At 29.7% G+C, this 40,506-nt stretch carries 48 protein-coding genes and 4 pseudogenes; 38 read left to right on the forward strand and 14 right to left on the reverse strand.

The features are described 5' to 3' along the window. From KPL37_RS13235 to ltrA, 3 genes are all read left to right on the forward strand, one after another. Window positions 1-643, forward strand: a 643-nt coding sequence (locus KPL37_RS13235) for a metal ABC transporter permease (protein WP_216150112.1), incomplete at its 5' end; no start/stop codon positions are given. After that, window positions 640-876, forward strand: a complete 237-nt coding sequence (locus KPL37_RS13240) for a TIGR03943 family putative permease subunit (RefSeq protein ID WP_343216272.1) — start codon at window positions 640-642, stop codon at window positions 874-876. The genes KPL37_RS13235 and KPL37_RS13240, both read left to right, overlap by 4 nt. A 521-nt stretch (window positions 877-1,397) precedes the next feature. After that, the gene (ltrA, locus tag KPL37_RS13245) at window positions 1,398-2,807 is read left to right on the forward strand and encodes a group II intron reverse transcriptase/maturase (protein ID WP_216150114.1); all 1,410 of its coding nucleotides are present in this window, start codon (window positions 1,398-1,400) and stop codon (window positions 2,805-2,807) included. A gap of 91 nt (window positions 2,808-2,898) precedes the next feature. On the opposite strand, the gene KPL37_RS13250 is transcribed toward ltrA, so the two are convergent. The 3 genes and pseudogenes from KPL37_RS13250 to hisC all read right to left on the reverse strand — a co-directional run bounded on the left by KPL37_RS13250 (window position 2,899) and on the right by hisC (window position 5,434). Beyond that, window positions 2,899-3,738, reverse strand: coding sequence for an MBL fold metallo-hydrolase (locus tag KPL37_RS13250; protein ID WP_216150115.1), 840 nt, complete (start codon window positions 3,736-3,738; stop codon window positions 2,899-2,901). Window positions 3,739-3,801: 63 nt separating this feature from the next. Continuing rightward, window positions 3,802-4,245 (reverse strand): MOSC domain-containing protein, encoded by a 444-nt coding sequence (locus KPL37_RS13255; RefSeq protein ID WP_216150116.1) that lies wholly within the window; start codon window positions 4,243-4,245, stop codon window positions 3,802-3,804. A gap of 113 nt (window positions 4,246-4,358) precedes the next feature. Beyond that, window positions 4,359-5,434, reverse strand: a pseudogene (gene hisC / locus KPL37_RS13260) (histidinol-phosphate transaminase). Between the two features lie 176 nt (window positions 5,435-5,610). Between hisC and KPL37_RS13265 the strand changes: the two are divergent. The 20 genes and pseudogenes from KPL37_RS13265 (at window position 5,611) to KPL37_RS13360 (ending at window position 18,554) form a co-directional block, all read left to right on the forward strand. After that, window positions 5,611-5,964 (forward strand): NifB/NifX family molybdenum-iron cluster-binding protein, encoded by a 354-nt coding sequence (locus KPL37_RS13265; protein WP_216150117.1) that lies wholly within the window; start codon window positions 5,611-5,613, stop codon window positions 5,962-5,964. Between the two features lie 30 nt (window positions 5,965-5,994). Further along, window positions 5,995-6,825 (forward strand): P-loop NTPase, encoded by an 831-nt coding sequence (locus KPL37_RS13270; RefSeq protein WP_216150119.1) that lies wholly within the window; start codon window positions 5,995-5,997, stop codon window positions 6,823-6,825. Next, window positions 6,816-7,727 (forward strand): ATP-binding protein, encoded by a 912-nt coding sequence (locus tag KPL37_RS13275; protein ID WP_216150121.1) that lies wholly within the window; start codon window positions 6,816-6,818, stop codon window positions 7,725-7,727. The genes KPL37_RS13270 and KPL37_RS13275 overlap by 10 nt, the downstream gene beginning before the upstream one ends. A 64-nt stretch (window positions 7,728-7,791) precedes the next feature. Then, a complete protein-coding gene (locus KPL37_RS13280) occupies window positions 7,792-8,151 on the forward strand; it encodes a C-GCAxxG-C-C family (seleno)protein (protein ID WP_216150123.1) in 360 nt (119 codons plus the stop codon). A gap of 87 nt (window positions 8,152-8,238) precedes the next feature. Further along, complete coding sequence (locus tag KPL37_RS20115) at window positions 8,239-9,432, forward strand: P-loop NTPase (protein WP_343216270.1); 1,194 nt, start codon at window positions 8,239-8,241, stop codon at window positions 9,430-9,432. A gap of 68 nt (window positions 9,433-9,500) precedes the next feature. Then, window positions 9,501-9,992 carry a flavin reductase family protein gene (locus KPL37_RS13290; RefSeq protein ID WP_216150125.1) on the forward strand — a complete coding sequence of 164 codons (492 nt, stop codon included), beginning with the start codon at window positions 9,501-9,503 and terminating at the stop codon, window positions 9,990-9,992. 133 nt (window positions 9,993-10,125) lie between these two features. Then, window positions 10,126-11,490: pseudogene (gene scfB, locus KPL37_RS13295) on the forward strand (thioether cross-link-forming SCIFF peptide maturase). 118 nt (window positions 11,491-11,608) lie between these two features. Then, window positions 11,609-12,016 (forward strand): Fe-S cluster assembly scaffold protein NifU, encoded by a 408-nt coding sequence (gene nifU / locus KPL37_RS13300; protein WP_216150127.1) that lies wholly within the window; start codon window positions 11,609-11,611, stop codon window positions 12,014-12,016. Window positions 12,017-12,203: 187 nt separating this feature from the next. Beyond that, on the forward strand, window positions 12,204-12,488 hold the full coding sequence (locus KPL37_RS13305; RefSeq protein ID WP_216150129.1) for a DUF5320 domain-containing protein: 285 nt from the start codon (window positions 12,204-12,206) through the stop codon (window positions 12,486-12,488). Window positions 12,489-12,636: 148 nt separating this feature from the next. Then, window positions 12,637-13,002, forward strand: coding sequence for a NifB/NifX family molybdenum-iron cluster-binding protein (locus KPL37_RS13310; RefSeq protein WP_216150131.1), 366 nt, complete (start codon window positions 12,637-12,639; stop codon window positions 13,000-13,002). A 7-nt stretch (window positions 13,003-13,009) separates the two neighbouring features. Next, complete coding sequence (locus KPL37_RS13315; RefSeq protein WP_216150193.1) at window positions 13,010-13,840, forward strand: nucleotide-binding protein; 831 nt, start codon at window positions 13,010-13,012, stop codon at window positions 13,838-13,840. Next, a complete protein-coding gene (locus tag KPL37_RS13320; RefSeq protein ID WP_216150133.1) occupies window positions 13,831-14,682 on the forward strand; it encodes an ATP-binding protein in 852 nt (283 codons plus the stop codon). Before KPL37_RS13315 ends, KPL37_RS13320 begins: the two co-directional genes overlap by 10 nt. Window positions 14,683-14,731: 49 nt before the next feature. Further along, window positions 14,732-15,070 (forward strand): NifB/NifX family molybdenum-iron cluster-binding protein, encoded by a 339-nt coding sequence (locus KPL37_RS13325; RefSeq protein ID WP_216150135.1) that lies wholly within the window; start codon window positions 14,732-14,734, stop codon window positions 15,068-15,070. Between the two features lie 79 nt (window positions 15,071-15,149). Continuing rightward, window positions 15,150-15,413, forward strand: coding sequence for a flavin reductase family protein (locus KPL37_RS13330; RefSeq protein ID WP_216150137.1), 264 nt, complete (start codon window positions 15,150-15,152; stop codon window positions 15,411-15,413). 91 nt (window positions 15,414-15,504) lie between these two features. Continuing rightward, the gene (locus KPL37_RS13335; protein ID WP_216150138.1) at window positions 15,505-15,660 is read left to right on the forward strand and encodes a DUF5320 domain-containing protein; all 156 of its coding nucleotides are present in this window, start codon (window positions 15,505-15,507) and stop codon (window positions 15,658-15,660) included. A 349-nt stretch (window positions 15,661-16,009) separates the two neighbouring features. Next, a complete protein-coding gene (locus KPL37_RS13340) occupies window positions 16,010-16,384 on the forward strand; it encodes a DUF134 domain-containing protein (protein WP_216150140.1) in 375 nt (124 codons plus the stop codon). A 319-nt stretch (window positions 16,385-16,703) separates the two neighbouring features. Continuing rightward, a complete protein-coding gene (locus KPL37_RS13345) occupies window positions 16,704-17,021 on the forward strand; it encodes an MBL fold metallo-hydrolase (protein WP_216150142.1) in 318 nt (105 codons plus the stop codon). A 260-nt stretch (window positions 17,022-17,281) separates the two neighbouring features. Beyond that, the gene (locus KPL37_RS13350; protein ID WP_216150144.1) at window positions 17,282-17,638 is read left to right on the forward strand and encodes a NifB/NifX family molybdenum-iron cluster-binding protein; all 357 of its coding nucleotides are present in this window, start codon (window positions 17,282-17,284) and stop codon (window positions 17,636-17,638) included. A 17-nt stretch (window positions 17,639-17,655) separates the two neighbouring features. Then, a complete protein-coding gene (locus KPL37_RS13355; protein ID WP_216150146.1) occupies window positions 17,656-18,114 on the forward strand; it encodes a Fur family transcriptional regulator in 459 nt (152 codons plus the stop codon). After that, window positions 18,099-18,554, forward strand: a complete 456-nt coding sequence (locus tag KPL37_RS13360; RefSeq protein WP_216150148.1) for a DUF134 domain-containing protein — start codon at window positions 18,099-18,101, stop codon at window positions 18,552-18,554. Before KPL37_RS13355 ends, KPL37_RS13360 begins: the two co-directional genes overlap by 16 nt. Window positions 18,555-18,743: 189 nt before the next feature. Here KPL37_RS13360 and KPL37_RS13365 read toward each other — a convergent pair whose 3' ends face one another. From KPL37_RS13365 to KPL37_RS19825, 3 genes are all read right to left on the reverse strand, one after another. Continuing rightward, window positions 18,744-19,382, reverse strand: coding sequence for a histidine phosphatase family protein (locus tag KPL37_RS13365; protein ID WP_216150150.1), 639 nt, complete (start codon window positions 19,380-19,382; stop codon window positions 18,744-18,746). Between the two features lie 202 nt (window positions 19,383-19,584). Continuing rightward, window positions 19,585-19,812 carry a helix-turn-helix domain-containing protein gene (locus tag KPL37_RS19820; protein WP_246578280.1) on the reverse strand — a complete coding sequence of 76 codons (228 nt, stop codon included), beginning with the start codon at window positions 19,810-19,812 and terminating at the stop codon, window positions 19,585-19,587. A 29-nt stretch (window positions 19,813-19,841) separates the two neighbouring features. Next, window positions 19,842-20,252 carry a Crp/Fnr family transcriptional regulator gene (locus tag KPL37_RS19825; protein ID WP_246578281.1) on the reverse strand — a complete coding sequence of 137 codons (411 nt, stop codon included), beginning with the start codon at window positions 20,250-20,252 and terminating at the stop codon, window positions 19,842-19,844. A 213-nt stretch (window positions 20,253-20,465) separates the two neighbouring features. Here KPL37_RS19825 and KPL37_RS13375 point away from each other — a divergent pair, with 213 nt between their 5' ends. Then, a complete protein-coding gene (locus KPL37_RS13375) occupies window positions 20,466-20,786 on the forward strand; it encodes a thioredoxin family protein (protein ID WP_216150152.1) in 321 nt (106 codons plus the stop codon). 121 nt (window positions 20,787-20,907) lie between these two features. Then, a complete protein-coding gene (locus KPL37_RS20120; protein WP_281418694.1) occupies window positions 20,908-21,039 on the forward strand; it encodes a hypothetical protein in 132 nt (43 codons plus the stop codon). Between the two features lie 76 nt (window positions 21,040-21,115). On the opposite strand, the gene KPL37_RS13380 is transcribed toward KPL37_RS20120, so the two are convergent. From KPL37_RS13380 to KPL37_RS13415, 8 genes are all read right to left on the reverse strand, one after another. Further along, complete coding sequence (locus KPL37_RS13380) at window positions 21,116-21,538, reverse strand: hypothetical protein (RefSeq protein ID WP_216150154.1); 423 nt, start codon at window positions 21,536-21,538, stop codon at window positions 21,116-21,118. Between the two features lie 157 nt (window positions 21,539-21,695). Beyond that, window positions 21,696-22,301 carry a TlpA family protein disulfide reductase gene (locus KPL37_RS13385; RefSeq protein ID WP_216150156.1) on the reverse strand — a complete coding sequence of 202 codons (606 nt, stop codon included), beginning with the start codon at window positions 22,299-22,301 and terminating at the stop codon, window positions 21,696-21,698. 18 nt (window positions 22,302-22,319) lie between these two features. After that, window positions 22,320-23,024, reverse strand: coding sequence for a cytochrome c biogenesis CcdA family protein (locus KPL37_RS13390; RefSeq protein ID WP_216150158.1), 705 nt, complete (start codon window positions 23,022-23,024; stop codon window positions 22,320-22,322). Window positions 23,025-23,246: 222 nt separating this feature from the next. Then, window positions 23,247-26,207 (reverse strand): Tn3 family transposase, encoded by a 2,961-nt coding sequence (locus KPL37_RS13395; RefSeq protein ID WP_216150160.1) that lies wholly within the window; start codon window positions 26,205-26,207, stop codon window positions 23,247-23,249. Window positions 26,208-26,253: 46 nt separating this feature from the next. Next, complete coding sequence (locus KPL37_RS13400; RefSeq protein WP_216150162.1) at window positions 26,254-26,907, reverse strand: recombinase family protein; 654 nt, start codon at window positions 26,905-26,907, stop codon at window positions 26,254-26,256. A gap of 215 nt (window positions 26,908-27,122) precedes the next feature. Further along, window positions 27,123-28,868, reverse strand: a complete 1,746-nt coding sequence (locus KPL37_RS13405; protein ID WP_216150164.1) for an ABC transporter ATP-binding protein — start codon at window positions 28,866-28,868, stop codon at window positions 27,123-27,125. Beyond that, on the reverse strand, window positions 28,858-30,600 hold the full coding sequence (locus KPL37_RS13410) for an ABC transporter ATP-binding protein (RefSeq protein WP_216150166.1): 1,743 nt from the start codon (window positions 30,598-30,600) through the stop codon (window positions 28,858-28,860). Before KPL37_RS13410 ends, KPL37_RS13405 begins: the two co-directional genes overlap by 11 nt. Window positions 30,601-30,932: 332 nt before the next feature. Continuing rightward, a complete protein-coding gene (locus KPL37_RS13415; RefSeq protein ID WP_216150168.1) occupies window positions 30,933-31,505 on the reverse strand; it encodes a hypothetical protein in 573 nt (190 codons plus the stop codon). A 201-nt stretch (window positions 31,506-31,706) separates the two neighbouring features. On the opposite strand from KPL37_RS13415, the gene KPL37_RS13420 reads away from it, so the two are divergent. From KPL37_RS13420 to KPL37_RS13475, 13 genes and pseudogenes are all read left to right on the forward strand, one after another. Continuing rightward, the gene (locus KPL37_RS13420) at window positions 31,707-32,168 is read left to right on the forward strand and encodes a helix-turn-helix domain-containing protein (protein WP_216150170.1); all 462 of its coding nucleotides are present in this window, start codon (window positions 31,707-31,709) and stop codon (window positions 32,166-32,168) included. Window positions 32,169-32,203: 35 nt separating this feature from the next. Next, the gene (locus KPL37_RS13425) at window positions 32,204-32,446 is read left to right on the forward strand and encodes a hypothetical protein (protein WP_216150172.1); all 243 of its coding nucleotides are present in this window, start codon (window positions 32,204-32,206) and stop codon (window positions 32,444-32,446) included. Window positions 32,447-32,577: 131 nt separating this feature from the next. After that, window positions 32,578-32,721: pseudogene (locus tag KPL37_RS20280) on the forward strand (YkvA family protein); the annotation flags it as partial. A 54-nt stretch (window positions 32,722-32,775) separates the two neighbouring features. Next, window positions 32,776-32,904, forward strand: a complete 129-nt coding sequence (locus KPL37_RS20285) for a hypothetical protein (protein WP_343216271.1) — start codon at window positions 32,776-32,778, stop codon at window positions 32,902-32,904. Window positions 32,905-33,078: 174 nt separating this feature from the next. Beyond that, a pseudogene (locus KPL37_RS13435) lies at window positions 33,079-33,216 on the forward strand (DNA-binding response regulator); the annotation flags it as partial. A gap of 281 nt (window positions 33,217-33,497) precedes the next feature. Further along, the gene (locus KPL37_RS13440; RefSeq protein ID WP_216150174.1) at window positions 33,498-34,001 is read left to right on the forward strand and encodes an acyl-CoA thioesterase; all 504 of its coding nucleotides are present in this window, start codon (window positions 33,498-33,500) and stop codon (window positions 33,999-34,001) included. 226 nt (window positions 34,002-34,227) lie between these two features. Next, on the forward strand, window positions 34,228-34,551 hold the full coding sequence (locus tag KPL37_RS13445; RefSeq protein WP_216150176.1) for a rhodanese-like domain-containing protein: 324 nt from the start codon (window positions 34,228-34,230) through the stop codon (window positions 34,549-34,551). Window positions 34,552-34,583: 32 nt separating this feature from the next. Beyond that, entirely contained in the window at window positions 34,584-34,868 is a 285-nt protein-coding gene (locus KPL37_RS13450; protein WP_216150178.1) for an ArsR/SmtB family transcription factor, read from the forward strand. Window positions 34,869-34,904: 36 nt separating this feature from the next. Beyond that, window positions 34,905-37,385, forward strand: a complete 2,481-nt coding sequence (locus KPL37_RS13455; protein WP_216150180.1) for a CoA-disulfide reductase — start codon at window positions 34,905-34,907, stop codon at window positions 37,383-37,385. Between the two features lie 21 nt (window positions 37,386-37,406). Beyond that, the gene (trxA, locus tag KPL37_RS13460) at window positions 37,407-37,724 is read left to right on the forward strand and encodes a thioredoxin (RefSeq protein ID WP_216150182.1); all 318 of its coding nucleotides are present in this window, start codon (window positions 37,407-37,409) and stop codon (window positions 37,722-37,724) included. An 825-nt stretch (window positions 37,725-38,549) separates the two neighbouring features. Continuing rightward, window positions 38,550-39,002: a DUF134 domain-containing protein gene (locus tag KPL37_RS13465; protein ID WP_216150184.1), complete on the forward strand. Its 453-nt coding sequence runs from the start codon at window positions 38,550-38,552 to the stop codon at window positions 39,000-39,002. 103 nt (window positions 39,003-39,105) lie between these two features. After that, complete coding sequence (locus KPL37_RS13470) at window positions 39,106-39,933, forward strand: Mrp/NBP35 family ATP-binding protein (protein WP_216150186.1); 828 nt, start codon at window positions 39,106-39,108, stop codon at window positions 39,931-39,933. 19 nt (window positions 39,934-39,952) lie between these two features. Continuing rightward, window positions 39,953-40,309: a NifB/NifX family molybdenum-iron cluster-binding protein gene (locus KPL37_RS13475; RefSeq protein ID WP_216150189.1), complete on the forward strand. Its 357-nt coding sequence runs from the start codon at window positions 39,953-39,955 to the stop codon at window positions 40,307-40,309. The last annotated feature ends 197 nt before the right edge of the window (window positions 40,310-40,506 follow it).

The raw sequence follows: 40,506 nt of genomic DNA on the forward strand, positions 1-40,506 counted from the left end.
GAGTTCATTCGTATTTACTTCATTTTGTGGATTATTAATTGAGTTTTTAAGAGATTATTTTAAAAAATATGCTGAGCTAATACTTGTTGTTGTTCTGTCTTTAAGTGTTGGGATTGCTATTACTATCATGAGTTCTGGAGAATTACATGCAAATGTGAACTCATTTCTATTTGGAAGCGTATTAACTGTAACAAGAGATGATTTATATGCTGTCTTAGCTTTAAGTCTTGTATCAATTGTGACATTAATAATATTATATAATAAACTTGTTATTATAGCTTTTGATGAAGAAGCAGCAAAAGTTGGAAGAATAAATGTTAAATTAATTAATTATATATTTGCTATATTAGTTGCTGCTACAATATCTGTTTCTATGAGAATTGTTGGAGTACTTGTTTTAAGCTCTATGATTGCTTTGCCTGTAGCTACAGCAATGCAATTAGAGAAAGGGTTTAAATCAACTCTTTTATACTCAATATTGTTTAGTGTGATAGACATACTCTTGTCACTATTCATTTCTTATTATATGAATTGTGCACCTGGAGGTATAACTGCATTGATTTCAGTTGTATTACTTGCATTAGTTATATTGATAAAAAAGATAAGTTTATTATCATCAAAAAAAGCATTGCAAAATAAATAGAGAATGAGTTTGTTCCGGCCAGGCTTATGATGACTTGCTGTGCAGCAGATTTAGCCCCAGTTGGACTTTTAGCTAATTATGATAAGGCTAAGGACCTAAAACAAGATACATGGATAAAGGTTACTGGAAAAATAAAAGATTTAAACTATAATGGTGAAAAAACACCTATAATTATAGTTGAAAGTATAAAGAATACAGAAAAACCTAAAATTGAATATGTCTATCCTTTTTAGATTATTAAAATAATTGGGATATAATTTTGTTATCTTATAACTATTGAAGATTGTGATTAGGGTAATGAAAAAGGTTGATTAAGTTATAATCAACCTTTTTTATAGTTTGCCCGGCATGGGCGCAATCTAATGGGTGGAAGTCCCTAGCACAGGTTAATAGTGCCAAGTGCATAGCCTAAGATAAGGGTGTCCGCCGTGAGGCGGAATCTGAAGGAAGTCGACGGCCAAACTCTGGTCTGACGAACAGAAATTACATATAAGGCATATGCTTGTGGGTAAGTTTGCTATACAAAACAAAGCCCAAAACTATTCGAAACAAGCGGTGTAAATGTAGCAGATAGATGGAGTGAAAGATTGCGTTCTTACCCGGGGAGATCTGATAGGCAAGTTGTGGATATGAATTTAGAAATAACAAAACATACAGTGATGTATGTCTGAACTATCAGAAGTCAGCAGAAGTCATAGTACCATGCAAAACGCGTTAGCGTGGGAAGGACTGAACAATAGGAGGTTTTGAAATTTTGAAAGATACGAAGAAATATGATGAAAGCAGACAACTTCATAAAGAAGGCTCTCTACGAGAGAATAGAGTGGAACTTAAAGGTAACGTAGAAGTGCATAGTATTTCTCCTATGTCAGAAGAAGGAAGAAACGATGTAAATAAATACGGTAATGATTTACTTGAGCAAGTATTGTCGAGGGATAATATGAACAAAGCTTATAAACGAGTAAAGGCCAATAAAGGAAGTCATGGAATTGATGGGTTGATGGTAGATGAACTTCTACATTACCTAAAAGAACATGGACAAGAATTAAGGCAATCATTACTAGAAAATAGATATAGACCCCTAGCAGTGAGAAGGGTAGAAATACCCAAACCTGATGGGGGAATAAGATTACTAGGAATACCTACTGTGGTAGATAGAGTTGTTCAACAAGCAATTTCACAAGTTCTAATACCAATATATGAAAAGAAATTTTCTGATAATAGTTATTGCTTTAGACCTTTAAGAAGTGCAAAACAAGCTGTTGAAAAATGTAGGGGATATATTAATGCTGGCTATACGTGGGTGGTAAATATTGATCTTTCTAAATACTTTGATACGATAAATCATGATAAGTTAATAAAAATACTATCGGAAGATATTAAAGATGGTAGAGTAATTTCTTTGATACGAAAGTATCTACAAAGCGGAGTAATGATAAATGGTATATTTATGAATACAGAAGAAGGAGCACCTCAGGGTGGCCCATTATCACCGTTATTAAGTAACGTTATGTTACATAAACTTGATGTAGAGCTAACAAAGCGGGAACTAAAGTTTTGTAGATATGCTGATGATGCAAATATATATGTTAAAAGTAAGAAATCAGCCAATAGAGTAATGGAGAGCATTACAAGATTTATTGAGGAAAATTTAAAGCTTAAAGTGAATAAAGAAAAAAGTTCAGTAGATAGACCTTGGAAACTTAAATTTTTAGGATTTTCGTTTTACCGTTCAAAAGGTGAATACAGAATGAGAGTTCCTCAAAAGCCTATAAGTAAATTCAAAGCAAAGCTAAAAGAATTAACTTCAAGAAGTAATGCGATGAGCATGGAATATAGGTTAATGAAACTTAAGCAAGTGATAGTTGGATGGGTAAATTATTTTGCTATTGCAGACATTAAAAGTATTCTTAAAACACTTGACCAATGGTTAAGACGAAGAATTAGAATGTGTTTTTGGAAACAGTGGAAAAAGATTAAGACAAAACATGGAAACCTTGTTAAATTAGGTTTGAACAATAATAAAGCCTGGCAATATGCAAATACAAGGAAAAGCTATTGGAGAATATCCAATAGCCCTATATTAGCCAAAACATTAACTAGTAAGTACCTTAAAAAGATAGGTTTAGTTTCTATATCTGAAACATATTTATTAAAACATTAAGTTCTATTGAACCGCCGTGTACCGAACGGTACGCACGGTGGTGTGAGAGGTCGCTAAATAAATTAATTATTTAGCTCCTACTCGATTTGTTTTATAGCATTTCAATAATATTTCCAGTATTGTTATATATAAATTCATCCACAAATTCATGCCTAATTTTTTCAACGGCATATTTTCCAGTGCAATGAGACATTGCTAAAATGCAGATGTTTTTTTCTTTGAAATAGTTCATTGTAGTCTTTAATCTTTGTTCATCTGCTTCAACTAAATGTGTTCCACCAACAATACCATAGATTGACATACCTGTTCGCTCTATAATGGTTTCTAGAATATTAATTATCCCTACATGAGAACATCCTACTATGACCACCAAACCTTTTTCATGTTTCACTACTAATACTATTTCATCAGAAAAATTATCTGCTACATAGTTTTCATCTTGTTTTATTTGAAAAATTTTGTTTATCTGTTCAAAATCATTACTTTTTTTAAAATTAGAGAATATCATTATATTTTCAGTAATATAAAATATGTCTTCCTTAATATATTTTACGACAATATTATTTTGATTAACATATTCTTTATCAAAGGAATTACCAATATATTTGTAATTATCTTTTTCCACGATTTTATATTTATTATTAAAAAAACTTTTTCCTACAATTAAATTATATGATGTATAATCTTCATCAACAAGTTTTCTAAATCCTCCAGTATGGTCATAATGTCCATGACTTAACACAATATAATCCAATTTACTTAAATCAATTTTCAACAATTCAGTGTTTTTAATAAAATCTCCACTTTGACCAGTATCAAATAATATTTTCATTCCATCAGTTTCAATATAAAGAGACAACCCGTGTTCGTTAAATAAAAGATTATTAATATCATTATTATTTTCTATAAGAGTTGTTATTTTTAAATTCATCTTAATTACCAATTCTCCCTTCTGTTTTTTCTAAAAAATTAGTATTTATATATTTTTTACTTTTTAGAAAGGTATTATTTCTACAGAATCTCTCTTTCTTATTTTACCACCATTAATTACTTTACAAAATAAACCTTCACTTGGTAAAAGACTTATACCAAATGTTCTGCTAACTATGCTAGGATGATCCTCTTTACCAATTTGGGTTATCTCTAAAACAACATCTGTGGCTAAGCTGATTCTGTTTCCAACTATTAAATTAGATAAATCTAGACCATCAATTAGAATATTCTCTGCAAAATCTCCAGGTCCTATATTTAAGTTATGTTCTATATTAGCCTTTTGGACACTAAACCAATTAAGGCAAGTTATTTGGCGACTCCAATTACCTGCATGTCCATCATTTTCTATCCCATAGTTTTCTATGAGATTAGCTTCATGTACTTCCTTTTTTAACTGTCCTCGCTCTAGACTAATAGATATGGCATATATAAGTCCTTTGCTCATTTAAATCACTCCCCGTTTTTAATAAGATCATCACTTCATCATAACCATTTATTACTGCATTTCTTTCTTAATAAGTTTAATCGTATTTAATTGGTTATTAGAAATAATTTATATTAAATTTCTGTTTCCATCTCTAGAATAATCTGTTCTAATCTTTTTATAAGCATTTTCATTTCTTCGTTAGTGCCTATACTTATTCTCAAAAAATTATTTATTCTAGGTTTATCAAAATATCTAACAAGAATTCCATATTTCCTTAATTTATTAAATATTATTTTTGCATTAATTTTAGTATGGGATACAAATAAAAAGTTAGCTTTTGATTCCAATATAATAAACTTTAATTCTCTAAGTAATGGTACTGTTTTTTCTCTTGTATCCATAATTTTAAGGCGAACACTCTGAAAATAGGTTTCATCTTCAAAAGATGCTTTTGCACCAGCTAAAGCGATAGAATCAATGGTATAAGAATTAATTGAGTTCTTAATTCTGTTGAGGCCCTCGATTAAGTCTTTATGTCCAAAAGCAAAACCAACACGCAACCCTGCTAGTGATCTTGATTTAGAAAGTGTCTGAATAATCAATAGGTTTGGATAATTATTTACAAATCCAATTAAAGATTCTCCACCAAAGTCTATATAGGCTTCGTCTATTATAACAACACTTTCTATGTTGTATTCCACAATTCGTTTTAAGGACTTTATTGATATATATTTGGTGGTTGGTGCATTTGGATTTGTTATTACAATTCCACCATTTTCAATACAAAATGAATTTAAAGGCAAAGTAAATTCATCATCTAAGGGAATTAACTTATGTTTTAGACCAAATAGTTTAATATAAATTTCATAGAAACTATATGTTATATCAGGAAATAAGATAGGCTTTTCTTTATAAAAAATGCCATAAAAGAGAAAGCAAGTACTTCATCTGAACCATTTCCTACAAATATTTGATTAGGTGATAATTTATAATAATTTGCTAATGTGTTTTTAAGTTCATCACAGTTTGGGTCAGGGTATAACTGAAGATTTTCATTAGCCGCTTTGCTAATTGCTTCAATTACTTTTGGAGAGGGTGGGTACGGGTTTTCATTAGTGTTTAATTTAATATATTTCCTATCTTTAGGTTGTTCGCCTGGGATATAAGGTTCAATGTTTTTTGTAGTTTCACTCCAATATTTACTCATACATAAATCTCCTTTTTATATCTAGTTCATTTAATTGTACATAAAATGATGGTAGTTTCTTACTCCAATAATTATTTAATTATACTATTGTTATTGGCGTTTGACAATAACAAAAAACAAGAGTAATATGAAATTAGCAAATGCCAATAATTAATTATAGAAAAGGAGGAATAGTAATGAAGATAGTAATTTCATCAGACGGAAAAATTAATGAAAATTTACTTGATAAGAGGTTTGGAAGGTGTGAATATTTCCAAATTCATGATACCGAAAGTGGAGAAGTTAAAATTTTAGAAAATAAAAGACAAAGTTCAAGTGGGGGAGCAGGTATTGTTGCATCTAACCAATTAATCGAAGAAAAAGTAGACGTTATAATAACCGGTAATCTTGGACCTAATGCTTTTGAACTTATAGAAAAAGCAGGAATTAGAGCTTATAAATGTGGGATTATGGATATTAGTTCAGTTTTAGAAAAATATAATAAGGGTGAACTTGAAGAAATAAAAATGTCTGGACCTTCACTTCATTAATCAAACTAGTAGATCGGAGAGGAGTATACAGTGAATATAGCAGTACTTAGTGGAAAAGGAGGGACAGGTAAAACAACTGTTTCAACTAATCTTGCATTAGTTTTAAAAGCAAATTATATTGATTGTGATGTAGAAGAACCAAATGGATTTATATTTCTAAAGCCATTAAATATTAATAAGAAAGAGGTACAGACCGATTATCCTTTTATTGATTATACTAAATGCAAACATTGTGGAGAGTGTGCGAATGCTTGTCAGTTTAATGCTTTAGCAAGAATCAACGAATGTATTATACTTTTCGAAAGATTATGTCATAGTTGTGGAGTTTGTAAAATTGTATGTAAATATGATGCAATAGAGTATAAGAAAAGAACTGTTGGAATTATCGAAGAAGGAAATTTAGAGGATATTCAGTGTAAACGAGGAGTATTAAATATAGGCGAACCTATGGCCGTACCAATTATTAAAGAACTTTTAAATAATTTAAGTAAAAATATTAACATCCTTGATTGCTCACCTGGAACTTCTTGTAATGTGGTAAATACGCTTCAAAATGCTGATATAGCTATCCTTGTAACTGAACCTTCAGAATTTGGATTACATGATTTGAAAATGGCGGTTGAGCTTGTTAAGAGATTCAATATACCTATGGGTATAGTAATTAACAAGAGCGTAAGTGATGAAAATATAATAACTCAATACTGTAAAAAGGAAAATATTTCGATAATAGGTTCTTTACCTTATAGTAGGAGTATTGCAAAACAGTATTCAAAAGGTGAAATGCTCATAGAAAATAATGAATATAGAAGCCTTTTTAATAACATTGCTAAAAATGTAAAGGAGATACTAGTATGGAATTAGTAGTATTAAGTGGAAAAGGAGGAACTGGTAAAACTACAATTGCTGTTGCTTTATCAGAACTTGCTAATGATCCTATAAAAGTAGATTGTGATGTAGATGCTCCTAATTTTTATCTGTTTTATAAAGGGGAAGACTTAAAGAAAGAAGACTTTTATGGAGGTAAAAAAGCTATTATAGATAAAGATCTTTGTACTGAATGTGGTTTATGTGAAAAGTATTGTAAGTTTGATGCAATAAAAAACAATCAAGTAAATATTTATAAATGTGAAGGTTGTGGAGCTTGTACTATTGTTTGTACTGAAAATGCTGTTAAATTAACCAATGAAAAAAGTGCAGATGTATTTATGACAAAAGACTCTAAAGGAATATTATCCAGGGCAGAAATGGAAGTTGGAAGTGAGGGCTCCGGAAAGCTTATTACTATATTAAGAAAAAATAGTGAGGAATTTAAAAAAAAAGAATCAGAAATTGAAGATAGCAAATCTTCATTAGTTCAAAAATTTAAAGGTATATTTAACAAACAAACTAAATTAACAATAGTAGATAGTTCTCCAGGTATAGGTTGCTCTGTAATGGCATCCGTAACAGGTTGTGATATAGCTTTAATTGTTACAGAACCCACAAAATCAGGTATGGAAGACTTTATGAGAGTAATGACTCTTTGTAAGCATTTTGAAGTTTGCACGCTGGTATGTATTAATAAATATGATATTAATGAAGAAATAGCAAAGCAAATTGAAACATTATGTTCACAAGAAAGTTTTAAAGTAGTAGGAAAAATTCCATATGATGATGTTGTTATGCAATCGATAAATGAGTTGAAACCTATAACTTGTTATAAAGATAGCATAGCAGAAAAGGCTATTGAAGATATGTGGAGCAATATAAAAGAATTTTTATAAAATTATTAAAACCAAATAAATATTATAGTTATAGCTATAGTTTAAAAATAGGGAGCATATACAAATGACAGACGTTTTAGAATATCATAAGCAAGGATATAATTGTGCAGAATCTATAATAAAGGCGTTTAATGAAGAAAATAATGTTAATATTCCAATTTCAATTGCTAGTCCTTTTGGTACAGGTATGATGGTAGGAAGTACTTGTGGAGCAGTTACAGGAGCACTTATGGCATTAGGAACATTAAAAGGAAGAGAAGAAGCGACGACTAAGAATGAATCGACAAAATATACAAAGGAAATAATAAATAAAGTAAAAGAAAAATATGGTACATTTGAATGCTTACAATTAAAGAAACAAGGCGTTTCTTGTAATGAAATAATTGAGTATACCTATAATGTTTTAAAAGAATGTGTAGAATAAAATTTAATTTATAAATAGAAAGTTAAGGATATGTAGATTAATATGTAAATAATTATTTATTAAAGAACAAAATAAGGAGGAATTTTGGTGGCAAATAACGATTCAAATCAGTCGAATGAAAAATGTAAGTATGAAGAAAGCATCAAAATGGAAAACAATCCAAGCAATAATATTAAAAAAGTAATAGGTGTTATGAGCGGTAAAGGTGGAGTAGGTAAATCAACAATTTCAGTTTTATTAGCTAAAGAACTAAACAAGAAAGGTTATAAAGTAGGGATATTGGATGCAGATATTACAGGCCCGAGCATACCTAAATTGTTGAATTTAGGGGGCAAGAGAGCAGAGACCTCTGAAGAAAATATTTGGCCAGTAACAACAGAGGATGGCATTAAGGTGATGTCTCTTAATTTACTTATTGAAGATGAAGAGCAACCAGTAATATGGAGAGGTCCTATGATAGCAAATACAGTTAAACAGTTTTGGACAAATGTATTATGGGAAGAACTTGACTATTTAATTATTGATATGCCACCTGGAACTTCTGATGTAGCGCTTACAGCTATGCAGTCATTTCCTATTGATGGCATAGTAATGGTATCAATACCTCAGGATTTAGTTTCTATGATAGTGGCGAAAGCTATTAATATGACCAAAAAGATGAATATTAAAATAATAGGGTTAGTAGAAAATATGAGTTACATTGTTTGTCCTAATTGTGAAAAGGAAATAAGATTTTTTGATAATAGTAATACACAAGAATTTTTAAATAAAATGAATATACAACTTATTGGAGAGCTTCCAATGAGTAAAGAAATAATAGATGTTATAAATAATAAAAGTAGTATAAGTAAGGTATTAGATGATAAATTTAAAGCTTTGACTGAAAAAGTAATAGAATTTGTTAATTTTAAGGAGGATGTCAATATGAAAATTGCAGTAGCGAGTGAAGAGAAAAATGTAAGCGGACATTTTGGGTTTTGTGAAGGATTTACAATATATGATGTAAATGAAGCTAAGGAATTAAAAAAAGAATTTGTTAAGAATCCCGGTCACAAACCTGGATATCTTCCAGTGTTTCTAAAAGAATTAAATGTAAATCTTATTATTGCAGGTGGCATGGGAGAAACAGCGCAGAATTTATTTAACGAAAATGGTATAGAAGTAGTAGTGGGTGCACAAGGTCTTTGTGATGATGTAGTACAAAAATATATGGATGGTGAATTAAAATCAACAGGTAGTGTTTGCACGCAGCATGAACATGAAGGACATTGTAATGAATAATTATAAAGGATGATTTGATATGTTAGGTTATAGATGTAATAAGTTATACAAATAATGGAGGGATTATTATGAGTAAAGTTCAAGGTAATATGAAATCATGTCTTCAACCAATGGCTAAAATAGTGGTTTCTTGTAGAGGCACCGATGGTAAAAATAATGCATTAGTAGTAGGATATTGTTGTAATTGTAGCTATGACCCACCAATGGTTATGGTTGGTATTGTACCTTCAAGATATTCATATAAAATTATTAAGGAAACAGGATGTTTTGTAGTGAATCTTGCTACAAAGCAGCAAAAGGAAATGTTTGATTATTTGGGGAGTCATAGTGGTAGGGATGAAGATAAGTTTTCAAAGCTTAATATTAAAGTTGAAGAAGGAATAAAGGTAAATGCACCTTTATTAGCAGATTGCCCTATAAATATAGAGTGCAAGGTAGTAGATTCTATAGTTACTGGATCACATGAAATGTTTGTAGGTAAAATTGAATATGTGCATTGTAATGGGGAAATAGTTGATATTAAAGGAGAAATAGATTTTTCTAAAATTGATCTTATCTAGTAGGCAAAAAAATATACTTAATTCAATAAATAATTAATTAAATACTTCTCAGGAGGATAAATAAGGGGGTGGGGTACCACCCCCTTATTTATTATAAAAATAGTAAAACAAATAGAGAAAGGATAACAAACTAATGAATGATATACATAAATTTAAATGTAATGATGATTGTTTTATATTAGATGTAAGTTCTGGTACTATTCATGTAGTAGATAAAATTATATATGATATAGTTAATGAAAATAATATTGAGAGTAGAAGTAATGTCATAAACAAATACAGAGGAATATATGATGAAAACATTTTAAATGAATGTTATGACGAAATAGAAGAACTTATAGAAGATGATAAATTGTATTCAGATGATGTATATGAGCCTATTGCTAAAGAATTTGAAAAAGAACCTGATTACATAAAAGCTGTATGTCTTAATATTGCTCATGATTGTAATTTAAGATGTAAATATTGTTTTGCTGATGGAGAAGGTTATGATAGGCAAAGAATATTAATGAGTTTTGATGTTGCTAAAAAAAGTATTGATTTCTTAATTAAAAATTCAGGCACAAGAGTTAATATAGAAGTGGATTTTTTTGGAGGGGAACCTCTTTTAAATATGGATGTTGTTAAAAGAACAGTTGATTATGCAAGAAGTAAAGAAAAACAATACAATAAAAATTTTAGATTTACGATTACTACAAATGCTACATTGTTAACTGAAGATATTATGGATTATTTAGATGATAATATGGTAAATGTTGTATTAAGTATTGATGGTAGAAAAGAAGTAGAAGATAGTATAAGGATAAAAATTAATGGTGGAGGAACATATGATGATATTCTTCCTAAAATAAAGAGTATGGTTGAAAGAAGAGTTAAATCTAAAAAACAGTATTATATAAGAGGAACATTTACTTCACAAAACTTAGATTTTTCTAAAGATATAAAACATTTTATAGATCTTGGATTTAAGGAGATTTCAATTGAGCCAGTGGTGTTATCAGCTGATAATCCTCTATCTATTAAAAAAGAATATTTAGAGCAAATATACGAATAATATGATATCATTTTTAATGAATTATTAAAGCATGATGATGTTATTTTTTATCATTTTAATATTAATATTAATGGTGGGGCATGCATTTATAAAAGAATATCTGGTTGTGGGGCTGGCTTTGAATATATTGCAGTAACTCTAGAAGGGGATATATACCCTTGTCATCAATTTGTAGGCAATAAAGTTTTTTATATGGGAAATGTGTATGATGGTATTGAAAATAAAGAAATGTCAACAGATTTTAGAAAATCTAATATATATAATAAACCAGAATGTAAAAAATGTTGGGCAAGATTTTATTGTAGTGGAGGTTGTCAAGCTAATAATTATAATTCTACTGGAGATACATTAATGCCTTATGAAATTGGGTGCAATATGCAAAAAAGAAGAATTGAATATGCAATTGCATTACAATATTATAGGAGTAATAAAATATTATCATAATATTATATAGTATTAAGAATAAAAGATTACTATAAAATGAAACTTGTGCAAGTTATTTAAGCTGCATTTGATAAAAATTATTTATATTATATAAAGTTTAAAGTATGGAGGTTGAGAGATGTATAGTGATAAGGTGATGGAACATTTTATGAACCCAAGAAATGTCGGAGTAATTAAAGATGCTGACGGCATAGGTGAAGTTGGAAATGCACAGTGTGGAGACATAATGAGAATATTCATTAAGGTTAAAAATAATATAATAGTAGATACAAAATTTATGATTTTTGGATGTGGTTCTGCTGTGGCATCTAGTAGTATGGCTACGGAGATTATTAAGGGAAAAACACTTGAAGACGCTTGGAAAATTACCAATAAAACTGTTGCAGATTCATTAGACGGGCTTCCAACAATTAAAATGCACTGCTCGGTTTTAGCAGAGGAAGTTATACATGCAGCTATAAATGATTATAGAGTAAAACAGGGGATGGAGCCTTGGATTAGCAGCTTAGATAGTGAAATGGTATAAAATTAGGTGTTATATTTAATAGACTATACTATTGTTTACACAAAACAATAGTATAGTCTATTACTTTGTGGAAATATTTTATGAAAAACAAATTCATCAAAATTAGTTATTGACATATGCCCAAAATTGAGTATAATAAAAGTTGTAAGGGGCAAATGCCCAAAACTAAAATAAAGGAGATGTTTTCATGGCTAGAAGAGATGGTACAGGTCCAAGAGGAATGGGATCAAACACAGGAAGAGGTATGGGCGGTTGTAATGTAACTAATGCGGCAGGTGAAACTAGTGGCCTTGGTATGGGATTAGGGTTAGGTAGAAGAGGCGGTTGTGGAATGGGTTTAGTAATGAATGGTTTTAATAATTCAATTAATCCTGTAAACCAAAAGGATTTACTTGCACAAGAAAAAATTAATCTTGAAAATAGACTCAATTTAATAAATAATCAATTGAATACTTCTCAGGGTGATAAGTAAATAAGGGGTGATCTTTCACCCCTTATTTTTTTAGTTTCGTTTATATATTTATTTAATTATATTATCATTATTGGCATTTGACAATAACTAAAAATAGTAGTATTATCAAATTAGCAAATGCCAATATCTAAATAGAGGAGGAGTAGTAATGAAAATAGTAATTTCATCAACAGGGAAAACTAATGAAGATTTATTAAATACCAGGTTTGGAAGATGTGAATATTTTCAAATTCATGATACTAAAAGTGGAGAAGTAAAAGTTATAGAAAATAAGGGTCAAAATGCTAGTGGTGGAGCAGGAATTCTTGCTTCTAACCAAATAATTGATGAAAATATAGATGTTATTATAACAGGTAATCTTGGTCCCAATGCTTTTGAACTTATTGAAAAAGCAGAAATTAAAGCATATAAGTGTGAAAGTATTGTTATAAGTTCAGTACTTGAGAAATATAATAAAAGCGAATTAGAACAAATACAAATGTCTGGTCCTGCGTATCATGGTGGGGGTAAGTAGAATGGGAATGAATATAGCAGTTCTTAGTGGAAAAGGAGGAACAGGAAAAACTACGATTTCAATTAATCTTGCTCTTGCATTAAAGGCGAATTATATAGATTGTGATGTTGAAGAACCAAATGGTTTTTTATTTTTAAAACCTATAGTAGATAAAACAGAAAAAGTTATGGTAGAGTACCCAATTATAGATAAAGCTAATTGTACTTCTTGTGGGGCTTGTGTAAATGCATGTCAATTTAACGCTCTTGCAAAAGTGAAAGATGAAATTTTACTTTTCTCTAAATTATGTCATGGATGTGGAGCTTGTGAACTTGCATGTAATTATAATGCTATAACTTACAATAAAAGACAAACAGGTAAAATTGAAAGCGGGAAAGTAAGAAATATAAATTGTAGTAGAGGGATTTTAAATGTAAATGAACCTATGGCAGTACCTGTTATTAGACAATTGCTTAAAAGTATATCAGGTGGAGTTAATTTAATAGATTGTCCTCCAGGTACTTCTTGTAATGTAGTAAATGCACTGAAATATGCGAGCGCAGCAATACTTGTAACAGAACCTTCAGAGTTTGGACTTCATGATTTGAAAATGGCAGTAGGAGTTGTAAAAATGTATAATATACCTTTTGGTATAGTTATAAATAAAGATGATGAAAAAGATAATATAATAAAAAGATATTGCAAGGAAGAAAAAATAAAGTTATTAGGAACTGTTCCTTATAGTAAAAATACAGCAGTACTTTATTCTAGGGGAGAAATACTATATGATGATCCACATCATAAAGTACTATTTGATGAACTTTCAAAGGAAGTAAAAGAGGTGATATCTTGGAACTAGTAATTTTAAGTGGTAAAGGTGGAACGGGTAAAACTACAATTGCAACAGCACTTGCTGAACTTGCCAAAGATGTAATAAGAATAGATTGTGATGTAGACGCACCTAATCTTTATATGTTTTACAAAGGACAAGACATCGAAAAAAGTGAATTTATAGGTGGTAAAAAAGCTGTAATAGACGAATCTCTTTGTACCAAGTGTTGTGTATGTGAGACTGTGTGCAAATTTGAAGCTATAGAAAATTGTAAAATAAATTTATTTGCTTGTGAGGGATGTGGTTCTTGTACATTAGTATGCCCACAAAATGCTATAAGTTTAAAATCGGAAAAAACAGCAGAAACATTTATTACTAAGCTAGATACAGGTATAATTTCAAGAGCAGAAATGGATATAGGTAGTGATAGCTCAGGACTGCTAGTAACGTTTCTTAGAAAAAATGGTAGAAAATTTAATGATAAAGAGAAACTAACTATATTAGATGGTTCACCAGGTATTGGGTGTCCTGTTATAGCATCAATAACAGGAAGTGATGCAGTACTCACTGTTACAGAACCTACAAAATCAGGTCTTGGAGATTTAAAGAGAGTAGTAGAATTATGTGAACATTTTGGAGTTATTACTATGGTTTGTATAAATAAATATGATATAAATGAAGAAGTAGCTAAGGAAATAGAAGACTTTGCTTATGATAAAGGTTTAAAAATAGTTGGTAAAATTCCATATGATGATATTGTTATGAAATCGATAAATGAGTTAAAACCTATTACTTGTTATAAAGAAAGTATAGCCGAAAAAGCTATTGAGGATATGTGGAGTATTATAAAAGAAGCATTTAGACTTTAAAAGAACATGTAAAATAAATTTATTAATTAAAATATAGGAGGAATTATAAATGAGAATAGCAGTTGCAAGTGAAGAAAGTAAAGTTAGTGGACATTTTGGATATTGTGAAGGGTTTACAATATATGAAGTAGAGGATGGTAAATCAATAAGTAATAGTTTTACTGCAAATCCAGGACATAAACCTGGGTATCTTCCAGTGTTTTTAAAGGAATTGAATGTAGATATTATTATTGCAGGTGGAATGGGAGAAACAGCACAAAACTTATTTAATGAAAATGGTATTGAGGTAGTAGTTGGTGCACAGGGATTAAGTGATGACGCAGTACAAAAATATATAAGTGGTAAATTAAAATCAACAGGTTCTGTTTGTCATGAACATATACAATAAACGCACATAATTTTATAAGTGTTTAGTAATTTAAAATGGTTATTATACAAGTAAATTGTACTAAAGATGGGGAATTAGAATGGGAAAAATTCAAGCGGATATGAATTCTTGTTTTCAACCAATGCCTAAAGTGATAGTTTCTTGTAGAAGCCTTGATGGTAAAAATAATGTGTTAGTAGTAGCTTATTGTTGTAATTGTAACTATAATCCACCAATGATTATGAGAGGTATTGTTCCATCACGATATTCCCACAAAATTTTCAAGGAAACAGGTTCTTTTGTATTAAACATAGCTACTAAAGATCAGAAAGAAATGTTTGTAGGTAAAATTGAACTTATTTAATATTATCAGAGTAGTTATTGATATATACCCAATACGGAGTATAATGGTAGTTGTAAAGGGTATATGACCAAAGATAAAAGAAGACGAGGTTATGTCAAGAAGAGATGGTACAGGTCCAACAGGAATGGGACCAAAAACAGGAAGAGGATTAGGATTATGCAATGTAGCTAAAGTTGCAACTGTAGTTGGAGGATTAGGACTTAAAATGGGACTTGGTAATATAAATAACCCTATTAATAAAAAATAAATAATCAAATAATAAATAATATGGTAAATGAAAGAAGTATTGATGGTAGAAAAAAAGTAAAAGATAATATAAGGGAGTTATTACTTATAGATTAAAATAAAACTATTGAAGTTGAAGAGAATAAAAAATGGACGATTAAACTTTCTGACATGAAATTTAGAATTGTAATCATTTTGGATGTGGTAAGAATATTTATTATGTTTTTTTATGTAAATGTGATTATTTTACTAAAATGTTTAACTTAAAAAAATTTAAAGGCGTCTTTGTTAATGAAAAACATGTTAAAGAAATGATGGAGTGAAAATGTTAAGAAATTATAATAGAAAAATAATACGGAGGAGATTAAATAATGGCAAGACCTAAAAAGTGGAGAAGAGTTTGTATGTTGCCTGAAATTGTTAAATTTGGTCCTATTGATTTAGTGGAAACATTAAATGAATCAATAATTATGACAGTAGAGGAATATGAAACTATAAGGCTAATAGATTTAGAAGGTTTAAATCAAGAGCAAAGTGCAAATGTAATGGGAGTTGCCCGTTCTACATTACAAAGAACATATGATGATGCTCGCAGAAAATTAGCAGATAGTTTGGTAAATGGTAAGTTATTAAAAATAGAAGGAGGAAATTACAAGCTTTGTAGTGAGCTTGAGGACGAAGAAAATTGTGATAATTGTATTTGTCACAGACATAGACACGGTAGAAATATGAAACCTGGAAGATAAATATGGATATTAATTTAACGCTAAATATATCTGAAATTTGTTAATAAAGCTAACAATTCATATAAGTTAATTGTTGGAAAAAAATTTTTAACAAAAAATATAAAGTAGTTGGAAAAGATAATTATAAGTATATTGGTAATTCTTTTGATAACGAATATATTCATCAAAATAATATTGAGGTAAAATATATTGAAGAAAATATAATGATGTTTATAATTTTAAACCAAGCAATAAATTTGAACAGATAAATAAAATATTTCAAATAAAGCAAGATAAAAATTATGTAGTAGATGAGTTCTCTGATGAAAAAGTATTAGTATTGAAGCATGAAAAAGGTTTGATAGTTATAGTAGGATGTTTTCATATAGGTATAGTTAATATTTTAGAAAGGATTATAGAACACACGAACATGACAATTTATGTAATTATTAAAGAAACTCATTTAGTTGAAGTAAATGAGAAAAGATTAAAAAATACAATTAATTATTTTAAAGAAAAAAACATTTCTCTTTTGGCAATGTCTCATTGCACCGGAAAAGTTATTAAAATAGGAATTAAGCAAGTGGATATAAAAGAGATCACTGATTATGTATTATTATTATTATTATTATTGGCATTTGACAATAACAAAAAATAAGAGTAATATGAAATTAGCAAATGCCAATAAACATTTATAGAAAAGGAAGAATAGTAATAAAAAGAGTAATTTAATCAAATGAGAAAATCAATGAAAATTTACTTGATAAGAGGTTTGGAAGGTTAAAAATATAGTATATATGAATGCTTATAATTAAAGAAACAAGGTGTTTCATGTAATGAAATAATAGAGTATATCTATAATGTTTTAAAAGAATGTGTAGAATAAAATTTAATTTATAAATAGAAGGAGGATTTTAAATGAAAATAGCAGTTGCAAGTGAAGGAAAGAATGTAAGTGGACATTTTGGATATTGTGAGGGATTTACAATATATGATGTTGTAGAAAGTAAATCGTTAAATAAGAGTTTCACTCCAAATCCAGGTCATAAACCTGGCTATCTTCCTGTATTTTTGAAAGAATTAAATGTAAATGTTATTATTGCTGGTGGTATGGGAGAAACAGCACAACAGCTATTTAATGAAAATGGTATTGAGGTAGTAGTTGGTGCACAAGGATTTAGTGAGGATGTAGTACAAAAATATATAAATGGTGAATTAAAATCAACAGGAAGTGTTTGCACGCAGCATGAACATGAAGTACACTGCAATGAATAATTATAGAGGATGATTTTATGAATGATGATTTAATAGTTTTTAAAAAGTTAATAGAAAAAAAAGGTTATAAATTCACAATGCAAAAAAAAATAATATTAAAAACTATTCTGGATAATAAGACCCATTTAAATGCAAAAGAGATATACAAAAGGATCAAAGAAAAAAATATAGGACTTGCTACGATTTATAGAGTGTTAAAGGTATTTAATGAGTTAGGTATAGTAAAAGAAATAAATATTAACCGTATAAACTATTATGAGATGAAAATATTTAGTGGAAACCCCCTGCATATTCATTTTAAATGTTATAAATGTAATAATATAGTTGATATAGATAGTCAAAGCTTAAATATTGACTATCTAAAATTAAACGAAAAAATAGAAATAGACAATAATTTGGAGATATATGATTCAAACATTACGTTCATAGGATTATGTAGTAAATGCAGGGAGGAATTAAAATGTCAAGACCTATAAAATGTAGAAGAGTAGAATTCTTTCCAGATGATACTTATTTTGTTCCATGGGGTAAGCCTAAATGTGAGATTGAAGAAATAGTTTTAAAAGTAGAAGAACTTGAGGCAATGAGATTAAAGGATATTGAAGAATTAAATCAAGAAGAATGCGCACAAAGGATGCAGGTATCAAGGCAAACTTTTCAAAATGTTATAGATAGCGCAAGAAAAAAAATAGCTATTGCTTTGACCGAAGGAAATGCTATAAGAATAAGTGGTGGGAATTACAGAGCAACATTTTGTAAAGCCAAATGCTTTAACTGCGACACTATATATGAAATAAAGTATGAACAGGACAAGCATATTTGTCCTATTTGTGGTTCGGAAAACGTACTTTGCAGTAAAAAAACAAACTTTTGTGCAAAATGGTGTAAAGAACAAAGTAAAGATAATAATGCTTAATATTTAAGTATTGATGTTAAAAACAATGAATTAGCGGTAGGATACTGTTCTAACTTTAGTTATGATCCGCTAATTATTATGGTATGTATTGCACCTTCAAGGAAAACTAGAGTTTATTATTTATAAGACTATACCATTATTATATATAAAATAATGGTATAGTCTATTTCTATGTATTTTGTTTGCATTTTATACATAAGATTTTATAATGTAGTCATCAGGAAGATGGCTTGTATCATTCAAAGTAATTATTTTTGGATTAAAATCATCATCAAAGATTATTTTACAAACAGATGTATTACCTAAAATTATTTTATGATACATGGTCATTTTTAGGTCAAATAGACCGATTAGTCCAGCTTTGATAATTCCACCATGAGCTACTATTACGATATTCTTTCCTTTATGTTTTTTTGCAATTTCTAGAATAGCATTTTTAGCACGGATGCTTGCTTTTTTGAGACTTTGATCACCACCACACATAGGTCCATCAAGTTCATCATTTCTCCACTTTATAAATTTTTCGGGGAAGTTTGTTTGAATTTCTTTTATAGTAAGACCTTCCCATGCACCAAAATTTATTTCTCTTAAGTTTAAAGCAACATTAATAGTAGTGTTGCTTTTCTTAGCAATGATTTTTGCTGTTTGCAGAGCTCTTTTTAAAGGACTTGTGTAAATAAAATCAAAATTATTAATAAATCTTTTACTTAGATACTCCGCTTGAAGTATACCTTCGTTAGATAAATTAATATCTTGGCAGCCTTGGAATTTACCTAAGGCATTCCAGTTTGTTTCACCATGACGTGCTAGTGTAATTGTTGTATTCATTATTAATCACTTCCTAAGTAATAGTATACTGTTTATTTATCTTTTTTACTTCAAAAATCTTTGTTTTATTACAACCAACACAAATAATTGATACTCTTAATTACTTTTTTAAATTTGTATTAAAACTTGTTAGCCCATGATTCAAAAACTTCAATATAATATTTTTAATATCTTTATATAGGTTAAAGTAGTTTATGGAAAATTAAATTGATGTTAGTGACTCATAATTAATTATTGTAATAGAATGTGCATCATATTCTATTAACCCATCCATTCTCATTTTATTTAATTCACGAGAAAGGGAAGGTCTTTGAATTCCAAATTTTTCAGCAAGTTCTTTTTTTGTGAGTTCCAACTTTATTATTAGGTTGTTTTGAGAAAAACTTTCATACAATAAAAAATCAATTAAACATTGTCTTATAGTTTTCATAGATAATGCTTTAATTTTATCTGTTAATATTAAAGTTTTGTCTGGGATTCTAGCAAATTATTTAAGAATTTAATATTGCTTTGACAAAATTTTAAAATTAAATTTTTTTTAAAATGTAGGATGATGACATCACTTTTTGAAAGAACCGTCATGGGGAAAAAATTTTTATGGGAAAAAAGTAGATTTCCACCTATTACATCACCTATATTAAAATCACTAATAGTTAGTACGTTGCCATTAGAATCGATTTTTTGAACTAATACAGTTCCTTTTAAAATTATATCAAAACGAGTACATTTTTCATTTTGAAAATATATCACAGAATTCTTTTTATAATTTTTAATTTCATATAAGTCTTTAGTGAATAAATATTCTATATCTTTAAAAGAAAGGTCTTTAAATAAATCAATTTTTTTAAGTAAAGGTATATAATTTAGCATATATTAATTATCCCCTTTTAAAAAGATTAAATTGTCTCAAATATTGTAATTATGATTAGTACTTGGGTAGTGATATTTGACAAGAAGTACAGATGCACTTATAATTTCAAATATATACTAGGGGAGTATAAAAAATAGAAAATTAGATTAATACGTATAGCTACATTATCCAGTGTCGATATTAAAAAGAAAGCATAAAGAAGGAGTAAAATTATGAAGAATTTAAATTCAATAAATGATATAAAAGATTTTATTAAAGAAAATAAATTTGTTATGTTATATTTTTCGTCAGATGGGTGTAATGTGTGTAATGATATTTTACCCAGACTTAAAGAACTACTTAAAAAACATTCTAAAGTTGTGAGTGGACATGTAGAAGTTCAAAATATCCCATCTGTAGCTAGTGTTTTTGCTGTATTTACTATTCCTACCATTATTATTTATTTGGAGGAGAAAGAGATAGTAAAACAATCTAGATATATTAATTTTCTAGAATTAAAAGAAAAAATCCAGAGATTTTCTGAATTTGTTTAGGAAAATGTTTATTTAAGGCTTACTTTTCTTATGTTACAATAATCTTAAATTCTATAAATCAAGGAGATGTAAACTGAATATAAAATTTAATAAACAAATAAATGAAGTATTAAAAAAATTAATGGAATCCAAAGAAAATGGAGTTATAAGATTAGAAGTAACAGCCTTTGGTTGTGGAACACCTGAACTAGGACTTGTTGAAGCATTTACTGGTGGATTTTATGTTCACAGACTACATACATCTAGTTTGTAATATTAAATGTAAAGTAAGACCAACTATTTGTTGGTCTCATTTTTGTAATGAATTTACCTGATTTAGAATTGCAATTTTATTTAGAAACTCTTTTTCCACTACCCATCATTCCATCACCATTTCCATGAGCTTTATTTGTTCCGTGAACATTAACTGTACCATTTGAATTCTTATTTCCTTCACCGAAATTTCCTATGCAACTTGCTGTGTTAGTTTTTATATTTTTCTTTAAAGTAGCACCTTTTTCTTTAGCAAGCTCATATACTGTTTTTCCAAAAGCAAGCCCAGCGGTTATTTGGGTATCTGTAAATCCTTTGGTTTTAAGTACAGAGGTTACGTAGTCATATCCTCTAACTCCTGAGGCCCTGGCCATTCCAACAGCATTGTGTGCTACTGTAGTTACTGGGGTAGTTGTAGAAATTTCAGCGGCGAATACAACACCACTTGTAACTAGCACTAATGATAAAGTTAATGCAACCCATAATTTTTTGCTTTTCATATTTGTACCCCTCAAATTTTTATTTTGTTTGGTATGACTATATGATAACGAAATTATGGTTTGGATAAGTGTTATTTTTGTGCCATTTCTATTAAAAAAATAAAGACAGCATGTTTAGTTTTATCGATATTAATTATTGTTGCATATTTATTATTAGCTATTTATCTAAGGTTTTAATATATGATTTCATTTGATCAATATTCATAGCGCCCATTCGTTTAGAAATGATATTTCCGTCTACATCAATGAAATATGAAGTTGGAATTGATGCTATATTATATTTGGCTGAAACACTTTGATCTAAATCTAAAAGTACTTTGAAACTATATTTATTACTAGCAATAAAAGACTTAACAGTGCTTAAAGGTTCTCCTATTTCAATTGCAATTATAACCAAATCACTATTTTTTGTTTCTTCATATAATTTTTGGATTTCAGGCATTTCTTCTTTACAAGGGCGACACCAAGTTGCCCAAAAATTAAGAAATACTTTTTTGCCTTTTAAGTCACTTAGGGATAATTCCTTGTTGTTAAAATCACTTAATTTGAAATTAGGAGCCTTCGTTTTAATAACAGTAGGATTTATTTTATTTGTATCATTAGAGCTCTTAGTATTAATTTTAGGGGTAGTTGTTTTGCCGTTAACTTTTTCTTCAACAGATATTTTAGTTTTATTATAATTTTTTACTGTATAAATTGATACACCTACAAGTGTCACAGATACTATTATTATAGCTATAAATGCTTTTGAGGGTTTTTTCATATTTATTTGCTCCTTCATCTAAAAATTAATAAAATTCCCATATTGGCTTAATATTGATAGCTTATTAGTAAAAATTAGTGATCCCATTAATACCATTAAAAGACCACTTATTGTTGAAATTACGGGCAAATATTTTGAAAGCTTTTTAAATTGTTTAGTAAAGTTTTCTATGGCAATGGCAGTTAGGATAAATGGAACAGCGAGTCCAAGGGAGTACATAATAAGAAGTAAAACTCCAGTGCCTACAGAATTCATGCTGGTAGCATAGATAAGTATTGAGGATAATATAGGACCAATGCAAGGAGTCCAACCTGTAGCAAAAGCCATACCCATTATTATTGAGCTAAAGGGACCTTTAATTTTATTAAAGTGTAAAAATCTTTTCTCTCGATAAAATAATTTAACTTTAAAAACACCTAGGGTGTGTAGACCAAAAACAACAATAATTGTTCCACCAATTTTTCTAAACAAATCCTTATGAGTAATTAATAATTTACCAAGGGAAGTTATAGAAAGTCCCATTAGAATAAAAATTATAGAAAAGCCTAACACAAATCCAAAAGATTTATATAAAGTGAAAAGTTTAGTTTTGTCATTTTTTAGTTCTTCTATAGAAGAACCTGTTAAATAACTTACATATGCAGGAATCAGCGGAAGAACGCAAGGGGACAAAAAGGATAGAAGGCCCGCAGAGAAAGCAAGCAATATTGATATATCATTCAAAATTAAATCACCTCCCAAATCATTTTTCAGCTTTATATTTTTCAATATATTCATTCCTAACTATAAAAAAATTTGTTTAAATAAAATTATCATATTTTGTATTTAAATTATAACACATTATTTGTGTTTTTAGTTAGTAGTGCATCTCCTATTCGGGTACAGCCGACATACGTGTAAAAGTAGGCCACATGATGGAAGTAATATCCATTATGTGGCTTTTTCTTATTTCATAGGTATCGAAATACTCATATCTATAGCCTTTGGTATGTTTTCTAAATCAATTACATAATCACCAAAGCGTTTTATGTGCTTGGTGATATATGGGCTAAGGGTGGCTACGTCGGACTTGGTAAATTCAACGCCATTAGCTGATAGCTCTTTTAGTATTAAAGTCATGTCCACAACGTTCTGAAGTATTACTGCATTGGCTACAAGATTATTATACTTAATTCTCTTTTCTTGTTCATCAGGATCATTTTCAGAAATAACGCCTTCACCCCCGAATGACAAATATTTAGAAAAGCCATTATATGATTCCATTTTATTTGTAGTTGACGTAATCTGTTGACGCATTTCAATATCAGAAATATAACCTAAAAGAAAGATGGTTCGAATTACATTTCCGAGTTCTTTAAATGATTGATATATCTTGTTTTTATGACTATAATTATTTAACTTCCTTAAGAGAGTAGATGGAACTATTTTTCCTGCCTTAATTGAAAATACTACTTGGAGCATATCTTTCCAATGAGTTTCGATTAATTTCCAATCTACAACATCACTGAACAAAGAGTCTATATGTTTATATTTATGACTCTTATCAACACGATAAAATTTTAAATCCTGCCAGTTCCTAATTCTTGGCATTAGCTTGATTCCTAATAAATAAGTTAATGCAAAAACAGGGGTTGATTGTGCTTGTGTATCCCCATGTATTGTATCTGGCTGAATATCAGATTTGTTTTTCATTAACCCATCTATTATATAAATTGCTTCCCATACTCCACAAGGAATAAAATGGCTAAATAAAGCTATATATTTGTCTGAAATATGATGATAAGCTATTCCACCATTTCCTCCATAACGTATGTGATATTCTGATACTAAATTTTCTTTATAAAGGTCATGCATTGTACCATCAACAGCGGCAATCTTATTATTACCCCACAAATTTGGGAGATAGCACTTATCGTATAAGTTGATTATATCTTTAAGAGCTTCCTCTAGCTTTTTTGCTGTAACATGTCTTCGATTTACAAAGGATAGCATATGTGGAGTTACTGAACTCTTCATATGCCTTGATGTTTCTGTGGGACCAAGATTGCAACCATATCCAAATGCTAAAGTAACATATCTTTCAACTGCATTTTCTAATTTAGGATCCGATCCTGATAGTGGGCCAAAATGACGTGTCCAATTTAGCCAATATTCTACATTACAAAGAATTTGGATTACATCACGTTCAGGTAAACATTTATGAATGGCTTTCTCTAAATCAAGAGCACTCTTTGGAATATTTTTGGCCTTGGCACGTTTAAGCACAACCTCACCTTTTTCATTAATAGTGATATTCCCATTATCAGAATAATTTTTATCTACTTCTATGGACTTTTCTTTTAACAATGATTTCAACTGCGCTACAAATTCACTTGGATTTTCTTTGAAATCCATTTCTGTGCAAAAATCAGAAACTAAAGGCTCACAGTCCTCCCAAGGTAAAAGCTGCTTTCTATAGTCTGCAAAATCTTCAGAGGTATCAATACACAAGTCGCCGGTTTTTAATCCAGATGCAAGATGATAAAAAATACATACCTCCAGGTGCCTTCGAACTAAAAAGGTGTTACCACCTTCTTTTACCATAACAGTATTTTGCCATTGAGCACTTGCAAAAGCTAAATCTAATGTAAAAGGTAATAGTTCAGTACGCTTATCTTCATTTGCAATCAAGAAATTTAATGCTTCTATTAAGGAATAATCTTGTGTAGCAGTACGAATTTCAAGAAGCTTTATTAATCTAAACAAAGATTTTCTATAGCTTTTGTAAAATTTCCATATTAAAGGTAAGTAATTATTTCCGTTGTAAGAAGATATAGTATCACAATCTGTAAGAAGTACTTCTGTGCCACCATTTGCATTTACTATTTCTCTAATTTGTTGCCCTAGCGTCGTATCATTCTTATTATTATCATTTGTTTTCAAAAGTACATTTGTTAAAATTGAAATCAGATTCTCTGTTTTTACACGATTCTTTTCTTGAATCTTTTTTAATTCATCTTTACCTTTATTCTGAATTTTACGAAGGCACTTTAAAAACATTTCGACTAGGTTATCTCGTGTCTTGACTTTTGACATATATATTAAGCTTAAAATTAAAGTGTATTTTTTTGCAATAGAAAAGTTATTTATTTCAGAGGCATCCAGTACTTTAGCTTCAGATGCATAGTGTTTAATTTTAGCAATTGGAATTTCCTTAATCAAACTCTCAACATCACCCATAGATAATAGTAATTGATATGTATTTCCCAGTGCTTTAAGATGATTAATGGTTGCACTTTTGGGAATTTCTTTTAAGTAATTAAATTTAGAATAATTTTCAGAGTCTTCAATATATAATAAGCTATCTAACTGCAATTTTTTATCAGAGGTTAATTTATTTAGTACATTTTCATAAATATTTGAATTAACTAATGTACGAATATGGCGGGCTAAGCGATCTAGTGTACTAAATGCAGGAAGTTCAAATCGCTCTTTTATCAATGTTTCAATAGCTACATTTACAAGATCAGCAGGATTATTCATAACTTGGGCTGCCTTATAGGTAGCTTCCGTAATTACGTGTCTTGCACTTGCTCCAAATTCCGTAACGTTTAAATATTCTCTAATTGAGCTATTATATCGGTAGAGTGTTCTATTTGGTAGATTAAGATCTACATCCGATGCAATATTTAATTGTGAGCAAAGATATTTTACAATTTCAATTGGAATTTCATTAATTTTAGGGAAATAGCCCAACCTTTGAAATGACTTTATCATAAGAATAAAGTTCAAGACTTGAGCCTCGCCTTTTGCAACTCTATGAGCTATTTCAATTTCTTCATGATTTGGGGTATAAATTTTTACAAGTTCTTTTGAACTTATGTTTTTCTTAAACCTTGGATAAGCTGTACGTTCAATAGTTGACAAGTGTAGTCCTCCTATCAGCAATGGTTCAAACAAGCCTTATGCTACATCAATTGTTACTTTGTAAAATTATATTTTGTTTAACCTGCCACTCTAAGTTTATTTCGTATTCTTTAACTCTCCTGTAAAATGTATTTCTCTTAAACCCTAGCAATACCATAGCGTTCACCGCAGTTATTTCTCCATTTTTCCATTTAACATATATATTTTCAAATTTATAATTAATCTCTATTTTCTTTCTACCTTTGTATTTGCCCTGAGACTTTGCTATTACAATTCCTTCTGCTTGTCTCTGTTTTATCTGTTTACGTTCCTGCTCTGCAACATAAGAAAGGAGGCTTAGAAATTGATCTTCCATTAGTTTACCAATATCACCCATAGACTTGAACTTCCTACTATCAAATAGGGTTTCATTATCTAGGCACACTATATTAGCATTAACGATCCTCGTAATATGCTTCCATTCAGTTATTATATTGTCATAATTTCTCCCAAGTCTATCAAGGGAATCAATATAAATTAAATCGTCTTCTTCACAAAACCTTTTCATTAATTGATATTCTGGTCTATTAAAGTCTTTTCCACTTTGTTTATCAACAAAAATATATCTATCTTCTATACCTAAAGATTTCATCTTAAGTATTTGACGTGTTTCATTTTGATCTATTGAACTTACCCTACAATATCCCATAGTTTTTGCCATTCACAACACCCTCTTATAATTTAAATCTCTACTTAGATTATATAATAAGTGTTGCACCAAGTCTATTTGTATTTGAAACATTTCATATATTGTATTTATAACCCTAGTGAAACATATTCTAATAGTGTCATTAGGGTGTACCTCATTGTGACAGTTACTATATTCAGTACGTATTGGTAATTTACTGATTATTTCTGTATTACATAATGTACCTTTCAACTCCAAGTAAGCTTCTCCAGTGCAATATGATTACGATACCAATCATCATTTTGTAAAAGCACTTCAGGAGAACCTGTATTTTTAATTCTTCCATCTTCTAAAATAGCCACGGTATCGCAGGCAATCATAGAGCACAAGCGGTGAGTTATAGATAATATTGTGTGAGATTTACTTGCCTTCTGTAATACAGATATAAATTTTTCTTCTGTTATAGAATCAAGATTAGCAGTGATTTCGTCAAACAGTAAAATAGGAGGATCTGCAACAATTGCTCTTGCAATAGCAAGAAGCTCTTTCTGACCTTGTGAAAAAAGAGTATCACTGGTTACTTGTGTATCAATATCCTTTTCTAAATCTGCCACATAATCGGTTAGGCCCACAAAGTCCAAAGCATTTCCAATTTGATCCCTTGTAATATGCTCATCTTTTAGACTAATTTGCTCTGCAACTGTACCGTTTATCATATGAAAGCTCTGATTAACATATCCGAATATTTTACGCTTTTCGGAGTTTGGTATAGTATAAACATCGATTCCATTTACGGTGATATTTCCATCAGTTGGCTTTAAAAATCCCATAACCAGCTTGAATAATGTGGATTTACCAACACCTGTTCTTCCTACAAAGGTAACCTTCTCCTGTGGACTCAAATCAAGATTAATGTTTTGTAAAATATCAGTCCCTTCTTCATATTGAAAAGTTACATTGTTAAAGCATAGTGTAATGTCATCACGTGATGGAATGATATCCTTGGCTTTAAGTTCACTGATTTCACATTGATCCTCAGGCAAATTATAAAAATCATTCACCCTATGGATACCGGATACTGCCTGCTGAATGTTTTGAAGCTCCATACCTAGATTTTCAATGGGTGTAAATAAATTAGAGATTAATTCAATGGAGGCGGCAACCATACCTATGGATATTCCTAAATAGTTTAGCTGCTTGGATGATAGTATTACAATAATGCCAATGACCACAGCACGAATAAGTTGGATTGTGGGAGAAAACACGGAATCATAGAAATTTACTTTCTCAACAGTTTTATAGTTATCCAGCAAAAATGAACTATAATTTTTTTCCATGTAGCTTTCTTTACTGTAGGATTTAATCATCTGGATATTCTTTAAGCTTTCTGAAATATGATTGTTTACCCTACCCACTAAAATCCTATTTTCTATTTGTGCCTTCAACATTCTCTTTTGAAAAATCCTGGTAATGACATAAATAATAGGCAGTAGTATAAAGGTAATACCTCCAAGCTTGGGGCTGAACATCCAGATAGAGACAACAATTCCTATAACTTTTAGGCAGTCAACCATCATTCCAATAATACCACCTGTAAACATTGAGTTGATTGCATCCACATCATTTGTAAACCTTGAAACAACAGTGCCTGTATCGTTTGAGGAAAAGAACATGGTACACATTCTTTTTAGCTTTTCCATCATTTCTAATCTAATTTCCTTGGTGATTTTTTGACCTAAAACTGTTAGTACAGCTTCCTTAATAAAATCAAAGATACCAATAAATAATAGTACTACCATGTAAATAGTTGCTAGAAAAAGTAATCTGTTATTGCTTTTTGGTACAAGGTTACCATCAATAATGTATTTTAAAATTTGAGGAGGAATTAAGCTTGCCATAACAACACCACAAACAGCAAAAAGTAGTAATACATCTATTTTTATATTTTTCTTAAGCACGTTAATAATAGAGTTTTTTACTAGACTATTCCTCATAACTATTCCCCCCAGTGGATTGTAAATTAAATATTGATCTGTAAACTACAGAGCTTTTGAGCAGTTCATCATGCGTGCCATAATTTGCTGTTTTATCATTATTCAAAAACACAATATGGTTCACATCCTTAAATATAGTTAAGCGGTGTGAAATTAGTATGATTAAACTATCTTTATAATTATTTTTAAGGTTTTTAATAATTTCCTCTTCTGTCTTCATATCAACAGCAGAAAATGGATCATCTAAAACCATAATTTTGTTTTTGTTTAAAAGGGTTCTTGCCAGTGATATCCTCGCCTGTTGACCACCGCTTAACCTTATTCCGCTATTGCCAACTAATGTGTTTTCGCCCTGAGGCATTGCTTCCAATTCATTATGGAAACAAACATCCTTTAAAACAGAAGTAATATTCTGATCATTTCCAAGAGTAATATTGTTATAAATACTATCAGAAAGCAATTGAGGGTTATGACCTAGGTAAGAAATCATCTGACTTCGCTCATATTCAGAGTAACTCCTAAGCTCCTTGCCATCTATCTTAATACTTCCTACATAAGGATATAACCCAAGCAAAGATAGCCCAAGTGTAGATTTCCCAGAGGCAATAGAACCAGTGATACCTATGATTTCACCCTGATTTCCTGCAAAATTAATTTTTTCAAATATATTTTCCTTCCTTGTACCATAGCAAAAGCTAAGATTTTCAACTGTTAGTGTTGTGCTATCATTATTAACCAGGGAAGTGGTAGCTTTGCTTTGGTATTCTGTAAAATAGGGCTTAATGCGTTTCCAGGATATCTGTGATTTTTGCACCGAATTAAATAGCTTTGCTGCCTTACTTGCCTTAGTTGCCATGGCGGCAAACATAATAAGATAAGTAGAAAAATTACCTACAGTCCAGCCACCATTAATTACCTTTGTCCCTCCAAAGTAAATTACTATAATTATCCCAAGCATTGCAATAACATTATAAATTGGTTGCATAGAATTTTCTAGAATATTGGCTTTAATTGATTTGTTTTGCAAGTCCTCTAATTCATTATTATAGCTTGCTATATTTTGATCTTCCATGCCATTGGCTTTATAAATCATGACATTTTCAATGGCATCATATGTAATATCAGTAACATAGCTACTTTTTGTACGAAAGGCAATTGTGTACTTGTAAATAATGCTTTTTAATTTTTCAGCAAGCACCATGGCAATGGGAATAAAAAGACAGGAAAGAATAGTTGTTTTCACATCATAAAGGAGCATTGATATGAAATATGAGGCCATTAGCACTCCAGTATCAAATATTTCTGTGGTAAATTTCCGCATACCCTCCACGCAGAGATCAACATCAGAAATGGCTCTAGTCATTAAATTACCGGTATTTTCATTGTCTAACTCTTCAGTGGTTTTATGCATTATGTTATTGTATATCATAAGCCTCATAGTAGCACTTGTACTATTGGCAAATCGTCTTATGTAAAAACGTTTAAAGTAGCGCAACAATTGGACCATTGCTATAAGTAAAACAAAAGTAACCGCCAGTATTACTACTGAGGATAGGTTGTAACCACCAATAATGGAATCAATCAACTTACCCTGATAAATTGGCGATACAATTAATGCACTATTACAAGTTAATCCAAATATAATAATACATGCTACAACAAATCTCTCTTTTTTCCAATAGTTAATAATTTTATTTGGTTGTTTTATGGGTTCAATCTTTAATTTTGCCATAATAATCAGCATCCTTTTTTTATATTTATAAGACTTTCCACACGTTGTCTTTTACTTTTCATATAAAAATCATTGAGTACCTTTAGAAATACTTTTTTTAACTTCCTATCTAATAATATAACTTTATGTAGTTATATGCAACTATAAATACATCATATTCATTTAATTATACATTAAGTACAATTAAAGTTATAAAAATATAAAATTACTTTAAAAAATAAGGATAGAAGGTTCACAGTGTAATATGAACATTCTATCCTTATCTATAGTATTATTATTATTATTATTATTTTGCAAATGGTTATCGTTTTTGTATATAATCTTATTTTACATTAAAAAATAAAATAAATAATATGGACTATTAAAAGAGCTATTAATGCAATAGTTAGTATTAAATGAAGTTTATGCTTTGAAATATATCTCCTTATTCCAGAAAAAGACAGAATAATGAATGTTCCTAAAGCTAATAAACCTGTTGCGTAACCAACATTTAATTTGATTCCATTTAATATTGCAATATATCCATGTACAAGTGCAAACCCTAAAGCAAGAATGGATATAGGGACATGAAATTGTCTTGCTATCTTTGCAAATTTAATAATGATTTTCTTCGGAGGTTCATTCTTGCTTTTAGCATGTTTTATTAACTTAGTTACTACATACCAAGCCATTGCGAAGGCTATACCAATAATAGCAGCCCATTTTGAACCGAAATTAAGAATTGTCACTAATAACCCACATATACTTGATGGTATTGGTAGATGTTTAGCAATTGCAGGCGTGCAAAAAAGAAAGCTGGAAAAGAGAAATATAGTTGTAAGAATTATCGATAATCTTACCAATCTTTTTTCATTAGCATTCTTAATAATAGCTTTATTTGTATTTTGTAACTCAATCATTGACATATTGTTAATCTCCTTTAAATAAGTACTTAGTAATTGAACATCTTTTGTTCGTTTATAATCATATTGTATTTTGTACATTATAAATGCTTTTTTAATCAAATGCTATTAAAGTTATATTAAAATTGCATTAAAATCATTTATTTTACATATATTATCTTTTATTGTATAATAATATCAAAACCAGAGGAGGACAATTAAAATATGGAAAATGAAATTCTAAACCTCGAACAAGCGTGTGGTTTATTAAATGTTAGTGAAAGAACTATGATTAAGTTATTGAGAGAAGACCATTTACCCGCAAGAAAGATAGGAAGAGAGTGGAGATTTAACAAAAAGATATTAATAGATTGGATTGGATCTGGGGATTCTGTTCGTTATACTAATCAAGATGATACATATGCAGTTTATGAGGAAGAAGAAGGAAACTATAAGGATATGATAAATGATATATGTAATCAAGCTTCAAAGCTAAAGGAAAAGAATGATATAAGCTCATTAATAAAGGATCTAAATTCAAGTATAAGTATCCCTGCTGATGTTAAGTTGAGCATTAGCTACAAACAAAAAAGAGATATAGAAAAACTTGAATTTAAAATATACTGGCATCTCAGAGATGACGTTAAAGTTAACGTAAAAAATAAAAACTTGGAAACAAGTGATTAATATTAGTGATTAATATTTACCAAGATTTAATAGATATGGACTTTAAAAATATAAATTCTAAGACGATTAATTCAAACATCATTATCTGGCTTAGCATTGCAACATTTCTGGCAGATATAGGCGGAGGCTTAGTTAATGTTGTTTTACCACTTTATTTAACTGCATTAGAATTCAACAAGACTTTTATTGGAACCGTTGAAGGTATTGCTGATTTTACATCAGGGATTGTTCGTATATTTTCTGGATGGCTTTCCAGTAGTGGGTCCAGTTTTAGCTAATGATATAATTTGCTTAAAATTTCGATTAATATTCTATGACGTAAGGGGGAATTATAATTAACAATTTTATTGGAATATTTAAAAAAATTATTAACGATTTTAAGATAAAAGTCAAAAATTTAAAGAAAGAAATCGGAGCATTATCTTTAGCCTGTAAAAGACGTGATGTACCTTGGTACACTAAGTTAGTAGTAGTATTAGTAGTCGGATATGCGTTAAGCCCTATTGATTTAATTCCTGATTTTATACCCGTATTAGGCTATCTTGATGATTTAATTTTAGTGCCTATTGGTGTAGTATTTGCAATTAGATTAATACCAAAAGATATTATGAATGAATGTAGAGAGCAGTCAGAAGATATTTTTAAAGAAGGTAAACCTAGAAATTGGGTTGCAGGAGGCATTATAATCTTTATATGTATTGGTATATTTACTTATGTTATAACAAGATTTTTATAACATATTGTTATGTATTTTTCTTCGTAACATTCTTATATTGTTGTGCGATAAGAAGTCGCTAATTAGTAGTGTTTCGTAAGAAATTGCGTTAGTTACTAAACATATGGAATTAATACCCAACATGTGGCTTATTTTTACACGTATGTCGGCTGTACCCGCTATTGCCCAGCATTACGCCATCATGATGGGGATAAGATAATGGCTTTAGATACGGGAGCAGATGATTACATAGTAAAACCTTTTAGTCAAGGGGAAGTTGTTGCGAGAGTTAAAGCTGTCCTTAGAAGAATTGTCACAAGTGAAACCCAAAAGTAAACCGTAATTAAATATATAATATTTCTATTGCTTTTTATTATTTATGTGTTATTATATTGTTATATCATAATATTAAGATATTAAGATATATAAAATAAAAATATAAACTTATACTTGTTTAAGATGCATCTGGTTAAAGAAGTCCAAGATTAATGGAAACTTTGACAAATAATGATTTAAAAATATTTACCATCACTCCTAATCATTGCTAGACAAGTATATATAAATAAAACAAAAATAGTGTTTACAATATCGATTATAGCGGAGGAATTAAAAATATGAAAAGACTTTCATCAGAATCAAAATTAATTATAAGTGAAGTGATGCTACCTAGTCAAGCTAATGTTGCAGGTAACATTCATGGTGGAGAAATCATGAAGTTAATGGATTTAGCAGCATATGCTGTAGCTAGAAGATTTGCTCATACAAATGTTGTTACAGCTCGGGTTGATGAGCTAGAATTTCATTTACCTATATTTATTGGTGATTTAGTTATTTGTACAGCGCAGGTTGCGTACGCTGGTAGATCATCTATGGAAATAGCCGTAACTGTTGAAGTTGAAGATTTAGAGTGTGATGGCTATACATGCTCAAAAAAAGCATTGTCTGCATTTTTTAAGATGGTATCTCTAGATAAAAAAGGAAAAACTAGTTTAGTACCGGAACTTGTTTTAAATACCCCTGAAGAAATAGCTGCCTTCGATGAGGGTAAAAAAAGATATGAATGGTATAAATCAAAAAGGAAGCAAAAATCAGATAACATGACAGATAATAAATTATAGTATAACCATTGTAAGTTAATTACCTAAAACATTTTAGAAGATAAAATGTTTGTGTATCATTTTCTATTAGCTAGTTAAAATAAATATTTAATTAATTTTAATATTTCTATTGCTTTTTATTATATATGTGTTATTATATTATTAAATCGTAATATTAAGATATAATAATATATAAAATAAGAATATACGATATGAATATATATTAAATTTTAAGGAGGCATAAATTATGTTTAATTTAAATATTAAAAATGTTAGTGCAGAAGAGGCACATAAGCTTATAAATGATGATAATGAATTTATTATAATAGATGTAAGAACTAAAGAGGAATATGATGATGGGCACATTCCAGGAGCAAAACTTGTTCCAGTTCAGAGTTTAACTATGAAGCTTGATGAACTTGCTGTTTACAAAGATAAACCTTTACTTGTTTATTGTGCATCTGGTGGAAGAAGTCCAAGAGCAGTAGAAACTTTAGCAAATAATGATTTTAAAAATATTTACCATCTTAATCGTGGAATAGGTTCTTGGAGATACAATATAGCTAGATAGTGTAGAGTGAAATTTAGGAAAGAGGAAGAGACATGGATACAAATTACATGAAATACACTGAAATTACAGATATCCTAAAAGTATTAGCGCACCCTATTAGGATGTGTTTGGTAAAAAGAATATTAGATCAAGGGCAATGTAATGTTTCCCATATGCAAACTTGTCTAAAGGTTCCTCAATCAACAGTATCACAACATCTACAGAAGTTAAGATATGCTGGTATAATAGAGGGTCATCGAAATGGTCTTGAAGTTAACTATAAAATCCGAGATGAAAGAATAAAGAAGTTAATAAATTCGATTTTAATGTTGAGCTAATAAATAAATTATGAGAATACAAGGAGGAAAATAATTATGACAAAAAAAATATTAATCGTAGGTGGCGTTGCAGGTGGAGCGTCAACAGCAGCCAGACTTAGACGACTTGATGAAAACGCAGAAATAATTATGTTTGAAAGAGATGAATATATTTCTTTTGCAAATTGTGGGCTGCCTTATTACATCGGTGAAGTAATAAAAGATAGAGATAAGCTTTTAGTACAAACACCTGAGAGTATGAATGCTAGATTTAATATAGATGTTAGAAACAATAGTGAAGTAGTAGCGATTGACATCACTAAAAAGGTTGTAACAGTTAACAGTAAAATCCTTGGCACCTACGAGGAAAGTTATGATTATTTAGTGTTATCACCTGGAGCAAAAGCAATTAAACCTAATATAGAGGGTATAAACAGTAAGAGAATATTTACTTTAAGAAATATACCAGACACTGATAATATAAAAAAACATGTAGATGCATTGGGGATTAACAGTGCCGTAGTTGTTGGTGGAGGATATGTTGGCGTAGAAATGGCTGAAAACTTAAAAGAAAGAGGACTTAACGTTACTTTGGTAGAAGCGGCGCCACACATATTGGCTCCATTTGACACTGACATTGTTCTAAATGTTGAAAAAGAAATTTCGGATAATGGTGTGGAAATAATTTTAAATGATGGAGTGAAAGCTTTTAAAGATACTGAAAATGGTATTGAAATGACTTTAAATAGTGGTGAAAAATTAAGTACTGATATAATAATACTGGCAATAGGAGTATTCCCTGATACTAAATTTGCAAAAGATGCTGGCATTAAAGTTGGCCTTAAAGGTCATATTTTAGTAAATGATAAAATGGAAACTAGTGCAGAGGGAGTATTTGCAGTGGGTGATGCTATAGAGGTTATAGATTTTATAAACAAAAGTAATACCGCAATACCACTCGCTGGACCTGCAAATAAGCAAGGAAGAATTGCAGCTGATAATATAGCTGGGTTAAATACTACGTACAAAGGAACACTGGGTACTTCAATTTTAAAGGTTTTTGGACTTACAGCAGCAAGTACTGGAAATAATGAGAGAACTTTAACTAGACTAAATATTCCTTATAAAGTTATATTTGTTCATCCAGTATCTCATGCTTCTTATTATCCTGCAGCTCTACCAATGACGTTAAAACTTATTTTTAATGATGAAGGCAAAATTCTTGGAGCTCAAGGTGTGGGGTATGATGGAGTTGACAAGAGAATAGATGTACTTGCTACAGTTATTAGACTTGGTGGAACAGTTGATGATTTAACAGAATTAGAACTTTCTTATGCACCACCTTTCTCATCAGCTAAGGACCCTGTAAATATGGCAGGATTTGTTGCTCAAAATGTGTTAGCCGGAAGAATGGATGTATTAACTACAGAAGAGTTTATGGCATATGATAGAGAAAATGCTGTAGTATTAGATGTTCGTACTGAAATAGAATTTGACAATGGTCATATTGAGGGTGCTATAAACATTCCAGTAGATAGTTTAAGAGAAAGAATCGGTGAACTTGATAAAAACAAAGAAATTATTGAATATTGTCAGGTAGGTTTAAGAGGATATGTTGCCTCAAGAATTTTAACTCAAAAGGAATTTAAGGTCAAAAATTTAACTGGAGGATATAAATCAGTTTCAATTTCAAGTTTTAAACCCAATAAAACTGTAGCAGCAGGTAAAACAAAAGGCCAGAGTTTAGATCCTGATACTCAAGTTATAAAAGAAACACAAGCGAGTGGCAATGATAATTATGATAAACTTCTTGATGCTTGTGGACTATGTTGCCCAGGACCATTAATCCAAGTTAAAGCGAGTATTGATGAATTAAATAACGGTCAAATATTAAAAGTAACAGCATCTGATCCTGGGTTTTATGAGGATATTAGAGCCTGGTGTACTAAAACAAATAATGAATTAATTGATTTAACAAAAGAGAAAGGTATGGTATATGCCTTTATAAAAAAAAAAGATAACAAAACAACTCATGTAAATAAGGCTTTTCCATCAGATACAAGCGAAAAAAACAATAAAACTATGGTAGTTTTTAGTGGTGATTTGGATAAAGCTATTGCAGCCTTTATTATCGCAAATGGAGCAGTTGCGATGGGTAGTAAAGTTACCATATTATTTACCTTCTGGGGTCTTAACGTCATACGAAAACCAGAAAAAGTATCTGTTAAAAAAGGAATAATTGATTCAATGTTTGGGTTTATGATGCCAAGAGGAAGTAAAAAGCTTAAACTTTCCCAAATGAATATGATGGGACTTGGAGCTAAAATGATACGCTCCGTAATGAAAAATAAGAATATAGATTCTCTTGAAGACTTAATAAAATCAGCAATTGATAGTGGAGTTGAGGTAGTTGCTTGTTCAATGTCCATGGATGTTATGGGAATAACAAAAGAAGAACTTATTGACGGAGTAAAAATTGGTGGAGTTGGTTATTACCTAGGTCAAACTGAAGATTCAAATGTAAATCTATTTATATAATAAAAAAAGGGAGAGGTTAAAATGATAAAAGCAATAAATGATAAAAGTTTTCAAAGTGAAGTAGATAGTTCAGATATTGCAGTAGTTGTAGATTTTTGGGCACCTTGGTGTGGACCATGTAAAATGTTAGCTCCTGTTATGGAACAACTTGATAAAGAATATGCAGGTAAAATAAAATTTGTAAAGGTTGATATAGATAAAAATCCTGAAATATCATCAAAATATAATATTTCAAGCATCCCTACGATTATGGTATTTAAGAATAACGTAGTAGAAGATAAACTTGTAGGGTTTTCTCCTAAAAAGGTTTTAGGAGATAAGCTTAAGAAATATGTATAGGTACTAGTAATATTAGAGTATATAAAAAGTTGAAATGACTCCAATTAAGTGGGGATTTCGTTTAAAATACCACACTACTATAATTATTATAGAAGTGTGGTATTTTTATTGCGTGTGTATTAGATTATAAAAACTTTTGATTTCTAAATCAAAACTATTACTTTACCAATCAGAAATGTTAATAGGTATTATAAAAAAAGATACATTATACTTATTGGTTAATAAATACTATACTATAATCATAATGAAATTATAATATGAAAGGATTGGTTTATATGAAAACATTAAATGAAATTCTTCTTAGTTAAGTTGGACGGAACAAAATGTAGATGAACTTAATAGAGTTATAAATAAGTATATAATATAAAGAACTTAAGAAAATAAAATGAAGGGGTAAGGAATTAGATTGCAAAATCAAATAGTAGCTCTTTGTCTAGATCCATATGATGGATTAAATTTTATATATTTCCAAGTATTAATTTTGATTTTAAAATTTCGTCAATATGAAATATTACTTTATATCTTTTCAATATGTTCCTACTTTCTATAAAAAATATGATATCAATAAAGGTAACATGGTTTTGAATTCAATTATATTAATTTGAATTTATGAATCTAAACATGCGTCTTTAAATATATTTATATATTTAAGTATAATGATGTTTTTTAGTATAAAATTTACAAATATTATAGAACAGTTAGTTTCGATTTTAATATTATTGTTTGACATTAATGTTGATAGGATGTAAAATTTTATTAGCGTATGCCACTGGAAAATAGCATTTAGAAATTCTAAAGAGTATATGAAAAGTGAGGATAATATTTATGGCAAGGCCAGTGAAGAATAGAAGAGTAGAAAAATTACCGGAATATACATATTTTGTACCAGTAGGAAGACGAAAATGTGAAATTGAGGAAATACTTATAAAAGTTGAGGAATTTGAAGCCATGAGGCTTAAGGATGTTGAAGATCTGAATCAAGAAGAATGTGCAAAGAAAATGCTCGTTTCAAGACAAACTTTTCAGAATATAATTGATAGTGCTAGAAAGAAGATAGCTATAGCTTTAATAGAGGGAAAAGCTATAAATATAAGTGGTGGAAATTACACAAGAAATATATGTAAATTTATTTGTAAATCATGTAATAATACTTATGAAATAAAATATGAAGAAGATAGGAAGATTTGTCCATCTTGTGGTTCAGAGGAAGTGACTTGCAATAAACGAAGTAGTTTTTGTCAGAGGCAATGTAATAAGAATACAATCTCTGATAAATAGTTTTATCATTTGAGTAAACAAGGCTATAATTATTGGCATTTGACAATAAAAAATAATAGTATTATAATATATATAGCATAAAACAATAAAGAGGTGATAGTATATGGCTGACTGTAAAAGTTGTCCATCAAATGGTGAGTGTGATAATAAAGACACATGTAGCATAGAAAATAATCCATTAAATAAAGTTAAAAATATTATCGGAGTCATGAGCGGTAAAGGTGGCGTAGGTAAATCAACGATATCTGTTCTTATTGCACATGAACTTAATAAAAAAGGTTATAAAGTTGGACTTATGGATTCAGATATTACAGGTCCAAGTATACCAAGATTATTAGGCATTAAAGATGTTAAACCTTTTATGAACGAATCTGGTATTATACCGGTTAAAACTACGGAAGGCATTGATGTTATTTCGATGAACTTTTTAGTGGAAAATGAAGATGATCCAGTTATATGGCGAGGACCAGCTGTTTCTGGTGTTGTTAAGCAGTTTTGGACTGATGTTATATGGGGAGAGCTTGATTATTTAATTATAGATATGCCTCCTGGCACAGGTGATGTTGCGCTAACAGTAATGCAATCAATACCAGTTACAGGTATTGTAATGATTTCAACACCACAGGACTTAGTATCTATGATTGTTGGAAAAGCAGTAAATATGGCACGCAAGTTAAACATCGATATAATAGGATTAATAGAGAATATGAGTTATATTGTTTGTCCAGGATGTACCGAGAAAATAAAAATGTTTGATTCAGATAACATAGATAAATTCTTAGACAAAAATGATTTAGATTTACTTGGAGAAATTCCAATGTGTAGGGAAATAGTTAATATTTCTAATAAAGGCGAATACAAGCTAAATGACGAATTAACAAAAATAACTGAAAATATTATTAATAAAATTATTAAAAAGACAAAAAAATAAAAAGTGGAGGTAATATTTTATGAAAATAGCAATACCTAATAATGGTAGTATAGTAAATCAACATTTTGGTATGAGCAAAAGTTTTGTTATTGTAACCATAGAAGATAAAAAAATTATAAGTACTGAAGAAATATCAGCAGCTGAGCTCCAACATGAGCATCAAGGATTAGCAGATTTACTCAAAAACAAAGGAGCAACAGTGGTTATTACTGGTGGAATTGGTGGAGGAGCAATAAGTGGGTTAGAGCAAAATGGTCTTGAAGTAATAAAAGGAGCATCTGGAGAATATTCAAAGGTAATTGAAGAATATATAAATGGAACATTAGAAAATAAAGATGTAGTTTGCAATCATCATGGTGAACATCATCACCAATAAATAACATAAGTTATTTTATTAGATTATAATTAAAATGATATTTCCAAAATGGATTTTACCATCTACTATTTTTAGTAGATGGTTTATTGTACGTCCAGCATGTTAGCTGAGCCGATAGGCTGAAAGAAGCCTATGTCGCCTAACCAACGGGAAGACAACCTGAGAGCAAGGGATTTACTGGCAACGGTAGGGTCTGA

The sequence above is a fragment of the Clostridium frigoris genome, assembly GCF_018861865.1.
Lineage (GTDB): Bacteria > Bacillota > Clostridia > Clostridiales > Clostridiaceae > Clostridium_AD > Clostridium_AD frigoris.

Excerpts from the sequence above, each read along its gene's own strand:
- KPL37_RS13380 (WP_216150154.1), bottom strand. The coding sequence starts at position 21,538 with ATGAAAAGCAAAAAATTATGGGTTGCATTAACTTTATCATTAGTGCTA.
- KPL37_RS13445 (WP_216150176.1), top strand. The coding sequence starts at position 34,228 with ATGTTTAATTTAAATATTAAAAATGTTAGTGCAGAAGAGGCACATAAG.
- KPL37_RS20120 (WP_281418694.1), top strand. The coding sequence starts at position 20,908 with ATGGAATCCAAAGAAAATGGAGTTATAAGATTAGAAGTAACAGCCTTT.
- KPL37_RS13425 (WP_216150172.1), top strand. The coding sequence starts at position 32,204 with ATGGACTTTAAAAATATAAATTCTAAGACGATTAATTCAAACATCATT.
- KPL37_RS13455 (WP_216150180.1), top strand. The coding sequence starts at position 34,905 with ATGACAAAAAAAATATTAATCGTAGGTGGCGTTGCAGGTGGAGCGTCA.
- KPL37_RS20285 (WP_343216271.1), top strand. The coding sequence starts at position 32,776 with ATGAATGAATGTAGAGAGCAGTCAGAAGATATTTTTAAAGAAGGTAAA.
- KPL37_RS13280 (WP_216150123.1), top strand. The coding sequence starts at position 7,792 with ATGACAGACGTTTTAGAATATCATAAGCAAGGATATAATTGTGCAGAA.
- KPL37_RS13405 (WP_216150164.1), bottom strand. The coding sequence starts at position 28,868 with ATGAGGAATAGTCTAGTAAAAAACTCTATTATTAACGTGCTTAAGAAA.
- KPL37_RS19820 (WP_246578280.1), bottom strand. The coding sequence starts at position 19,812 with ATGAAAACTATAAGACAATGTTTAATTGATTTTTTATTGTATGAAAGT.
- KPL37_RS13340 (WP_216150140.1), top strand. The coding sequence starts at position 16,010 with ATGGCAAGACCTAAAAAGTGGAGAAGAGTTTGTATGTTGCCTGAAATT.
- KPL37_RS13465 (WP_216150184.1), top strand. The coding sequence starts at position 38,550 with ATGGCAAGGCCAGTGAAGAATAGAAGAGTAGAAAAATTACCGGAATAT.
- KPL37_RS13275 (WP_216150121.1), top strand. The coding sequence starts at position 6,816 with ATGGAATTAGTAGTATTAAGTGGAAAAGGAGGAACTGGTAAAACTACA.
- KPL37_RS13335 (WP_216150138.1), top strand. The coding sequence starts at position 15,505 with ATGTCAAGAAGAGATGGTACAGGTCCAACAGGAATGGGACCAAAAACA.
- KPL37_RS13420 (WP_216150170.1), top strand. The coding sequence starts at position 31,707 with ATGGAAAATGAAATTCTAAACCTCGAACAAGCGTGTGGTTTATTAAAT.
- KPL37_RS13415 (WP_216150168.1), bottom strand. The coding sequence starts at position 31,505 with ATGTCAATGATTGAGTTACAAAATACAAATAAAGCTATTATTAAGAAT.
- trxA (WP_216150182.1), top strand. The coding sequence starts at position 37,407 with ATGATAAAAGCAATAAATGATAAAAGTTTTCAAAGTGAAGTAGATAGT.
- KPL37_RS13410 (WP_216150166.1), bottom strand. The coding sequence starts at position 30,600 with ATGGCAAAATTAAAGATTGAACCCATAAAACAACCAAATAAAATTATT.
- nifU (WP_216150127.1), top strand. The coding sequence starts at position 11,609 with ATGTATAGTGATAAGGTGATGGAACATTTTATGAACCCAAGAAATGTC.
- KPL37_RS13255 (WP_216150116.1), bottom strand. The coding sequence starts at position 4,245 with ATGAGCAAAGGACTTATATATGCCATATCTATTAGTCTAGAGCGAGGA.
- KPL37_RS13365 (WP_216150150.1), bottom strand. The coding sequence starts at position 19,382 with ATGAATACAACAATTACACTAGCACGTCATGGTGAAACAAACTGGAAT.
- KPL37_RS13385 (WP_216150156.1), bottom strand. The coding sequence starts at position 22,301 with ATGAAAAAACCCTCAAAAGCATTTATAGCTATAATAATAGTATCTGTG.
- KPL37_RS13325 (WP_216150135.1), top strand. The coding sequence starts at position 14,732 with ATGAGAATAGCAGTTGCAAGTGAAGAAAGTAAAGTTAGTGGACATTTT.
- KPL37_RS13350 (WP_216150144.1), top strand. The coding sequence starts at position 17,282 with ATGAAAATAGCAGTTGCAAGTGAAGGAAAGAATGTAAGTGGACATTTT.
- KPL37_RS13315 (WP_216150193.1), top strand. The coding sequence starts at position 13,010 with ATGAATATAGCAGTTCTTAGTGGAAAAGGAGGAACAGGAAAAACTACG.
- KPL37_RS13400 (WP_216150162.1), bottom strand. The coding sequence starts at position 26,907 with ATGGCAAAAACTATGGGATATTGTAGGGTAAGTTCAATAGATCAAAAT.
- KPL37_RS13475 (WP_216150189.1), top strand. The coding sequence starts at position 39,953 with ATGAAAATAGCAATACCTAATAATGGTAGTATAGTAAATCAACATTTT.
- KPL37_RS13310 (WP_216150131.1), top strand. The coding sequence starts at position 12,637 with ATGAAAATAGTAATTTCATCAACAGGGAAAACTAATGAAGATTTATTA.
- KPL37_RS13265 (WP_216150117.1), top strand. The coding sequence starts at position 5,611 with ATGAAGATAGTAATTTCATCAGACGGAAAAATTAATGAAAATTTACTT.
- KPL37_RS19825 (WP_246578281.1), bottom strand. The coding sequence starts at position 20,252 with ATGCTAAATTATATACCTTTACTTAAAAAAATTGATTTATTTAAAGAC.
- KPL37_RS13440 (WP_216150174.1), top strand. The coding sequence starts at position 33,498 with ATGAAAAGACTTTCATCAGAATCAAAATTAATTATAAGTGAAGTGATG.
- KPL37_RS13290 (WP_216150125.1), top strand. The coding sequence starts at position 9,501 with ATGAGTAAAGTTCAAGGTAATATGAAATCATGTCTTCAACCAATGGCT.
- KPL37_RS13305 (WP_216150129.1), top strand. The coding sequence starts at position 12,204 with ATGGCTAGAAGAGATGGTACAGGTCCAAGAGGAATGGGATCAAACACA.
- KPL37_RS13250 (WP_216150115.1), bottom strand. The coding sequence starts at position 3,738 with ATGAATTTAAAAATAACAACTCTTATAGAAAATAATAATGATATTAAT.
- KPL37_RS13355 (WP_216150146.1), top strand. The coding sequence starts at position 17,656 with ATGAATGATGATTTAATAGTTTTTAAAAAGTTAATAGAAAAAAAAGGT.
- KPL37_RS13360 (WP_216150148.1), top strand. The coding sequence starts at position 18,099 with ATGTCAAGACCTATAAAATGTAGAAGAGTAGAATTCTTTCCAGATGAT.
- KPL37_RS13375 (WP_216150152.1), top strand. The coding sequence starts at position 20,466 with ATGAAGAATTTAAATTCAATAAATGATATAAAAGATTTTATTAAAGAA.
- KPL37_RS13330 (WP_216150137.1), top strand. The coding sequence starts at position 15,150 with ATGGGAAAAATTCAAGCGGATATGAATTCTTGTTTTCAACCAATGCCT.
- KPL37_RS13470 (WP_216150186.1), top strand. The coding sequence starts at position 39,106 with ATGGCTGACTGTAAAAGTTGTCCATCAAATGGTGAGTGTGATAATAAA.
- KPL37_RS13450 (WP_216150178.1), top strand. The coding sequence starts at position 34,584 with ATGGATACAAATTACATGAAATACACTGAAATTACAGATATCCTAAAA.